Consider the following 57,671-nt stretch of genomic DNA (forward strand, 5'->3'; position numbering starts at 1 on the left):
ACACCGACCACCGCTACTTCAACGCGTTTAAAGATGAAGACGTGAGCTCACTCGGCAGTCACGAGCTGATCGGCGCACGCCTGTCCTCAACGTCCCCCAACGGCAAATGGAATATCGCGCTGTGGGGACGCAACTTGACCGATGAAGAGTACATCGTGGACAGCACCGATCTGGAGGGCAATTTCGGGTTCATCTCCGAGTTCTACGGCGATCGTCGCAGCGTTGGCATCGACCTCAGCTACACGTTTTAGCAGGAGCTACACCCATGACTTTCCATCATAAATCCGTGCTGGTTACCGGGGCGAGCGGCGGTATCGGCGCAGAGATTTGCCGCCAGTTCACGGCTTCCGGTGCCACGGTGATCGCCGTCGACATCAATGAAGCAGCCCTGCTTTCGCTGAAACAGGCACTGGGGGCGCAACTCGAAATCGTCGTTTGCAACCTTCGGCACGAGGAGAAGATCAGCGATCTGGCCTCGAAACTGTCAGGGCGATGCATCGACATACTGGTTAACAATGCAGGCGTGGGACGGTTTGTTGATTACAACTTCACCACGGAGGACTTTGACTGGCATTTCCATATCAATACCCGCGCCCCCATGTTGCTGGTCAAGCACTTGATACCCAACCTGAAACACAGCGCGGCACCCGCCATTGTCAACATTGCCTCGGTGGCCGCCCGTATTGAGTGGGCCAACCACTTCCTCTATTCAACCACCAAAGCTGCGCTCGAAAAATTTACCCACCACCTGGTTAAGGACCTGCCCTGGCTGCGCGCCAACGCGGTGCTCCCGGGCGTTATCGACACCGCAATACTGGAAGGTCTGGACAATATGAATCTCGACGAACTACGCGCCTACCTCGCCCAGGAGATTCCCTGCAAACGCATCGGTGTCCCTGCCGACATTGCCAACGCCGTCCTCTTCCTCAGCTCAGACCATGCCTCGTACATCAATGGCGCATCGCTGGTCGTGGATGGAGGGGTGATGCATTCAAATACCTGGGTAGGCCTTTAATCTCTTTCTGACAGGAGTTCATTTATGTCAAACGCAGTATACGTTCTGGGCGGTGCACAATCTGACTTCGCCCGAGACATGCACAGTGAAGGCCTGAGCGTCTTCGATCTGTTCAAGGAAACATTAGCCGAAGCACTCGAGCAATGCGATTTACCCGCGGAAGACATTCAACGCGGGCATGTTGGCAACGCCTCCGGCGACGTATTGACCGGCTATGCGCAGATGGGTGGCTTTTTCGGCATGGCCGATCACCGCCTTGCCGGAATGCCAGCCGGGCGACACGAAGCCGCCTGCGCCTCGGGCAGCATGGCTCTGTTGGGCGCCATGGCCGATATCAGCGCGGGCTACTATGACGTGGTCTGCGCAGCCGGTGTAGAGGTAATGGGGGTCGACACCGCAAACCTGAAAGAGTTTGCCACCGTTGACCAAGCTATTGGCAGCCACGCCTGGCCCTCGGAACGCAAACAGGGCCACTGGGTCTGGCCCTATCTGTTCAGCCAGTTCCTGATCGACTACCGCGAGCGCTATGGCGTTGACTACCGCCACCTTGGGGAAATCACCCGACTGAACTTGGAGAATGCCCGGAAAAACCCCAATGCCCGAGGTCGCAGCTATGCCTCAACGCCAGCCTGCTTTATCGAAGACGACGTTGCCAATCCGAAATCCATGGATGAGTTTCGCAAGCACGATACCTGTCGCACGGCAGATGGCGCCGCCTTTGTGTTTCTAGCCAGTGAAGCCTATGCGCGCAGCTACGCACAGCGGCGCGGTATTCGCTTTGAAGAGATTCCACGCATCAAGGGCTTCGGCCACGCCACCATGCCAACCGAGCTGCAAACCAAGCGGGAAATCAATCAAAAATCGGGTAGCCCGTACTATATGCCGCACCTGCACAACACCATTCAACAGGCTCTTCAGCGTGCCAGCTTCTCAGCAGTCACCGGCGTTGACCTCATGGAAGTTCACGACTGCTTCAATATCTCTGAGTACATGATTATTGACCACAGCGGGCTCGTGCAGCCCGGATGCGCCTGGCAGGCCATCGAAGATGGCAGCATCGCCCCCGGCGGTAGGTTGCCGGTCAATCCCAGCGGCGGTCTGCTGGGCGCAGGTCACCCCATCGGCTGTACTGGGGTGCGCATGGCACTGGACGCTTACAAGCAGGTCACTGGCCAAGCAGGCGACTACCAAATCGGCGGTGCAAAAAACGCCATGACGGTGAATGTTGGCGGAACGCTCACCACCACGGCAGCCCTCATTATAGGATGTGACGACTAATGACCTCGACAGACACACTCAGCACCCAGCGCAGCACCGAAGAGGTTGTTCGCCATCACCTGGCGTCCCTGCTGGACGGCAACATCGACCGCATTCTGACCGACTACGATGACTGCACCACGGTCTTCACCCCGGACGGCCCGGTCCAGGGCCTGGCGCCTCTGCGCCAGTTGTTCCAGAACTTTCTGGGCCAGCTCCCGCCGGGCAGCCTGGAAAAACTGGAGGTGTCCCGCCAGGATATTCGGGGCGACAGCGCCTATCTGCTCTGGCGCATTCCGGGACTGTTTGCACTGGGCACCGACACGCTGGTCATTCGAGACGGCAAGATTCGCCTTCAATCTTTCGCCATTGCCGCCAACTGAAAAACGGCAAGCAATAACCACCCGTCCGTTTGCGGCCCACGGGGCCGCCTTTTTATACCGATACCACTCAGAACTGATAGCTCAACGACAGCTTGTAGTTGCGGGGCTGGCCGTACTCAAGCTGGCCATAGAAGCCGATCTGGCTGTAATACGTCTCGTCCAGCGCATTCTCCATATTGAACTGTGCAGCCAATTGCTCAGTGAACTGATAACGCAGCATCATGTTCACCAGGATGTAGGCCTTTTGCTCCAGCCGTTCCTGCTGGCTCGTCACCGGATTGTCGACATCGGTGTAATTGTCGCCCTGCCAGTTCACCCCACCGGCGACCGTCAGCTTGTTCAACACCCCACCAAAGCGATAGGTCGTGTAGAGCTTCAGCATTTCCCGAGGCTGATCGGTATTCACCTTTTCGCCACTCGCATCCTCCGCGGTGAAACGGGTATAGCTAAAGCTGACATCCCAGCCGTCGGCCAGTTGGCCGACCAGCTCCAACTCCACCCCCTGAGTTTCCGCGCCATCAGCCTCGTAATAGGCCTGACCGAGCCCCCCGGTGCCGGGCAGGGTTTCCCCGGCATCCAGCTGCCCCAACTTATCTTGTTCAATGCGGAAGACACTGACCGTGGTATGCAGTGCGTCATTAAAAAAGCGGCTTTTTACCCCAAGCTCCTGGCTCTTGCCGAGAATGGGATCGAGGAAACGCCCCGTTTTGTCCTGGAGATTCTGCGGCTGAAAAATCTCGGTATAGCTGAGGTACAGCTTATGCCTTGAACTCAGGTCGTACAGCGCCCCCGCATAAGGCACCCACACCCCGGACTCAGAAAACGCCACCTTGGTGTTGCCAAAGGTATAACCGTCGCGCTCCCAATCCGACACCCTGCCGCCGACAATCACCTTAAACGCGTCGCTGACAGACAGCCGCGTAGCGAGATAGATGCCGGACTGCCGGGTGTCCATATCGACATCTTTGCTGCTGGCACCCCAGCTAGGCTGAGGATAGCGACCATCCCAATCATAGAAACTGCCGACCGGGGGCACCGAAGTGACCGCACTCACATAACCGGCCTCATTCTGATGGCTGTCGAGTACACCGAGTGTTAATTCATGCTGGCGCGAAAACAGTGTGTACTCACCGCTTAGCTGGGCGCTCAGGCTGGTCATTTCACGCTCGGTATCGGAGCGGCGCGGTGACGCACCCAGGCCATTTCCGGTGGCCTTATCAACTACGCCATAGAGATACACCAGATCAAGATCGGCCTCATTAACACTGTGGTTAACGTTCAATTTAAGTCGCCAGTTGTTGCTGAAGTCATGGACAACGTCGAGATAGCTGTTCTCGACGGTTGATGCCCACGATGTCCAACTTGCCCCCGTCGATGTAGACCGCGCCCAATCGGTTCTGGACCCGTCGCTATACCACACCGGCAGCCCACCCCAAGTTGAGCCTTCCGGCAGATTGTCCTGACGACTGCCCCCCACTCTCAGCAAGGTCTGCTCGGAAATATCGGCATCGACGACCGCATACACCACCCGCTTGCGTTCGCTGGCGAAATCACGAAAGGAATCCGCATCTTCATACACGACCACAGTGCGGCCACGCAGTGAACCGCTGCGATTCAGCGCACTGCCCAGGTCGACCTCCAGACGGCGTGAGTTCCAGCGTCCGAGCGTCACCGTGGCGTCGCCGCTGAACTCGCGAGCATTGGCATGCTTGCGCACCAGATTGATCGAAGCCGAGGGATTCCCTGCTCCGGTCAACAGCCCGGTGGCCCCCCTAACAATTTCAATGCGCTCATACAGGGCCATATCACTCTGCGTTTCGCCGGCATCGCCACCGGACTGCCAAGTCACCGGCACCCCGTCAATTTGATAGTTGTCGATATCAAAACCGCGCGCCGAAAAACGCTGACGAGAACTGTCCAGCCCCTTGGCAGAGACACCCGCCGCATTATTTACCACGTCGGTCAACGAACGCAGGTCCTGATCTTCAATACGCTGAGAAGTCATGACACTCACCGACTGTGGCGTTTCATAGAGTGTCAGACCCAGTCCCGTTGCGGTGTCAATTTGCTCGTTGATCGTGTATTTCCCGGTAACCACAATCTCTTCCGGCTTCGCCGGCGATGTCTGATCTGCCGGTGCGCTAGCCGCAAAAGCGCTACCACCGGCGAACAGGCCTACTCCCAGAACAATGCGAGAAATCGAATAGCCAAGTTTGGTCATGTGCGAGCCTTATCGAAGGAAAATTTCCCGCACATTAAAGATAAGGATTATCATTATCAATAATAAGATAGCGACCCGCCATTCTCATCGCCCATGTCCAGTACCGCATATCTCCCGATTCATCGGGCTTTCCGCGCGGTTCACATTATATTGCTTGCGCCTTATTAATTTTAATGATAATCATTATCATAAATTCAGCAAAGTGAGACTCCACCATGTTATGCATCGACGCTTGGCTTGAACGGAAAGATCCTCAACTGCGACTGCTCAATAGTGACACCGGACGCGAGCACTGCCGCCTCAGTGGCGAGAGTCTGGAAGAGCTGATCAGCAGTGGTGAACTCGACCCCGCAGAGCTTTCGACGCGACCACTCAATGACCCCGATATCATTGCCACAGTGCTTCGCAGTCAGTGGCGACAACAATAAACCACAAACGCAATTGATAGTCATTATCAAATACTGATACAATGGGCCTCATCGAGCAGCATCACCCAGCGGAGGCCCCAAGTGTCAAAGTTTATTCAGGAAACCGTCACGCATATCCATCACTGGAACGACTCCCTGTTCAGTTTCCGCACTTCACGGCAGCAATCCCTGCGCTTTGAAAATGGCCACTTCATCATGATTGGCCTGGAGGTTGAGGGAAAACCCCTGATGCGCGCTTACAGTGTGGCCAGCGCCAACTATCAGCCCGAACTGGAATTTTTCAGCATCAAAGTGCCAGACGGACCACTGACCTCGCGTCTGCAGAACATTCAGGTTGGCGACCGGGTCATCATGAGCACCAAGCCCACAGGCACGCTGATTGCCGGGAATCTGAAACCGGGCAAGCACCTCTATTTGCTGGGTACGGGTACCGGGCTGGCGCCCTTTCTGAGCATCATTCGCGATCCGGACATTTATGAGCGCTTCGAAAAAATCATACTCGTCCACGGCGTGCGTCATGTCTCCGAGCTCGCGTATCAACAACTGATTGAAGAAGCCTTGCCACAGGACGAGTACCTGGGCGACTGTGTTCGCGAACAACTGATTTACTACCCCACTGTCACTCGCGAGCCCTACAAGCATAACGGTCGCATTACTGACCTGATGACCAGCGGCAAGCTGTTTCTGGACATTGGTCTTCCCAAGCCGACAAGCGACGACGACCGCTTTATGCTCTGCGGCAGTCCGAGCATGTTGAAAGACCTTTGCCGCATTCTGGATGAGCGCGGCTTCACTGAATCCCGTCACGGTCATCTGGCCGACTACGTTATTGAGCGGGCATTTGTAGAGCAGTAACACCGACGCGCCGGTGAAGCGGCTGCGTCCAAACTCTGAGATAATAGGCGCCTTTCAGCAGGATTCCGTTACGCGCCATGTCCCAGCAGCACTATGACGTTATTATCCTCGGCGCGGGAGCGTCGGGGTTGTTCTGTGCCTTTACCGCCGCACAGCGCGGACGCCGGGTACTGGTGCTGGAACGCGCCAACAAAGTCGGCAAGAAAATCCTGATGTCCGGCGGCGGCCGCTGCAATTTCACTAATCACTTTGTCGAAGCTGATAATTTTATTTCCGGCAATCGGCATTTCTGCAAAGCGGCCCTGACGCGCTTCAACCAATGGGATTTCATCGCCATGGTCGAGCGCTACAACATCGCCTATGAAGAGCGCAAACACAGCCAGTTATTCTGCCTCGACTCCGCCAAAGACATTCTCAATATGCTGCTGGACGAATGCGCCAGCGCCGGTGCTGACATCCGCACCCACTGCGAAGTGACTCAGGTAACCGCACAGAAAGAAGGCGACTATCGCTACGAACTGGCCGTCAGCACGCCGCAGGGTGAGGAGCGCCTGCACTGCGAATCACTGGTAGTGGCCACCGGCGGCCTGTCGATACCCACACTGGGCGGCAGCGGTATTGGTTACGACCTCGCTCGACAGTTTGGCCTGCAGCTCACCCCACGCGACGCCGCGCTGGTGCCCTTTATGTTCAGTGATCAGATGAAAGGTCTTTGCGAGCGCCTGTCCGGGCTTGCCCTCGACGTGGAAGTCAGCGCGAATAATCGAACATTCCGCGAGGCCCTGTTGTTTACGCATCGAGGGATGAGTGGCCCGTCAATGCTGCAGATATCCAACTACTGGCATCCCGGCGACAGCATTAGCATTAATCTGTTACCCGATGACAATGCCGGTGACTGGCTGTTGACGGCCAAACAGCAACATCCCCGCAGCCTGCTGCGCAGCGTACTCGCTCAAAAATTGTCAAAGGGCCTGGTCGCAGAATTGCAACCGCTGTGGTGGGCGCAACACAGTGAAACGCCGCTGGCCGAGTTCAGCGACAAAGCCCTGCGCAACATTGGCGAGCAGCTTAACCAGTGGCGCTTAAAACCCTCGGGCACAGAGGGCTATCGCACCGCAGAAGTTACCCGAGGCGGGGTAGATACCGACGGTATCAGCTCCAAAACGATGGAAGCCAAACAGCAGCCCGGTCTTTATTTCATCGGCGAAGTGCTGGACGTGACTGGCTGGCTGGGCGGCTTTAATTTCCAGTGGGCCTGGTCGTCCGGCTACAGTGCTGGACTCGCGGTATAACGCATCACTCGGCCGCGTCGCCATCCATGACTAATACCTTAGCCCCACGGACTTGACGGGTTTTCAGGGAGACCAGCGCGCGATTGGCATCGCGCAGTGAAAAACATTCGACCTCGGGGCGAATCCCGGCCTCCGCCGCCAGTCGCAGGAACTCGACAATATCTCGACGCGTGACATTGGCGACCGTCTTGATTTCCTTTTCCCGCCACAGATCACGGGGATAGTCCAGCGATGTCAGCACCGTATTGTCGCGGTCTTCCTTGCGAATGGCGTTAATCACCAGGCGGCCGCCGGGCAGCAGTTGCGACATGGCGGAGACCACCGGGAGCCACGCGGGCGTCGTGTCGATAATGGCATGCAGCGGCTGCGGCGCAGCATCGGTGGTATCCCCTGCCCAGTCCGCGCCCAGCGAACGGGCAAACTCGCGGCTTTGCTCATCGCGAGCAAAGACATATACCGGCGAATCCGGATACAGGTGGCGGGCCAGAGGCAGGACCAGATGCGCAGAGCCACCAAAGCCGGTCAATCCCAACCGCTGGCCGTTCTCAATCCCCGCCAGACTCAACGAGCGGTAGCCAATGGCGCCTGCGCACAACATCGGCGCCGCCTGAATATCCTCTAGCCCCTCAGGCAACGGCACGGCATAACGGGCATCCACCACCATATACTCGGCATAGCCGCCATCGATATCCAGACCGGTACCGCAAAAGTCAGCGCAAAGATTTTCCCGTCCGCTGCAGCAGTATTCACACTCACCGCAGGCACTGGCGATCCAGCCCACCCCCACCCGCTCGCCGGGGCGCCGTATGCTCACGCCGTCACCGACCGAGGCAATGTGCCCAACGACCTGATGCCCCAATATTCGCGGCAGTTCCGCAGGCGGCAACCGGCCCTCAATTTCGTCCAGTTCGGTGTGACAAACACCGCAGGCCGCCACGTGTATGAGCACCTCACCCGGCGCCGCCGCGGGCGTTGGCAACCTTTTAAAAACCAGTGGTTCACTGTCGGCGCTGATGGCCCCCAGCGTTTCCAAACACATCGCATCCATTGCCTGACTCCGATCTTGGTCGTAAACAGCAGCCCAGCCTGTAAACCTACCGCGTCAATACCTCGCTGCAAACCGCTCAGGCGAATCGAAGCGCAGGGCAATCCGCGTTAGAATAGCGCGATCATCATCCACGACCGGAGCGGCACATGGCATCGCTGCAAGAACAACTGCTGAAGGCGGGACTCGCCGACGAGAAAAAGGCCAAGCAAATCAAGAAAGAGCAGCGTCAGGCCAAGAAAGCCAATAAGGGCAAACCCCAGGTCAACGAGTCGCGGCTGGCAGCGGAAAAGGCGCTGGCAGAAAAAGTCCAACGCGACCGCGAGCTGGGGCGCCAGCGACAGGCCGAAGCTGACAAAAAAGCGATTTATGCGCAAATTGTGCAGTTGGTTAACACCAGCCGTATCGACCGCAAAGGCGGTGAGGTTGCCTACCAGTTCACCGATGGCAAAAAGATCAAAAAGCTCTATGTCACGGCCGCGCAGCAGAACCAGCTCACCAAGGGCATGATCGCGATTAGCAAACTGGGGGAAGAGTATGAACTGGTACCCGCTAATATCGCCGAGAAAATTGCCCAGCGCGATGCCTCGGTGATTCTTGTGCACAACAAGCCCGGTGCCGATCAGGTGGATGAAGACGACCCCTACGCGGACTACCCGATTCCCGACGATTTGATGTGGTAATGCAAAGCGCGACCGACCACGCTGCACTGGACGTTCTGCGTTCCGTCTTTGGCTACGAAAATTTCCGCAACCATCAGGCCGACATCGTCCGCCAACTGATCGACGGTGGCGATGCGCTGGTACTGATGCCCACCGGCGGCGGCAAGTCCCTGTGCTTTCAAATCCCCGCGCTGGTACGCAGCGGTACGGCGATTGTTGTCTCGCCACTCATCGCCCTGATGCAGGATCAGGTCGACGCTCTGCGCCAGAACGGCGTGCGCGCCGCCTGCCTGAACTCCAGCCTGAGTGGACCGGAAGCCAGGGATGTCGAACAGGCCCTGCTCGCCGGGGAACTGGACTTGCTCTACGTGGCTCCAGAGCGGCTGATGATGCCGCGTATGCTGGAACTGCTGGATCGCAGCCCGCTGTCCCTGTTTGCCATCGACGAGGCGCACTGCGTCTCCCAGTGGGGGCACGACTTCCGCCCCGAATATATCCAACTGTCGATTTTGCACGAACGCTTCCCGGCCGTGCCGCGTATTGCCCTCACCGCCACCGCCGATGAACGTACCCGCGAAGAGATTATTCAACGGCTGGCCTTGGAATCGGCGCAGGTCTTCAATAATGGCTTTGACCGCCCCAATATTCGCTACCGCATCGCGGAGAATAACGGCAATGCCCGTGAACAACTGCTGCGCTTTATCCGCAACGAACACGACGGCGATGCCGGGATCGTCTACTGCTTATCCCGCAAGCGCGTAGATGACACCGCCGCCTGGCTGCAAAGCAAAGGACTGAACGCCCTGCCCTATCACGCAGGCCTGCCCACGGAAACACGCCAGCAACATCAAAGCCGTTTCCTGCGCGAAGACGGCGTGATTATTGTCGCCACCATCGCCTTTGGCATGGGTATCGACAAACCCGATGTGCGCTTTGTCGCCCACCTCAATCTGCCCAAGAGCATCGAAGCCTATTATCAGGAAACCGGTCGTGCCGGGCGCGACGGATTGCCCTCCGACGCCTGGATGCTCTACGGCCTGCAAGATGTCATCACCCTGCGGCAAATGCAGGAAAGCTCTGAGGCCAACGAACAGTACAAGCGTGTTGAACGCCACAAGCTCGATGCCATGCTCGGTCTCTGCGAACTGGAAAGCTGCCGCCGTCAGGCACTGCTGGCTTATTTCGGTGACCATCTCGACCAGCCCTGCGGCAATTGCGACAACTGCCTGACCCCACCTGAAACCTGGGACGCCACCGTAGCGGCCCAGAAAGCCCTGTCCTGTGTATACCGCACCGGCCAGCGCTTCGGGGTGAACTATCTGGTGGATATTTTGCTGGGCAAAGACAGTGATCGCGCCCAGCAGTTCGGCCATCAGAAACTCGGCGTATTTGGCGTTGGCAAAGAGCTGAACAGCAGCCAGTGGCGCGGCCTCTTCCGACAGCTGATCGCCCGACGCCTGTTGCAGGTTGATCTGGATGGTCACGGCAGCCTGCTGTTAAGCGAATCTGCCCGGCCAGTACTTCGCGGTGAGCAAGTGCTTACCCTGCGTAAACTCAGCAAGGTCAGCGGCGGCAAGCGCGAACGCCGCAGCTTTGCCGACACCGCTCACAGCCGCCTCTGGGAAGCGCTGCGCGCCCACCGCAAGCAACTGGCCGAAGAACAGGGCGTGCCCGCCTATGTGATTTTCCACGATGCCACCCTCGCCGAAATGGCCGAGCGCCAGCCCCAAACGCTGGACCAGCTCAGCCATATCTCCGGTATCGGTCAACGCAAACTGGATGCCTACGGCGACAGTTTTCTGGATGTGATTCTGGAGAATGCCGACACCCAGCCCAAAACCGATACCGCCGAACAGAGCGTGCAACTGCTCTGTCAGGGTATGAAGCCGCTGGAAATTGCCCATCGCCGCGAACTCACCCTGGCCACCGTATACCGGCATCTGGCCGCGGCAATCACCGCTGGCGAGCTGGAACTGGATGATGTCATCGAACTGGACGACGCCGCGCTGCAGGAAATTCGCTTCGCCTTTGAACACAGTGAAGACGGGCGCCTGAAGCCCGTGTACGAAGCCCTGGGCGGCGAATACGATTACGGCATATTGGAATGCGTGCGCGCCGCAGACGCGGTCAGCGCCTGAGCGGCTCATCAGCACGGTGTTGCGCGGCAATATAGGCCGCCGCCGCACGACCTGCCACCCGGCCACTGGCAAAACAGGCCGTCAGTAAATAGCCACCGGTTGGCGCATCCCAGTCCAGCATTTCTCCGGCGCAGAACACTCCGGGACGCGCGTTCAGCATCAAGCCCTCATTCAGAGCGGAGGACATAACGCCTCCCGCCGTGCTGATCGCCTCGTCAATCGGCCGCCAGCGACTCAGACGCTGAGGCAACTGCTTTAACCGCGACGGCGTCTTATCGACAGCCTGCATCTCGGCTTTGCTCGTCAGTGCTTTGAGCAAGGCCAGCTTGCTGCCTTTGATACCGATTTTACGCAGGCGATTACTCAGCGACTCACTGCGGCGCTGCGCCCGCCATTTTTCCGTCAGCGCCTCGGCGGTCATATCCGGCAGCAGATCCCAGTGAATATCCGCGTGGCCGTCGCGCTGGATCAAACCACGCAATGCCGCCGAGGCGGCGTATATCAAGCCGCCTTCCAGCCCATATTCGCTGATCAGCGCATCGCCTTTACGCGCCCAGCGCTGTCCCTCACAAGTAGTGAATGACAGGCCAATATTCTTCAGCGCCTCGCCGGCATGATCGCCGCGTAAAAACGCGGGCCAGGCAACCTCAAAGCCCATATTGCTGGGCTCAAAGGCCGCGCAAGCCACCCCGTGCTGCATCAACAACGGCAGCCACTGGCCGTCCGACCCCAATGCCGCCCAACTGCCGCCACCCAAGGCCAACACCACTACTGAGGCGCGAAGGTTTTTGCGACCTGCCGGCGTGTCGAAACAAAGTTCGCCGCGGTCATTCCAGCCCTGCCAGCGATGGCGAATATGAATATTCACTCCGCTGTTACGCAAGCGACGCAGCCAGGCACGCAGCAATGGCGCGGCCTTTTTCTGCACGGGAAAGACTCGCCCCGAGCTGCCCACAAAGGTCTCAATACCCAGCTCGCGGCTCCAGTCGCGCAGGGCCTCGGCATCGAAGTCATCAAGCCACGGTGCTAGCCATTCCCGCCCGCGGCTATAGCGATTAATAAATGCTGCGGGCGCGTCGCTGTGAGTCAGATTGAGGCCGCCAATACCGGCGCGCAGAAATTTACGCGCCACCGTGGCTTTGGCCTCGAAAACATCTACCGGCACTCCCGCCTCGGCCAGTTGTTCGGCAGCCATCAACCCTGCCGGGCCAGCGCCAATAACGACAGCGGGGAGTAAGGACGAAGTGGTCACGCGTTCAGTCTTTTACCAGAAATTGTGCACGCGCTTTGGCAATCGGCTGGGCAGGATCCTCCTGCCAGGCACTGATGCTGACGTTAATCATCTTGCGGCCCAGATACACCATTTCACAGCGGGAATAGGTATCGGTGAAGCGTCCGGCCCGCACGTAGTCGATAGAAAAATCGACGATTTTGGGGGTTTTCTGACTGCCGGTGTGGGCCAGCACATGCACAATCGCCGACATCTCCATAAAGCCCGCGATGGCACCGCCGTGCAGCGCAGGCAGGGTCGGATTGCCGATATTACTTTTCTTGGCAGGCAGCAGAAAACAGCCGTCAGTATCGAGGATTTCGACGCCCAGGGTCTTGGCGTAGGGAATGCGGTCAATACGAGTCTGAAATTCACGGGTGGTCATTGTGCTGCCCTCTTCGCCGCTTCCGAAGCGCGGAACTCCCTCCGCAAGTCTTCAAACAAGGCGGCCTCCATGCGAAAGAAATTTCCGACGGCCGAGGCCACCGGCCGAGACGTATCGCCGTGATGCGCCAAGGCGCGGGTAAAAATCACGCTGGAGCTGACCCGATAGACTTCGGCATCGGCATAAACGGTCTTACCGGGGGTTGCCGCGCGCATATAATCGATGCGCAGATCAATGGTCGGCGTCATGCCCAGATCATCCAGCGCGGTCGCCGCGGCGAAACCACAGCAGGTATCCAGCAAGGTTGTAATCGCGCCGCCATGCAACACCCCGGTATCCGGATCACCGATCAGCTGTTCGCCATACGCCATCGACATGCGGACACGGTGAAGGGCGACGTCTTCCACACGAATACCGAGCGTATTGAAGTGATCACCTTCATTTTGACTGAGCACCACATCAACGAAACGACGCAGCTCTTCCAAATCCAGTGCCATAGTGCTCCCACCCCCAACATCACTTTCGACTTGCGCGGCAGTAGCGACGCGCCGTCGGGCAGTTTACCGGGGCGGCCCGCAAAAGGTAAGCAACTAACGACTGCGCATTGCCAGAAACAACTCGGCGGTGGCCAGCGCATCGCTGAGCGCATTGTGGGCGGGATAGGAAGGCAGACTATAGTGCTTGCGGCAGTCGGCCAGACGCAGTTCACCGGGCGTCAAAGCATCCTGGTGACGGAGACGACGGCGGCGTTCCTGTTGCAGGGTATCAACGTAGGGCAGTAGCAGGGGCGCGGCAAAGTAGCGGCGGCTGAGCTGATTCAGAAACGCCATGTCCAGCGTCCCGCCGTGGAATAACAGCGTCCTGCCCCCGGCCGCCAACAGCAGGTCGCGCATCACCGATTCCGCGTCTTCCCCACCCTCGCGATCACAGTCCCGCAGATGGTGAATCGTCGCGCTGTCACCGACGTCGCCCTTGGCCTGCAACAGCCGATGCGCAGCCGAAGACAGATCAATTTCCCCATGGCTCACTGCCACCCAGGCAGCACTGACCACTTCCCCCTCATCTGGCGACAGAGCCGTGGTTTCCAAATCAATCGCAAGGTAATCGGCATTCCGGTCTTGGGATGGGCGAAGTGGGCTGTGTTGCCAGCACTGCCGCAACGGCTCGGCGGCACGCTGGCGATGAGACAGACGCTTGATGCGAAGGGCCAGCGCTGAGCACATCGCGTCCACCACTCAGGCCCCGGCGCGATAGCGCAGTTTGACGATCTCTTCAGCCTGATGAACAACCCGAAACGCCTGCTTCAAATGGTGACGCTGCAAACGACTGAGTTGGCGGGGATCGCAATAGTTGTCTGGCGTTTCACCCGCCGCAATTTGCGCGGCCTGCTGTTGCAGGCGAATACGATTGATCAGGGTGAAGGCATCTTCCAGATTACGGCTGTCGAGCAAGGTCATGGCACCGGCTTTCACCAGAGCCTGTAAGCGTCGATGAGTATTCACTTCGCTGACGCCACAGGCCAGAGAATGCAGCCGCGCCAGCTCGATGATCGGCAAGACACCGCGCTTTTTCAGGTCCAGCCCCTGTCGATGCTCGCCACTGCGTTCCAGAATAAATCGTCCAAACAAACTGAGCGGCGGGGAGCTGGACAGGACATTTTCTGCCAAGGCAGCAAGGAAAATGGTATTGCGCTGGCTGTGCGTCAGCATGTGCTGCTGCAAGCGATCAGCGAATTCGCGTTTACCGGCAATGGCGCGCAGATCAAAAAAGATGCTGATTCGCATCACCGCATCGCTGCTGGGGCTGCGCATCCAGGCATCGACAGTGGCCTCCCAGTCGCGGGCGCGCTGCCGCCACTGGGGTGACTTCGCCATCACATCGCCAGGACAGAAATCGTAACCGCATTGATCCAGCCCGCTACAGACAAAGTCCGCCAAACGCGCAAACCAGTCCATATCGGCATCGCTGGCACTGTCGCAAATCAGCAAGCCGTTATCCTGATCGCCGCCCAGCAACTGTTCGCCTCGAGCCTGTGAGCCAAAACCCATCCAACAGTAATCGCAGGGCGCAGGCCCCAGTTGCTGCTCGGCCAACTGGATGAGACGACGGGTCAGCGCGTCACTCACGGCAGTGGTCAGCTGGGTAATTTGAACAGCCGGTGTATCGGCCTCCACCCATTGGCGAAACAGGCTGGGAAGTCTTGCCAACTGCGCCTGCAATGCCTCAACACTGTCGAGGCGGGAAAGGCGCTGTACGAAAAAGATCGGGTCGTCTTCCCGAGCCACATTCACATCTGACGTGGTTAACACCCCTTGAAGTTGACCGGCGTCATCGACCACAGGCAAGTGGTGAACCCGATGCTCGGTCATGCTCAATACCGCATCAAACAGGCTGTTATCCGGACTCACACGATGGGGTTGGGCGGTCATAATCGTCGCAACAGGCTGCTCGGGACTCCGCTCTGTGGCGATGACCCGACTACGCAGATCGCGATCCGTGATAATGCCTCGCAGCTGCCCGCCCTCAGTGATAAAGGCCGACGACACACGCCGCTCGGTCATCGCCTTGGCCGCCGCTTTAATCGACGTGTCGGCACTGAGCTGCAAGGGGTCCGCACTCATCGTGGCAGTGACCGGCTGCATGAGAAACGACGGTTGTCCCCGGTAGCGGGCAGCCCGGCGCAAGCGGCGCTCAGCGCGGGCGTGAAAGAAACGGTCAATATGGCGATGTTGGCGGCGCAGCGCCTGCAGGGCATTTTCCGGCAGGCGATAGACCAGGCAATCCTCGACGGCCAAGTAATAGCGCGAGTCCGCGTCGGCGTCTTTGGCGACATTGGGCGAGAAGCTTTCACCGCTTTCCAGACGCTGCAGCAAACCACTCTCCTGCTGCTCGTCCACCATGCCACTGCGCAGGATAAACAAACCGTCGCCATCCGCCGGCCCAAAGCGGTGCTGGCGCCGAAAATAAGCAACTTTCAACTGTGGTGCCAATGCGGCCAGCACCTCATCATCCAGGCTGTCGAACGGCAGGCACTCGGCAATAAAATCCTGCACTAGCGCCAGTTCAGCCATATCGCTCATGATCGGCTCCTTATCGCTTCCGCGACCTCAGCCCTCAGGGCTTCTGATCGCGAAAATCCCGCTCGAAACTGGTTTCATAAACGGTGAAGGCCAAACCGGTTTCACCGTAGTAGAGGCTGTCATCGGCCATTGCCACCACTCTCAACAAGGGCGCGTCGCCTTTGGGCACGGAGCTGCGAATCTGCCAGCGTCGGCCATCATCCGAGATGGGCGTCATGGCCAGCGGTGGATACTCGGTATCGGCGTCGGGGGTAATGGCGATTTTGGCCGCCTGCAGCGGAAATACCGATTCCAGTGTCAGCCCCAACACATGCTCGCTGCGCATGTCTGCCTGAAAATGCAGTTTGAAGTTGCCATTCTTGAAGGTGCAATGCCCACTCGAATATCGGCAGGACGAACTGGCCGCCAGCTCGTAGCTGCTGCCTGGTTCGGCCTGATGTGGCCGTTCGCTTACCGCCCGGTCAACACCAACGTAGGCAAGAATAGCGAGGATCGGTGTCACGATCATCGCGACAACAAAATGTTTATTCGTGAGTATGGATGTGGCGCTCATTGAAGTTCCCGCAATAGCGTGTCCGTCGTGGAAAACTCGCTGTCACACAGCGTTACAAGGCAAATTTCAGTGTAGCGGTTTTGTTCGGCAGGGTCGCCGAAAAGAAAAAAGGCGGACAGTGGGGAGCTGCCCGCCGTTGCCACGATCAGTGATCGTGGGCTTCGTTGACACCCACCGGCACGCGAATGTGCTCGACGAGTTCCTGCACCTCTGCCGGTGGCTCTTTGGTCACCGCGGAGACGGCAAAGGCAACAATGAAGTTCACCAGCGCGCCCACTGCACCGAATGCGTTGGGCTCGATGCCGAAGAACCAGTTCTCTTTCATGTCACCCAGGAAGGCGGTGCTGGCAACAAACATGATGCCCTTGTGCTGGAACACGTAGAGCAAGGTCACGCTGATACCGGCAATCATGCCCACAATGGCGCCCTCTTTGTTGATGCGTGGGCTGAAGATACCCATCATCAGCGCGGGGAAGATTGAGGATGCGGCCAAACCAAAGGCCAGCGCCACCGTTCCCGCTGCAAAGTCAGGCGGATTGAAGCCGAGATAACCCGCACCACCGATCGCGGCCGCCATTGCCACCCGGCTTGCCATCAACTCCGACTTCTCGGAGATACTTGGCATTAACACCCCTTTCAACAGGTCGTGGGAAATCGCCGAGGCAATCGCCAGCAACAGACCCGCTGCGGTCGACAGTGCGGCAGCCAGACCACCCGCAGCGACCAGCGCAATTACCCAGTTGGGCAGCTTGGCGATCTCGGGGTTAGCCAGCACCATAATATCGCGGTCTACGGTAACCATTTCATTGGTCGCCGCATTGGCGGTGTACTGAATGCGACCGTCGCCGTTCTTGTCTTCAAACTCCAGCAGGCCGGTTTTCTCCCAGTTTTTGAACCACTGCGGACGCTCCTCGTAAGCCAGATTTTGATCGGCCGTCGGCGGTGCAATGGTGTCGTGGAGGTTCAGGCGAGCCATCGCGGCAACCGCAGGAGCGGTGGTGTAAAGAATCGCGATAAACACCAACGCCCAACCTGCAGAGCTGCGGGCGTCTTTTACCTTGGGTACCGTGAAGAAACGGATAATTACGTGGGGCAGACCCGCCGTACCGATCATCAGCGACAAGGTGTAGACGAACATGTTCAGCGTGCTGCCGCGAACATTGTTGGTGTAATCACTGAAGCCCAGCTCCGTAATGACCTGGTCCAGCCGGTCCAGCAGATACACATCTGTGCCACTGATCGTGCTGCCCAGCCCCAGTTGCGGGAAAGGGTTGCCCGTCAGGTTGAAGGAGATGAAGATCGCCGGAATGGTGTAGGCCAGAATCAGTACGCAGTACTGGGCAATCTGGGTGTAGGTAATCCCTTTCATGCCACCGACAACGGCGTAGATAAACACGATCGCCATACCGACCAGCAGGCCAGTTTCGTAGCTCACTTCAAGGAAGCGCGAGAAGGCCACACCCACCCCTTTCATCTGGCCGATAACATAGGTCACCGAACAGATAATCAGACAGATGACAGCGACGATCCTTGCGGTACGCGAGTAAAAGCGGTCGCCGATAAATTCCGGTACCGTGAACTTGCCGTACTTACGCAGATACGGCGCGAGGAACATCGCCAGCAGTACGAAGCCGCCGGTCCAGCCCATCAGGAAGACCGAACCGCCGTAGCCCATGTAGGCGATCAGACCCGCCATAGAGATGAAAGACGCGGCACTCATCCAGTCTGCGGCGGTTGCCATACCATTGGCCACGGGGTGAACACCGCCACCGGCCACGTAGAAGTCTTTGGTTGAACCGGCGCGCGCCCAGATGGCGATGCCGATGTAGATGGCGAAGGTAAACCCCACCACCAGATACGTTAACGTTTGAAGATCCATGATGGCTGCCTCTTAGAATTATGCGTCGTCATCCACGCCGTATTTGCGGTCGAGATCACCCATCTTTTTCGCGTAGATAAAGATGAGCACCACGAAGGTGTAGATAGAGCCCTGCTGGGCAAACCAGAAGCCGAGTTTGAAACCGCCCAGGCGGATCGCATTCAGCGGTTCAACCAACAAAACGCCGCAGCCGTAGGACACGACAAACCACACCACAGACAACCACAGCATCAGGCGAAGGTTTTCCCGCCAGTAAGCCTGAGCCATCTCTTTCGATTCAAAAGCCATGCTTATTCTCCTTATTGTGACCAGTAGTGACGGCTGCGCAATTCAGCAGCGGCCGTCACCGCCGAACGGAACTATCAGAAAACGTATTTGGCGCTGAATTGCAGGCGGTTGAGGTCGCCGCTGTCATCGCCGTTAATGGTGCCTTCAATCTCCTTCTCACCGTAAATCCATTCCCCACCCAGGGTTAACGCCGCAATCGGGGAATACAGCAGGTTGGCGTGAACACTGCGATACGCTTTGGCGGTACCCGCCGGCGCATCGTTGGGGTTATCCGTTTCAGAAGCAGAAAGCACAAAGCTGCTGCGCCATTTGGGCGCCCAGAAATGGCGATACGCCACATAGCCGCCCACGGTATCCAGCAGCTCGATATCGCCGTTGCTTTCGATAAATCCGTCGCGATAGCTTTGCAGGCCAAGGTAACGGCCGAGCGCGTTACCCGCGTTCAATTGGGCTTTCACATCGTCCTGACCCAGTTGCCATTTGGCGGCCAGGCTGAGGGCATAGCCCATCTCGCTCTCATCACCCTCAATGGGCTGCGCGAGGTTATTAGTGAAGTTTTCCTTGTAAGCGACTTCGCGCAGCATAAAGGCGGCGCTATAGCTCATATTCCCGGCTTTACCGTTATAGCGGGCTACCAGATCAGGCAGGCTGTTGTTGTCAAAATCACCGCCGCCCGTCGCACCGCTGGCGCCGCCGTTCAAGCCGCTGGAGGGGTTTTCAATGGCCAACATCACCGAGTTGCCGTTGCCCATACCATGGGTCCAGCGCAGCTGCGCCTGACGCTCAAAAGCGGTGCCGACTGGGCCAACAAAATCCAGGGTCTCAGGGAGGGTGCCCACATTGAAGAAGGTGCTCCAGCTTTGACCCGCAAGCAGAGAGCTGTTGTCGTCGTATTGCCAGTTCACATAGGCGTGGCGAATACGGTTCACCGACGAGTTACTGATACGCTCGTCGCCAATCTGGTTAACACCGAAGTCCATCTCAATATGAGTAGAAATCACCCCGGCGTCGGTTTGCGTAGAGGTTTTAAACCAAATACGGGAATACTTAGCCTGCATATCAAAGTGCGCATCACCGCTTTCACCGCCGACGGGAATCACCGACGGCACTAAAAAGTCATCGCCTACTGACGAGGTCGCGCGCTCACCGCCGCTGTATTGACTGACCATGGCATCCAGTTTGACGTAACCACCAAAGCTGTATTGGGTATTTCCCTTGGTGCCGGTAACCGCAGCGGCTTCTTTTTCCGCCAGTGCCGTTTCCAGACGCGCAACGCGCTCCTCCAGGGTTTCTGCAGACACGGAGGCCGCCGCCACCGCAAGAGGCAGCACCGCCAATGAGGGCAGCAGTCGAGACGATAAGCGATGATTATTATTGCTTTGCATGAGAGGTTCTCCCGGTTTGTTTTTATCGTGTTACCAGGAGTTATAGGCGTCATTGAAAAGCCTGAGTATTAGCCATTAGTCAAACATAGACTAAAGTCTATATTGGTCTGCGCTCGACCAAGGTCTAATGGCGCAATTCGGCATCGCGACCAATACTGTTCACCATCATAACAGTGCTTAGGACAACACGCCGAGGAGCATGCCATGAGCGAGCAACGCTACCCGATCAAGGATTCCATCCGCAAGCAGGCGCATATTTCCGCCGAGCAATACCAAGCCATGTATCAGCGCTCCATCAATGAGCCAGACCAGTTTTGGTCGGAAATGGCCGAGCGTATTACCTGGCACAAGACACCGGAACAAATTAAAGATTGCAGCTTCGCACAGGACGATCTGCACATTAAGTGGTTTGAAGACGGCGTGTTGAACGCCTCTGAGAACTGCCTGGATCGACACCTGGAGAGCCGTGGCGATAAAGCCGCGTTAATCTGGGAAGCCGATGAAGAAGGCCAAGCCTCACGACAGTTCACCTATAAAGAACTGCATCAGGAAGTCTGCAAGCTGGCCAATGGCCTGAAGTCACTGGGGGTGGGTAAAGGTGATGTTGTCACCCTGTATATGCCCATGGTGCCCGAAGCCATTTTCGCCATGCTTGCCTGCGCCCGTATCGGCGCTGTTCACTCTGTCGTATTCGCCGGCTTCTCGCCGGAAGCCCTGGCCGGACGGATCACCGACGGCAATTCGCCGCTGGTCATCACCGCTGACGAGGGTCGCCGCGGCGGGCGGACTGTTCCGCTCAAAAAGAACGTGGACGAAGCGTTGGAGCTCTGTGAACCTCAGTGCGTTAAGAAAGTACTGGTACTCACGCACACCGGCGCCGACATTCACTGGCGCGGCAACCGCGACGTGGAGTACAACAGCCTGGTTGGCAGCCAGTCTCCGGTGTGTCCGCCGGAGCCGATGGGCGCGGAAGACCCACTGTTCCTTCTGTACACCTCTGGGTCTACCGGCAAGCCCAAAGGCGCCGTGCATACGACCGGCGGCTATCTGGTCTATACCTCGCTGAGCCACTACACCGTTTTCGACTACAAAGAAGACGACATCTACTGGTGTATGGCCGACATCGGCTGGATTACCGGACACAGTTACGCGGTGTACGGCCCGCTGAGCAACGGCGCCACCTGCATTATGTATGAAGGGATTCCAAACTATCCCGACTGCGGCCGACTGGGACGTATCATCGACAAATATAAGGTCAACACGCTGTACACGGCCCCCACCGTGATTCGCGCGATGATGGCCCACCACGACGAAGCCATTGGCAGCAGCAGCCGCGAGTCGCTGCGCCTGCTCGGCACCGCCGGCGAGCCCATCAACCCCGAAGCCTGGGCTTGGTATCACGACGTCTATGGCGGCGGCCGCTGCCCCGTGCTCGACACCTGGTGGCAGACTGAAACCGGCGGCATGATGCTCACCCCCATGCCCGGTGCCACCGAGCTGAAACCCGGCTCAGCCACCCAGCCGTTCTTCGGCGTGCAGCCCGCGCTGGTCGACAACGACGGCCATATTCTGGAAGGCGCCGCTGAGGGCAATCTGGTCATTCTGGATAGCTGGCCCGCGCAAATGCGCACCATTTACGGTGACCACCAGCGCTATATCGACACCTACTTCTCGACCTTCAAGGGCTACTACTTCAGCAGCGACGGCGCCCGTCGCGACGCCGATGGCGATTACTGGATTACCGGCCGCGTCGACGATGTACTGAATGTCTCTGGCCACCGCATGGGCACCGCTGAGCTGGAAAGCGCCTTGATCGCTCACCCCAAAGTGGCCGAAGCCGCCGTGGTGGGTTTCCCCCACGACATCAAGGGCCAGGGTATTTACATCTACGTCACCCTCGGCGGCGACGAACAGGGCTGCGAGGCGCTGCTGCAGGAGCTTAAGCAGTGGCTGCGCCGGGAAATCGGCCCCATCGCGTCGCCCGATGTGATTCAGTGGGCGGATGACCTGCCCAAAACCCGCAGCGGCAAAATCATGCGACGCATTCTTCGCAAGATTGCCGCCAATGAATACGACGCTCTCGGTGACATCTCAACGCTTGCCGACCCCAGTGTTGTGGCGCGACTCATCGAAACCCGCCGCGGCATCGACGATCGCGTCGCCTGATTCCACCCCTGTGGAAGGTGGTGTCGGCCCCGCTCTCCGCCGACGCCACGCCGGGAACCCCGGCTTTTCCTAAGCGCTTGCCCCGCGATGCGGGGCTTTTTTATACTGCTCGTGACTACAACAATAATGCCAACGAGGCCCCATGACTGCACAGCGATTCCTGATCGCCGACGATCACCCGCTTTTTAGATCGGCGCTTCGCGGCGCACTGATCACCGCCTTCCCCTCCGCCACGATCGATGAAGTCGGTGATATTGAGGCCTTACAACGCCAAGTGTCGGAAGATGCCGACATCGATCTGCTATTGCTGGATTTGAAAATGCCCGGCGCACAGGGGTTCAGCGCCCTGATCCACCTGCAAGCCCAACACCCCGAGATTCCGGTCATGGTGGTGTCAGCCTCGGAAAGCGACGATGTGATGTGCCGCGCCATCGACCACGGCGCGAGTGGCTTTCTTCCCAAAAGCAGTTCGCCGGAACAGATCAGCACCGCCATTGAACAGGTGCTGGCCGGGCAGCGCTGGCTCCCGGAGAATGTCAGTTATCAAGCCATGCGCAGCAATGAGGAAAAGACGATTGCCGACGTGGTTGCCAGCCTGACGCCACAGCAATTCCGGGTAGCCAGTTACCTCGTTCAGGGACTGCTCAACAAGCAGATTGCCTGGGAACTGAGCGTTACCGAAGCCACGGTCAAAGCCCATATCACCGAAATTTTCAGAAAACTCGGTGTGCACTCCCGCACGCAGGCCGTATTACAACTCAGTCAGCTGGATGTCAGCCCCGAAGTGCTTAACTGAAGGCTCGCCGAATCAATACCGCTCAACAAAAAAAGGCCGCGCAAACGCGCGGCCTTTTCGTCGTCAGGCGGACAATTATCGCGTAATCAGTGCCAGCTCGACATCGCGGTCCAATACGGCCCACCAGGCGCGCTGCGACGCGTCATAGCCCAACAGTTTCTCGTCATCACAGCCATCGGCCAGACTCGGGGGCGCCGTATCGAGATAATCCTGACTCCATGCGCCGTCGACAATACAGGCCTCATCACTCAACGCCTGCCACTGATCTGCATCGCGCGTTGCAAGGATAACCCCGGTCGCCTCCATGCCCTCGGGCATCTGGAATTGAACCGCATAGCGATCCGCCGCGGCGTTAGCAATATTCCAGCTTTGTGTCGCCGTTGCTGGCAATAACTTCGGAGCCTTGGCACGGCCATCCGGCTGCGAGAACGCCAAGCCCGTATCGACATCCATCTGCTTGAGGCCGCCATAGGCGCCCTGATAGACACCGGTCTGATTCTGCATGCCGCTGATAATCAGGCGATCGCTGGCAGTGTCGGCAAGCGCCGGTTGCCAGCTCATGGTGACGTGCTCTTTCAAGTCGATGGTGGTTTCCGGAATGAGCAGAACATTTTCGTTTTCATCCGGCACCACGCGATAGAGGTTGTTCAGGTTCGGCGTCCAGCTCTCGTGGTACTGGTATAGCCACTGATATGCGAGCCGTGTCAGATCCATCAGGCTTTCCGCACGCGTGAACCCCGGTACAAATTCCATATCACGGGTCCGGCTGTCAGTACGGTTAAAGGTGTTATTCACCCCACCCACCAGCTGCGCACTCGACCCGTCATCAGCGAGACAAATGTCAGTGATATATTCCGGCTGGAAAACCAGAACCGACCGCGTCCCTTCCGGAATGGAGTTGGGATAAATCAGTGTTTCGCAGCGATTCTTGCCACGCGAGAATTTATCCAACAACTGCCAGTCAGCCGTGAATGCCTGATCAGGCGCATTGCTCGTCGCCTGATGCTCGGCGTAATAAGCGCGATAATCGACACGGTCTCCTTCAAACTGCAGCAATGCCGAGTTCACGTCGAAGTGGTCAGAACCGTTACCTTCGCTGAAGGTGGCGTTTTTCTGAGCCACGATGGCCTGCACCAGCTCGCGCTCGCCATAGCGGAACTCATAGCCTTTATAAGACGCGTTACCCGCCATAATCTGGGTATACGCGCCCATTTGATAGTTGCCGCCTGACGGCGTTGAACTCGCAGGAAGCGTCGTCTGCATCGTGGTCGCAGAGACCAGCGAACGCTGGTACTGGTGCTCATGCCCCTGCACATAAATCACGTCGTGCTCAGAGAAAAACTCGCGGATATCTTTCTGAACACTGAAGACCCAATCGTCGCCTTTGGTTCCCTCAACGATTTGCTCGCGAGTTTGACCGTATTTCGCCCCGATAAGCCCATCGTGGCTGGCCACCACAATGTGATCAACGCGGTCAGCCGTGTCGGCCACAACATCTTTAATCCAGCTAATCGCCAGTGGCAGGTTGTAGTAGGCCAGGCCGATAACCAACACGTTATCGCGAACAACATAGTAGTTGACCCACTCGTAACCCGGCATATGCACGGCGTCGTCCGGAATGTAGTTGCGCATCGTGGCGATCCATTCCGTGGTGTAGGCATAGTTCATCTCGTGATTTCCCATCACCGGCATGAACTCAATACCCTGATCGCGATAGGTATCGGCAACGGATGTCCACTCAGCCCACTCAATCGAGCTGCCTTTATCCGTAAGGTCACCGACGGCAATAACCATGTCGACACCTTCATTCGCCTGATGCGCCAACACCGCTTGCATCGGGTGCATGGCAACATGCGCCTGACCCTGTGCGTCAGAGCCACCCTGAGTGTCTGGCAGAAGACCGATAACAAAGGGCTCTAAGGGCGTGCTCGTCTCGGGTGGATCACCGGCGGCGTCGCGCTGTGAGTTGTTATTATCGTCATCTGAGCTACAGGCGCTGATCGCGGCAGCAAGCAGCAAACCGCCTGCAATATTTCGCTTGCGTGGAGAGAAAATCATAATTTAGTCCATTTAACTGAAAGTGAGGTGCGCTCGAATTTTGCGCTTAGAAGAAAATTTCGCGACCATTACACCGCGCAGTTATGACACTTCAGTTAAGTCTTTCTTGCTCGAGAGCGAAGCTTTTATGACAAGGATGCGCCATTGCAGAATTGCAATAGTCCTTCATGAAAGTGCTGAGAAAATATTGTGAAGAGCGCCCATTAGGGCGCTCAATGAGTCTTAGTCGGCGCTGTTTTTGCGTTTATCACGCTTCTCTTTGCGCTTGTCTTTCAAACTCTTTTGCGGGGCTTTCTTCGCTTTTTCCCTGGACATATCCATCACTCCAAGTGATCCGGGGCAGCCCCTTGCCGCGCCGCTCCACTGGAGCCGCCCCGATTATCATTAACTCAGTTAACTGTTTGCGGCGCAGAGGCAACTGCATTGGCTAATTCTCCTTTATCGGCGGATTTATAAATGTGGATGACGCGGAAAGAGAGGCGCTGGCGACCCAGAAAAACAAGGCAGCCTTGCCCCTGCTCCAGCTGGTAAATCGCCCGACCCAGCGGCGAAAACACGGAGAGCGCAGCGTCTGCAGACACCCCCGGCATGACCAGTTTAAAACTCAGTCGCTGGCCATCGCTGAGCGACTCCAGCAATACCTGGTCTCCCAGAGACACACCGGACGAAGGCTGCGCTGCCGCTCTGTCGAGACGACACAACATTGCCAGCAGCTCTACAGGCTGGCTGAAAAGGCTAAGATCAGAATAGACACGACGCAGCGAACACTGCGACGACTTGAAAAAGACGAACTGCGAGAACATCTCGACCTCCCCTGTAAGTGACAAGAATTTGCCGCTTGCCGGAAGGGAGGCGCGCTTCCTTCCGGCTTAGGGGAGAAATTTCAGAGGGGCAAATTCAACCTTGCGAAGATGTTTCATTTATGTGGAAGTCCTCGAATGAGGACCCAGCATAGCCTGCAAAAAATAAAAGGCAAGCCCACAACCAACACCTACTAACGATATTGCTGAGCCTTACAACTTAACCGCCAGTGTTCTCATCAGCGAACGCAGTGCTGCAGGCTTCACCGGCTTGGCAAGGAAACGATACCCCGCCTCTCTGACCCTGTTGCGCAACGCATCATCATTGTCTGCGCTGATGACAATGGCTCTCAGTGACTGCTCCCAGTGCACACTAAGCGCATTGAGCAAATCCAGGCCAGTCTCACCATGGTCCAGGTGGTAGTCCACCAGCACGAGGTCAGGAGGCTCAGGCTGCCGCCATTGGCTGAGCGCTTCACGCAGCGAAGCCACCGCCAGGGTCTGGCATTCCCACTGAGATAACAGGCTTTGCATACCGGCACGGATGGCCGCCTCGTTGTCCACACAGAGCACGCGTAACCCTGCCAGCTCGGAATGAACGACATTGGCAGGCGCCACGCGCTTCTGACGGCGAGCCGAGGAGATCGGCACATTGATGGTGAATACCGTGCCATGCCCCTCTTGCGTCGTAAACTCCATGGCATGCCCCAACATCGCGCTGATACGCCGGACAATCGACAGCCCCAGGCCAAGCCCGCCTTCGGTTTCGCGGTGCGCTGCTTCGGCGGCCCGCTCAAACTCTTCAAAAATACGCTGGCGATCCGCCTCGGCAATACCCGGCCCGGTATCGAGTACCTGTATAGCCAGGTACTCTCCCCGGCGCCGACAGCCGAGCAGCACCTTGCCCTCCGGCGTGTAGCGCAGGGCATTGCCCAACAAATTCTGAATAATCCGCCGCAACAGGTGTTTATCGCTGTACACCCATTCGGAACAGGGCGCCACGCGCAAACGGAGTCCGGTGCGCTCGGCAATAGCCGAAAACTCGCGCCCCAAGGTATCCAGCAAACCCTGTACCGGAAACTCTTCACGCTTCACCTGCAGGCGGCCGGAATCGAGACGTGAAATCTCCCGCAGGGAGGTAATCAAGGTTTCCGCACTCGCCAATGCCTCATCGATATGAGAGACCTCATCGCGCAGACTATCGTTGTCACTGGCGTCCACTTTATGCGCCAATGCCGCGGTAAACAGCCTCGCGGCGTTGATAGGCTGCAACAGGTCGTGACTGGCGGATGCCAGGAAGCGGTTCTTACTGGCGTACACCGCGTTCAACTCTCGTTCAATGCGTGCCCGGGTGGCATTTTCCTCGGCCAGAGAGTCATTCACCGCTTCCAGCTCTGACGTGCGCGCCGCCACACGCTCTTCCAACTGGGCTTTGGCTGACTCCAGCTCATTGAAAATAGCGCGGTACTCACTGATGTCGGTATAGGTGGTGACATAGCCGCCATTCGCCATCGGCGTGCCACAAATCTCAACCACCAAGCCATTGGGCAGGTTGCGCTCGAGTCGGTAGGGTTGCGCGCCCTGCAGCAGCGACAGTCGGCGCGTGATCGCGGCATCGATATCGGCATCGGCATCCTGTAAATAGCCGCGCTCGGCGTTGTACTGATAAATACGGGCTATTGGGCAGCCGACATACAACAGCCGCTCGGGGAAATTAAACAGATCTACATAACGCTGATTCCAGGCCACCAGATTAAGGTTGGCGTCGACCACACTGATCCCCTGAGGCACGGTTTCCAGAGTGATCTGCAGCAGATCCTGGCCGAACTGAATCTGCCGAGAGGTATTGCCGATCAGGCTGACAAATTCGTCGATATCCAACGGTCGGCGTTTGGCCAACAGCTCTAAGGTACGGTGGGCCGAGACCGCACCGACAATAGACGCCAGTGATTCTTCAACATCTTTCACAACGAAACGAGGAACCCGGTCGCTTTGGAGCAGGCGGTGACCGAGCCGCTGCTCGAATCGCTGCCACATTTTTTCACAGCGACGCTCGCCGAACAGCGGCACCAGCAAGCGGTGCAATTGCCAGGCTTCGACTGACGTCAGTTCCAGCTCGGCTTCGCGCTGACGCAACTCCACCCGCACTTCGGTAAAGCTCCGGGCCTGCCGGAGATCGATGCTGCTGAAGCGCGAGCGCCGCGACACCAGGATCATGAGCAGCGCATTGACGGCAACACTCCAGAACACACCGTGGCTCAGGCTATCCCCGAACTCGAAGCCGAACAGCGCTTCCGGGCGCAGTGCCGTGATCCCCATGGGACCGCTGACCACCAGAGCGTGCTCCGCACCGAGAATAGCGGGCAGCAGCAGGGTATATGCCCACAGCAGCCCGCCGACCAGCAAACCGGTCACCACACCGCGGGCGTGAGCCCGGCGCCAGTACAAGGCCGCCACCAACCCAGGCGCCAACTGAGAAGCGGCGGCGAACGACAACAGGCCCAGCGAGGCCAGTCCGCCCCGCGCACTGAGCTGCTGCTCCAACAGCCAGGCGGCAAATAACACCGCCGCAATGGCAATACGCCTTACCTGCTGCAGCCAGCGGGCGTTAATTTCATGCCCCTGCCGCAGATACTGCCACAGGGGCACCAGCCACTCGTTACACACCATGACCGACAGCGTCACACAGGCCACAATCACCATACCGGTCGCCGCCGACATGCCGCCCAGCAGGGCCACGACTGCCAGCTCCTGCTTGTCGTGATAAAGCGGCATGGACACCACCAGCATGTCGGCGCTGCCGCCAAAATGCGACAGCGCCTCCTGAGCAACAATCGAAATCGGCGCGATCATCAGGCAGAACAGCAGCAGATATATCGGGAAAATCCAGCGCGCGAGACGCATGTCGCGGCGGCTGTGATCCTCAATCACCATCACATGGAACTGGCGGGGAAGACACACAATTGCCGCCATCGCCAGCAGCACCTGTGTCGTAAACTGACTCCAGTCCGGCCACTCACCCAGTGGCCCCAGAGGAACGGCAACCCCGCTCTTGTAGCTGGACCAGAGCAGGCTGATGGCAAAGGCGCCCACCATGACAAACGCCGCCAGTTTAACGATGGACTCCATCGCAATGGCCGCCATCAGGCCGCGGTGGCGATGCCGCTTGTCGGCGACCCGTGTACCGAAAGCGACCGTGAACAACACCAGAATCAAGGCCGCGACAAAACTCGTGCTGCCGGGATCCGGACTGAGATTGACGCCACCGAAGAAATCGCTGCCAAAACGCTGGGACCCGAGGTCAGCCGCACGCTGATCCCACAGTTGCTCAACACTGATCCACGCCTGGGTGATGGCTTTTAATTGCAGGGCGATATACGGCAGACTGCCGAAGACCGCCAGAAAGGTGACCAGTGCCGCCAGCATCTGGCTTTTGCCGTAGCGCGAACCCATGAAATCGGCAATGGAGGTCACCCGGTTGCGGGTACTCATGACCGACAATCGACGCAAAAATGGCCAGCCGAACAGGAACAGCAAAATCGGGCCGATATAGATGGGCAGGAAGGTCCAGCCATCGGCAGCGGCCTGTCCCACCGCACCGAAGAAGGTCCAGGAGCTGCAATACACGGCCAGGGAAAGACTGTAGATCAGCGGGCGAAAACGGCGAGGCCAGGCATCACGGCGGTCAGCCCACCAGGCAATCAGGAAGAGGATTCCAAAATAGAGGAAGGCCATTAACATGACCCACTGATTCGCCGCCACCGCAAACCCCGTTATTCCTGAGAGATGCCCGCAGTCTACCCCAGCCACCCTCACAACGCATTCGACGAAAGTCGAAGCAGATCATCATCTACATGACGGGAATCACGAGCAGGGAAAGCACAATGTCACACCGGGCAGCGCAACATAACAAAATCGTCACTTCCAAACGATAGAATGCGCGCCTTTCCAGTGTCACACATCGCTTATCACCACCCCGAAAGGAGGATATTTGTGGTCCATTTGCCCACGCCCGTTGCCCGTTTTTACGCACTGCCAGCCGCCGCTCTCTGTCTGTCACTCGCGGCCTGCGGGGGCAGCGGCTCATCATCCAATGATTCGGGCTCGGGGCAGGAACCGCCGGTAACCACCCCAAGCTATTTCACCACCGACTGGCAGCCGGGGACGCTGCCCAGCGCATCGCTGTCATCCCCTCAGGGCCTGTGGCTGGCTACCGATACGCATGTCCATACCGATCACTCTTCCGACGGCTCCATATGGCGGCAAGCCAGCGATGACGCCCTGCCGGGTAATGTGGCGGTCAGTGACCAGATTGGCGAGGCACAGCGCCAGTCTCTGGATTTTCTGGCACTGACCGATCACCGTACCTACGATCAGCACTGGGACCCGGAATGGACCTCTGAGCAACTGCTGCTGATTCCCGGTGAGGAAGCAAACGGCCGCCCCCACGCCAATATTTTTGGTGCAACAGACACGGTGCTCGACGGCCTCAGTCAGGGTAGCGGCATGGAACACAAACCCACCCAGCAGAGCGTATGGGATGCCCACGCTCAGGGCGCAGTGTGGCAAACCAACCACCCCAATCGCGACTGGACCAACGACGACAACAGCCCCAACGACCACGCCAGCACGCTGGGCGTAAACCTGATTGAGGCCTGGAATGTCGCTCAGGATATCGACCTGCAACTGGCCTATGCCGAGCAACGCTGGAATCGCGGCTGGGAAACCGGCATTACCGCCAGCTCCGACAACCACTTCCGCGAGCTGTGGCTGGGCTTTGGTCCCGGCACAGTCAAAACCCATGTATTCACGTCTGCCATCACTGAACGCGGCATTCTCAATGGCCTTCGCGACGGCCATACCGTCCTGAGCGAAGGCGGTAACGCCCCCTTCTTAACCTTGACCGCCGATGGACAGGGCGACGGTATATTTGAAGCCCTCCCCGGCGATGCCGTTACCGTCGCCGCCGGTGACACCGTCACCCTGAAGCTCACCGTAACCGGCAGCAACAGCCTGCAACGCCTGCGTCTTTACGCCGCGCCGGGACGCGACAGCGGCGCCATCAAGGAATTCACGCCGTCTTCGAGCGGCAATAGCTTCAACTTCGACCTTCCCCGCCCAGACACCGACAGCCCCTATTGGGTTTACGCAGAACTGAGTTCGCCGCTTGGTCGCAGACTGGCCCTGACCTCGCCCATTTTTATCCGCCGCAGCGGACTGGACAACGCGCCCCAACCCGAGCAAACCGTGCCCGACACACTCCTGTTAGAAGACAACGCCGCTCTGGTCATGGGTGATCGCGGGCGCTTCTCCGGCTTTGCCGATATCGCGCTGGATGGCGACGACATACCACTGGTTGTCGCCGAACAACACAGTGAAAAAGGCACCAACATCCTGTTTCGCCGCGGCGATAGCGAGACCTTGCACCCCATCAACACCCTGTCCGGCAGCGCCCGCTTCCCGCGCATTGCCGCTAATGGCGACACTGTATGGGTGATTTGGGAAGACGAGCGCCGAGGCCAGATTCCCCGCCGCCCGGAAATTATGCTGCGCGGCTCGATCAACGGCGGCCGCAACTGGGATGCAGAGCACCGCCTGACGGCCGACAGTCAGCGCGCGATACGCCCCGCCATCGCGGTACTCCACGACGGCACTCCCGTTATGGCCTGGAGTGACAATCGCCGTCGCTGTTTCGACCTCTACGTGCAAATCGGCTTGAACAGCGAAGCGGAAAACCTGAGCAGTGAGAAAAGCTGCGAAGGCGCCAGCGCGCTGGACACGCGCAGCAGTCGCGATCCCGCCTCACTGCACCCGGCGATTGCCGTGCTATCCGATGACACCGTGGTCGTGGCCTTTCAGGACAATCGCTTTGACATCAACCCCGGCTGGACCGGCCAGACCGGCTATCACGACGGACTGGAAGGTCTGGACCGCACTGACCCGGATAACTGGGAAATTCTCAGCCGCCGCCGCGACCCCGCCAGTGGCACATGGTCGGAGGCCGTCCGGGTATCCAACAATGGCAGCCCTGACGATGCCTTTCTCGAAGGCAGCCTCGCCGATCGCCACCCGGCAATTATTGCCGACGGCGAGGACCGGCTGGTCGCCATATGGGACGCCAAAGTTCTGGAAGCAGCCGGGGTGAACAGCGGCATTTTTGCCAGCCATTCCGACGACGGTGGCCTGAACTGGACGCCCGCGGTGTCAGTCGGCTCGGAGGACACTGCCATAAGTCAGCGCCCGGCACTCGCGCTGTCGACAGACGGCAGCGTTCAAGCCCTGTGGATGGATAGCCGCGACAGTGACTGGCGTCACCGGATATGGGGAAGCCAGTGGCAGAACGGTGATAGCTGGGCAGTCGCTCGCCGCCTGTCTGGTACTGGCAACGGCGTATGGCCGCGCGCTGCGGGCAATAACCTGGTGTTTGGCTCAGATCGGGGCGCTGACGCGCAAGGCGACCCAACATGGTGGATCCTCCACCGCACGCCGGACACCGTGGGACACACTGAGTCGGAGACTCCCAGCCTCAACGTGAGTGACTGGATCCGCCGACAGTGGCAGAACCTGACGCAGACCGGACGCGAAAGCGACCACAGCCTGCCAATGCCGTAATCGTGATACAGGCGGGGCCAAACGCCCCGTCTGTCGATAAAGGTTTTCTGGCCGGTCGATTTTGCCGCTTAGGAAAAGAACAGCTCTGACAGTCGCTCGCCGGGCTCATCGGCGCGCATAAACGCCTCGCCCACCAGGAAGGCATCGACGCCATGCGCGCGCATCGCCGCCACATCGTCGGCGGTGTGGATGCCGCTTTCGGTGACAACAATACGCTCATCGCCAATCTGCGCCAGCAGCGAGTACGTCGTCTCAAGGCTGGTGTCGAAGTTGTGTAAGTTGCGGTTATTAATGCCCACCAGACGATTGCCCAGTGGCAGACTCCGCTCCAGCTCCTCGGCGTTATGGACCTCAATCAGCACATCCATACCCAGCTCAATCGCCAGCGCATTCAGCTCGGCCATACGCACGTCGTCCAGCGCCGCCACAATCAGCAGAATACAGTCTGCGCCAATCGCCCTCGCCTCGTAGACCTGATAAGGGTCGACAATAAAGTCCTTGCGAATTACCGGCAGTGAACAGGCCGCACGGGCCTGCTGAAGATAGGCTTCGCTGCCCTGAAAGAAATCGGCATCAGTGAGCACCGACAGGCAGGCCGCACCGCCGCGCTCGTAACTGCGCGCAATCTCGGCGGGACGGAAATCTTCGCGAATCACACCCTTGGAGGGCGACGCCTTTTTCACTTCGGCAATGACCGCCGACTGTCCGGCAGCCAGCTTGCTGGCCATGGCCTGGACAAAGCCGCGCGGGGCAGACGCCGACGCAATGTCATCACGCAGCGCCGCAACAGATTTGCGCGCCTGACGCTCAGCCACTTCTTCGTGTTTACGATCAATAATTCGGGTCAGAACCGTCGGCAGGCTCATTGCGTCATTCCTTGGGTAAAGGCGGCTAACTCCTGCATTTTTTCCAGAGCCCGGCCACCGTGAATCACATCTTCCGCCAGCGCCACACCGTTCTTCAAACTGCTGGCGACACCGGCCACATACAGCGCCGCACCGGCATTGAGAGCAATCATATCCGCCGCTTTTTCCGCCGCTTCGTTGTCGCGCTTGCTCAGCGCATTGCGGATCAGCGCCAGCGACGCCTCGCTGCCGTCCACCGACAGACCAATCAGGCTCTGGCTCTTAATGCCGACATCTTCCGGGGTCAGCGTGTACTCGGTGATCTCGCCGTCCTTCAACTCCGCCACCTGCGTCGGCGTCGCCAGACTGATTTCGTCGAGGCCCTCCGAGGAACACACCACCATCACATGTTCCGCGCCCAAGCGGCGCATGACCTCTGCCAGCGGACGACACAGCTCGGGGGTGAAGACGCCCAGCACCATGCGGGTCACCCCGGCGGGGTTGGTCAGCGGGCCGAGAATATTGAAAATCGTGCGCTGGGCCAGGTCCCGGCGCGGGCCGATGGCGTGGCGCATGGCGCTGTGGTGATTCACGGCAAACATAAAGCCGAGCCCCACTTCGCGAATACAGCGCTCCACCTGCTCGGGGCTGAGATCGAGCACAATGCCGGCCTTTTCCAGCAAGTCCGCACTGCCGCTTTTGGACGACACCGAACGATTGCCGTGCTTGGCCACGCGCGCACCCGCCGCAGCTACCACAAAGCTGCTGGCCGAGGACACGTTGAACAGGTTTGCGCCGTCGCCGCCCGTGCCGACAATGTCCACCACGTAGTCCAGGCCGCTGACATCCACCGGCGTGGCCAGCTCGCGCATGACCCGCGCCGCACCTTCAATCTCGTCCAGGCTCTCGCTTTTCATGCGCAGGCCCATCAGAAACGCGCCAATCTGTGCCTCGCTGCACTGGCCGGTCATAATGTCGCGCATCACCGCCTGCATTTCCTCGGTGGTCAAATCCAGCTGTTTGATGACTCGCGCCAGTGCGCCTTTGATATCCATGGTTTCGCTCATTATTAGCGCTCCAGAAAATTCTTTAACAATGCGTGACCCTGCTCGCTCAGAATCGCCTCGGGGTGAAACTGCACGCCCTCGATATCCCATTCGCGGTGGCGCAGCCCCATAATCTCGTCGACCTCGCCATGCTCGTCCGCCGTCCAGGCGGTCACTGCCAAACAGTCCGGCAAAGCGGCTGACTCAACGACCAGCGAGTGGTAGCGGGTAGCGGTAAACGGCGCGGGCAAGCCACTGAACACACCCTCACCGCGATGGTGAATAGCCGAGGTTTTGCCGTGCATCACCCGGCGGGCGCGAACCACGCGACCGCCAAATACCTGGCCGATACACTGGTGGCCCAGGCACACACCGAGAATCGGTATTTGCCCGGCGAAGGCCGCAATCGCCGCCATCGATACGCCCGCCTGGTCCGGCGTGCAGGGACCGGGCGAGATCACCAGGTGACTGGGCGCCAGCGCGCGAATCTCGTCAACGCTGATCGCGTCGTTGTGCACCACCTCTACCGCCGCGCCCAGCTCGCTTAGATACTGCACCACGTTATAGGTAAAGGAGTCGTAGTTGTCTATCATCAACAGCATTGCGGCTGCTCCCGCCTGAAAGCCCCGGACCGACCGCACCGGATGCGAAGCGGCATTGTACGCAAGCCCCGCCGTGAAAACATCTGCGACACCGCGCTTGAACTTGGCGCGATTTGTGATAGTGTACTAGTACATGAATACATCGCGCAACACTATGGATAAACACTACCAGCGGGAATTGATCGAACACCTGCTGACGGCCCGTGATCCGGACAGCCTCGAACAGCTGCTCAGCGACCTGCTGACCCCGTCCGAGCTGCTGGAGATCAGCAAGCGCCTGCAGATTTTCAAACTGCTGGCCGCCGGCTTGCCGCAACGCCAGATTGCCGAACAGCTCGGCGTTGGGATTGCCACCGTGACCCGTGGTTCCCGCGCCCTCAAACAACATTCACCGGAATAAGCGCCCTTATGAGCCAGACACCGCCGCGCATTTCACTGCCGCGCAAACCCCACTACACCACGCTGACGGCAGACTGCGATTTCTTCAGCCTGTTTAAAAAGATCGAGCGCCGCTACGACAACTGCTTTTATCTGGAGTCGCTGGGCGAAGACAGTCATATTGCCCGCCATTCGATTATCGGTTTCGATCCGGAAAAGCTGCTCTACGCCAACGGCAATACCCTGACCATTGAAGAGCGCGACGGCAGCAAGGTCGACTACCCCAGCGAGAATCCCTACCAGCTGCTGCGCGAGATCGTTCCCCAGAACATCATCTCGCGCAAATACGCAGGCGGCCTCACCGGCTATCTGGGCTACGACGCGATGAACTACTTCGAGCCCAGCCTAAGCATTCAGCACAGCGAGCTGTTCGATGCCTTCCGCTTCGGCCTGTTCAAAGACGGCCTGATTCTCGACAAGATGACCGGTGAGGTTTTCTACTTTTACTACAGCGACAGCCGTCTGGCAGAAATCGAGGCCCTGTTGAGCGCCGACGACGTGGTGAACGGCCCGTTGAAAATCACCGCCATGGGCGAAACCATGAGCCGCGAAGATCATCGCTCAGCAGTGATGAAAGTGAAGCAGGATATTATCGACGGCAAAATCTTTCAGACCGAAGTGGGCTTTAAAAAGCGCTTCAAGCTGGAAGGCGACACCATCAATATTTACGAGAAGATGCGCGAGATTAACCCTTCGCCGCAGATGTACTACGTAAAATTCGGTCAGCAGAAACTGATTGGCGCCAGCCCCGAGTTGCTGTTCCGCCTGCGCCAGGGCGAGATGGAAACCTTTCCACTGGCGGGCACCACCAAGCGCGGCGCCGACGAAAAAGAAGATACCGCACTGGCCCGCACCCTGCTTAACGACCCCAAGGAAATTGCCGAGCACAATATGATTGTTGACCTGCACCGCAATGATATCGGCCGGGTCGCCGAGTTTGGCACGGTGAAAGTGCGCAGCCTGATGGACATCAAACGCTTCAGCCACGTGCAGCATATTTCCAGCGAAATTGTGGGCATTATCGCTGAGGGTGAAGACATGTTCTCGGCACTGGCGAGTAATTTCCCGGCGGGCACCCTCACCGGCGCGCCCAAAATCGAGGCGATGAAAATTATTAACGCCCTGGAAAACGACGGTCGCGGCCCCTACGGCGGCGCGGTCGGCCACTTCTCCTTTAACGGTGACTGCACCTTTGCCATTCCGATTCGCACGGTGTTTGCCAACGGTGAGGAGGCCTACGTGCAAACCTGTGGCGGCAACGTCTACGACTCCAACCCCGACGATGAGTACGAAGAAATCGTGCGCAAATTTGCTGGCACCAAAAAAGTCTTGGATGCCTTTATGGACCACAGCGCCGACCAGGGGGCCGCATCGTGAAAGTACTGATTATCGACAACTACGACTCCTTTACCTACAACCTCTATCAGTACATCGGCGAAATTCTCACCTCCGAGAAAAACCGTGGCGCGGTGGACGATTTCAGCATTGTGGTGAAACGCAACGACGAGCTGAGTCTCGCGCAAATTCGCGAAATGCAGGCCGACCGGATTATTGTCTCACCCGGCCCGGGCTCGCCGGATGACGAGCACTATTTCGGTGTTTGTGCGCAGGTGATTGCCGAACTGGGCAAAACCACGCCGCTGCTGGGCGTCTGCCTGGGTATGCAGGGCATTGTCCATGTGTTCGGCGGCAAGGTCGTTAAAGCCCCGCGGCCCATGCACGGCAAAATCAGCCCCATCAGTCATAACCGTCAGGGCATGTTCGCCAACATTCCCGATCAACTGGAAGTGATGCGCTACCACTCACTGATGGCCGAGGCCGAATCCTTCCCCGAGTGCTTGCAACTGACAGCGCTGGTCGGCGACTTCCCGGCCAGGGAATTCGATAATTTATCGCGCATCCGTCAGGGCGGTGATTTTGAAATCATGGGAATTCAGCACCGCGACTACCCTATCTTCGGCATTCAGTTTCACCCGGAATCCTTTGCGACCGAGGGCGGCAAGGAGCTGATTCGCAACTTTCTGTTCGCTTGAAGACGACTGTTAGCGGGTGACGTTTTACACCCGCTACATCACACTTTCATCAAACTGCCATACTTTTCCTCTAGCGTATTCGGCTTTGTCTTTGGCCGTTTACAGGAGGATGTCGTGACGTCAAAAAAACTCATCAGCAGTCGCCGCCAAGTACTGCGATCCATGTTTCTGGGCTCAGTTGCCCTTGGCATATACGGCTGTGGCGGCTCGTCCAGCTCATCCAACAACAGCTCCACCCCTGACACCCCGGACGTTCCAGACGTGCCCGATGTCCCCGACGTTCCGGACCCGGTAGTTCCGGCCACCGAACTGCCGCTCCAGGCCGGCCCCCTTGCCAATATCGGCAATCTGGTTGAATCCGATGTCGACGGCACGCTGATTCCCGAGGGTTTCTCTATTCGCCGTGTGGCGCGAGCCGGTTTTTCGCCGTCCTTTAACTTCACGCTCTGGCACAGCAACCCCGATGGCGGCGCCGTGTTCCAGGCCGATGACGGCGGCTGGGTCTATGTCTCCAACAGTGAATCCACCCCCGGTGGCGTCGGCGCGCTGCGCTTCGATGCCAACGGCGATATCAGTGACAACTACCGTATTCTTCGCGACACCCGCAACAACTGTGCAGGCGGCGCGACGCCCTGGCAAACCTGGCTGTCCTGCGAGGAAGTCAGTGACGGTCAGGTTTACGAGTGCGACCCCTTTGGCAGTGCCGACGATGCCGTTGCCCGCCCGGCGCTGGGCATCTTTAATCACGAGGCCGTCGCCGTCGATCTGCCAACGCGCACCCTTTATCTGACAGAAGACAGCGGCAGCGGACGCCTCTACCGCTTCACCTCGGTCGGCGCCAAGACGTCGATCAATGGCAAGGAAGGTCTCGACCTGGACAACGGCCTGCTGGAGGTTCTGGAAATTGAGGGCTTCGAGGCCGGTGGCTATCAGGAAGACCTCGACGTCGCCCGCAAACTGCACAAGGTGAAATGGGTCGCGGTACAGTCCCCGGAGCGCACTCAGGCCGAGGTGCGCAGTGAAATTGAAGCCACGGGTGTCGGCGCACCCGGCACCGTATTCAAAGGTGGCGAAGGCATCTGGACTCAGGAATTCCCCGAAGGTCAGCGCCAGACCGTCGATGGCAGCGACCACCCCTTGCGTGCGGTGATCTTCTTTGCCTGTAAAGGCGACAACCGCGTGTATGCGCTGGACGTCGACAACGAGCTGATCGAAGTCGTGTTCGACAACGAGCAATTGACGGCCGTCGACGAACTGCCCTACGACGATGTCGACAACCTGGTCGTCAGCCCCGCTGGCGATGTGATTGTGGCCGAAGACGGCGACGCCATGCGGCTGATGGTGATGATTCCCAACCAGCCCGCGAAAATCCTGCTGCAGGTACCGGGTGGCGAAAGCGAGCTGACCGGACCGGCGTTTACCGCCGACGGCAGTCGCCTGTACTTCAGCTCGCAGCGCGGCCCGGTCAATCTCGGCATCCCCTGGTTTGGCACGACCTACGAGCTGACCATCCCCGAGGAGTACCGCTAGTCACGCAAGCAACGCAGGGCAGACGCCACGCCCTGCGTTGCCGCCATAGCCGGTGTACAATGCTGCGCTTTGCACACCGACCTGCCCATGCCCGAGCTGTTCTCCATAGGCTATGCCACCAAACCGCTGGATACCTTTCTGGCGCAACTTCGCCAGCATCGGATTGATGCGATCGCCGACGTGCGCTCGGTGCCCTACAGCAAGGCCTTCCACGATTATCACCGCGAGCCACTGGCCGCTTCTTTGCGCGCAGCCGGTATCCATTACGTATATCTGGGGGATGAACTCGGCCCGCGCTCCAAAGACCCTGCCCATTATGATGACCGCGGACAGGTGCAGTTTGACCGTCTGCAAACCGCCGAGCTGTTTTTGAACGGCATCGAACGGGTGTTTGCCGGAATGAAAAAATCCCTGCGCATTGCGCTGATGTGTGCGGAGAAAGACCCGGCGACCTGCCATCGCAGCCTGCTGATCGGTCACTACCTGCTGCACCAACGACAGCAGCCAGTGCTGCATATCGAGCACGATGGTGTATTGGAGGACGAAGCCGCGCTGGAGCGGCGGCTAATGCAAATTCAGAATATTCAGCCGGATATGCTTACCCCGGAATGCGCCTGCCTGCCGCTGGCCTGGCAGGCGCAGTGTCGACAGCACGCCTACCGCAAACCCGACTGAATTCGCCGGGACGCGACAGCATGACGACCTAGACCAGGTCGCTGAAATGATCGACCAGCAAGTCGGCACCCGCCTCTTGAATCGGCGCGCCGTGGTTATAGCCGAAACTGACACAGGCCGCGGGCATGCCGAGCGCATGCGCCGCCTGAATATCGTTGCTGGAATCACCAACCATCACCGCATTTTTCGGCGACACCCCGAGCTGCTCACACGCCAGAACCAGCGGCGCAGGATCAGGCTTTCGAGTCGGCAGAGTGTCCCCGCCGACCACGACCGGCAGCAACTCCTGCAAATCAAAGGTGGCGAGGATAGGATGGGTGAAACGCTCGGGTTTATTGGTGACACAGGCCAGTTTAATGCCTGCCGCCTGCCAGTACTCCAGCGCCTCGCGTACCCCGTCAAACAGGCGACTGCGCGAACTGCTGTCTTCGGCGTAGGCGTTGTAGAACGCTTCCAGCAACACGCGCTGCTGAGCCTGTGGAGCCTGCTGCTCACTGACTTCCAGCGCCCAGGTCAATGCCCGCTCAACCAGTTTAGGCGCGCCATTGCCCACCCATGTCCGCACACGCGCCTCGCCAGCAGGCGGGTAGCCGCAAAATTCCAGAGCGTGGTCCATCGCCGCGGCCAGATCGGGCACGCTATCGACCAGCGTGCCGTCCAGATCGAACAGCAGTGCCTGCAACGGTGCCTCGCCCAACAGCGTTTGCAGACGCATCATACGCTGGCCAGTTCGCTGCGCATGTTGTCGATCACCGCGGTGTAGTCATCGGCGTTGAAAATTGCCGAACCCGCAACAAAGGTGTCGGCACCGGCCGCCGCGATTTCAGCAATATTCTTGGCGGAAATCCCGCCGTCCACTTCCAGACGGATGTCGTAGCCGCTGGCATCGATCATGGCGCGAACTTCACGCACTTTATCGATAGTTGAAGGAATAAACTTCTGTCCGCCAAAGCCGGGATTTACCGACATCAGCAGTACCATGTCGAGTTTGTCCATCACGTATTTCAGTACGTCAGGGCCAACGGCAGGATTCAGTACCAATCCGGCCTTACAGCCCGCATCGCGGATCATCTGCAGAGAGCGGTCTACGTGAATAGAGGCATCCGGGTGGAAGGTGATAATACTGGCACCGGCTTCGGCAAAGTCACCGATCAGGCGATCGACGGGCGACACCATCAAGTGCACATCAATGGGCGCTTTCACCCCGTGATTGCGCAGCGCCTTACACACCATCGGGCCGATGGTGAGATTGGGCACATAATGGTTGTCCATTACATCGAAGTGAACAATATCCGCACCGGCTTCCAGCACGGTGTCCACTTCCTCGCCCAGGCGGGCAAAGTCGGCAGAGAGAATTGAGGGGGCTATCCAGTAGTCGGCCATGGTCGATCCCGTATGCAGTGTCGCGGCAGAAAAGAGTGCGTAGTTTACGCAGAGCGCAGCTCGGCATCCAGCGCAGCGAGGCGTTCCGGCGTTCCGATATCCCACCATTGACCGCGATGAAGACGGCCGCTCAACTGCGATCGAGCCATTAAGGCCTGCATCAGAGGTTTCAGAGGGCGGCGCCCTGGCGCCAGTCCCGCAAAGCATGCCGGCTGCCAGACACTCACCCCGGCAAAGGTGTAGCGCGGCTCGCCCTGTTCACGAAGCAGGCCGTCGTCGCCCAGTGCAAAGTCACCAGCGGGGTTGTGTGCGGGGTTGTCCACCATCAGCAGCTCTGCACCGGCTGGCCGAATCGCCCGCAGAGGCGCAAAGTCGATATCGCTCCACACGTCACCGTTAAGGAGGAGGAAGGGCACGTCGCCCAGCAGAGGTAACGCCCGCACAATGCCACCGGCAGTTTCCAGCGGCTGTTCCTCCACCGAATGCGTGATCTGCAAACCGTAGCGCGTGCCATCGCCGAGGTAATCCACAATCTGCTCAGACAGCCAGGCACTGTTGACCACCACCTCGTTAAACCCCGCAACGGCGAGCTTCTCCAGGTGATAATCGATCAAGGGTTTCCCCGCGGCGCGCAGCAGTGGCTTGGGGGTGGTCTCGGTCAGCGGGCGCATGCGCTCGCCAAACCCGGCGGCGAGGATCATTGCCCTCACAGGCGCAGTTCCCGATACCAGGGCTGCGCCGCCGCCAGCGGCAACAGCCGTGTTTCAAACCAGCGCACAAATTCATCAAATTCGGGATACTGCCGCGCGACCGACAGGGTATAGGCAATGACTAATGGCAGATCGTCGAGGTAGGCCGATTTGCCGTCACGCAATTTAAGACGGGCAAAAATTCCCAGCACTTTGATGTGCCTTTGCAGCCCCATCCAATCCACATCGCGGGCAAACTCGGCGGCATCCGGCATCGACTGCCCGGCCGTCAGTGCCTGCTGGCGATAGGCCTCAATCCACTCGCTGACACGGGTGGCAGGCCAGTGGATATAACAGTCGCGCAGCAGTGACACGAGGTCGTAACTGACCGGGCCGCGCACGGCATCCTGAAAGTCGATCAGTCCCAGTTCGTCATTCTCCAGCAGCATGATATTGCGACTGTGGAAATCCCGGTGCACAAAGCCCTGCGGCTGGGACATCGCCCGCTTGGCGAGCGCATCAAACAGTCGGGCCAGCATCTGCCACTCCTCATCGCTGAGGGTATAGCCCAATAGCTGCTGTACGAACCAGTGGGGAAAGAGCGCCATCTCCTCCAACAGCCGCTCGCGGTCGTAATCGGGAAGATCGCCATCTTGTAAGGGCATAGCCTGCATTTTCAGCAGGCTATCGAAGGCCTGACGATAATAGCGATCGGCCGCGTCAAGATCAGACAGCGCCGGGCGCAACAGCGCATCGCCAAAGTCTTCCTGCAACATGAACCCCTGCTGTAAATCCCAGCCCAGCAGACCGGGAACCCGCAAATCGGCGGCCATCATCCGCTGCTGAACAGCAATAAAGGCAGGGTTGTTCTCTTTATCCGGCGGCGCGTAGACCGCAATAAAGGCCTCACCACTGTCCAGCGTCAGGCGATAGTAGCGGCGAAAACTGGCATCACCAGAGACCACCGACAAGGTCGCGGGAGTGGTTTCTGGCAGCCCCAATTGAAGCAGGCCCCAGCGCGTCAAGTCACGGGTCAGTGTCGGATTTTCAGCAGTCATGGAAGGCAGGAAATCGGTCAATCTCAACGGGAAACGGGCATCCTAGCAGAGAATGCTTTATTATGCGCCTTCGCTAATTCAGGCCAATCGCCACACGTAATTAAGCCATTATCGAATGACTGCGTTTCGCCCATTTTTCACACTGCTGCTGTGCGGCTGCAGTGCCGCCAGCCTGGCGCAGACTGCGCCCGTGGAGCAGTGCGGCCCGATCAGTGGCCAAGCGATGCAATTCGATATGTCGCGACTCCCCGCCTACTACCAGCACTGGAACTGGGTACCCCTGGACAAACTGCCGGAAAGCGCCCGCTGCGAACTGTCGCCGGGGTGTGCCGGACGCTTTGTCGAGCCGCCCAGAGACTGGAGTGGATCAGACCAAGACCCGGCCACAGCCCCGCTGGTCGTATCCGCTGACACGATCGAATCGGTCGGCGACAGCGCGACGATGCAGGGCGGCGTAGAACTTCGCAAGGGTAGTCTCAGTCTCGACGCCGGTTACGCGCGCTACCGACGCAGCGACGGCAGCGTCATGCTGCGCGATGCCGTGGTCCTGCGTCAGCCCGGTTTTATGCTGCGAGGCCAGTCGGCCACCCTCGACACGAATGCCGGATTGGGCGAACTGACAGAAGCGGAAATTCTCAGCTATCAAACCGGTGCCCGTGGCAGCGCCGGACGCATGGCGCGCCCGGCCTTCGGCCGCTTTGAACTGGAAAAAGCCAGCTACACCCAATGTACGCCCGATAAGGAAACCTGGTCGCTGCACGCAGACAGCATTGAGCTGGACTACGAAACCGGCCGCGGCATCGCGCGCGGCACCAGTGTTCGTATCTATGATGTGCCGGTCTTTTACACACCGTATTTGAACTTCCCGGTCGATGATCGCCGCACCACCGGATTCCTGTTTCCCACCGTGGGCCTGGCCGACAACAGCCTCGACATCTCGGTGCCCTACTACATTAATCTGGCACCCAATTACGACCTGACCGTGGTTCCGCGCTATATCGAAGCCCGCGGCGAAGCCCTCGGCGGCGAATTCCGCTACCTCAACAAGTACTCAGAGTGGGCCATCAACGGCAGCTACCTGCCCAACGACCAGCGCGAAGATATCGACCGCTGGCTGCTGGGCATCGCCGAAGAAGGCTACATGGGCGATAACTGGAGCACAGAGGTCGACTACACGCGGGTCAGCGACAATGATTATTTCTCAGACCTCGGGCTGGCGAACCTCAGCGTAAAACGCAGCACCCACCTGAACCAACAGGCCAAACTGGGCTACCTCTCTGACAACTGGAGCGGCCGCCTGGAAGTGCAGCGCTACCAGACCATCGCCACGGTCGACGACCCCTATCAGAAGCTGCCCCAGCTCGCGCTGAGTTATCAGTCACCAGCTCGCAATTTCCAGCTCGAACCGTCCATGGAAGTCGAGTACACCCGCTTCGACCACCGCGACGCCATTCAGAATGGCGGCACCCAGGTTACCGGGCAGCGTTTTTATGGCGCAGCGGGCCTGAGCCTGCCGATGCGCTGGCGCTGGGGCTTTGTAGAACCCACGGTGAAGAGCCGTTATGTCGGCTACTCGCTGGACAAGGCCGACACTGTCGGCCTGGATAACAACCCCAGTGCGGCCTCCAACCAGTTCAGCCTCGATGCCGGTCTCTTCTTTGAGCGACCGCTGGAGCTGGGCGACAGCAGCCTGACCCAGACCCTGGAGCCGCGCATTTACTACCGCAATGCCGAATATGCGAATCAGAGCGATCACCCGGACTTCGACAGCGCGGCGCTGACCTTTTCATACCAGCAACTGTTCCGCGATACCCGCTTCACCGGCCGCGATCGTCTCGGCGATGCCGACCAGCTTGCGGTGGGTGTCAGCAGCCGTTTTATCGATAACGAAATCGGCCGGGAATTTCTCAGCGTGAGCGTCGGTCAGCTCTATTACTTCGACGATGGGCGCGTACAGCTGCCCGGCGACCCGGTGCGCAAAAGCAGTAATTCAGACGTTGCCAGCCAGCTTCGCTGGTCACCCAATCGCTACCACAGCGTCGATGCCGACCTGCTCTACGACGCGCGCCAGGGAAAACTGAATCAGACCAATCTGCGCTACCACATTGAAACCGAGAACGGCAGCATGATTAATCTCGGCTACAGTATCCGGCGCGAGGGTAACGAATACGGCGGCCTCGACAATGATGTTCGCCAGGTGGATGCCTCAGCGGTGATTCCGCTGAACAACCAGTGGAAACTCTTTGCCAAAACCCAGTACGACTTTGAGGACAACCGTCCGCTGGAGAATCTGGTTGGCGTGGAATACGAGAACTGCTGTTGGCTGACGCGCTTTGTCTACCAGCAGGCACTGGAACCCGAGAACGATAGCGCGTCTAATACCATTGACACCCGAACCAACTCCGCCTACCTCGTGGAGTTCCAACTCAAGGGGCTGGGCGGCCTGGGCACGGCCGTTACCAGCGTACTGCAAGAAAGCATTTTTGGTTATCAAACAAATGAATAAACGTCAGACAACACTCCTCGCCGCTCTGTTTGCCCTGTGCCTCAGCACAGTTGCACGAGCCGAAACCCAGTGGCTGGACCGCATCGTCGCCATTGTTGACGACAATGTCATTCTAGCCAGCGAAGTGAATGACCGCGTTGCCACCATCGAGCAAAACATTGCCCGCGCCGGTCAGCAGTCACCGCCGCAGGAACAGCTTCGCAAGGAAGTGCTCGACATGCTGATTCTGGAGAACATCCAGTTACAGATGGCCGACCGTGTCGGTCTGCGGATTGACGACGAACAGCTCAATCAGGCCGTTGGCCGTGTTGCTGCGCAAAACAAGATGACACTGCCGCAGTTCCGCCAGGCACTGATCGACAGCGGCGCCTCCTACAATGAGGTCCGCGAGCAAATCCGCCGTGAAATGCTGTTACAACGTGTGCAGATGGGCAATGTGAACCAGCGCATTCAAATCTCCGATCAGGAGGTCAACAACTACCTCGATTCGGAAGAAGGCCGCGCCCGCACCTCGCCGGAATACCGCCTCGCTCACCTGCTGGTGCCGGTCGATTCGGATGCCAGCGACAGCCAGCGCGACGCAGCGCTGCAACGCGCCAAGCAACTGGCAAACCGCCTGCGCAGCGGCAGCGACTACCAATCCCTGGCACAGGGCGGCATCAAGGCCAACGATCTGGGCTGGCGCAAGGAAACCGATCTGCCCTCACTGTTTGCCAATGTGGCACCCGGCATGAGCGACGGCCAGGTCTCGGAGCCACTGAAAAGCGCCTCGGGTTATCACGTGATTCAACTACTGGAGAGCCGCGGCCTGAACGAAACCATCGCCCAGACCCGCGCTCGCCACATCCTGCTCAAGCCCTCGGCAATCCGCGATGACGCCGAAACCCGCGCGCTGGCTGCCAAGTTGCGCCAGCAAATCATCGACGGTGAGTCCTTCCGCGACCTCGCCAAGGAATATTCCGAGGACATCGGCTCGGCGCAAGAAGGCGGCGACCTGGGCTGGACCTCACCCGGCCAACTGGTGCCAGAATTCCAGGAAGCGATGGACAACGCCAAGATCGGCGAAGTCACGCGTCCGATACAAAGCCAGTACGGCTGGCACATCATTCAGGTGGAAGACCGCCGCCAGCAAAACGTCAGCGGCGAACTTCGCAAACGTATGGCCCGCAACGTACTTCACGAGCGTAAATACCAGGACGAGCTGGACATCTGGCTGCGTAAAATCCGTTCGGAAGCCTACGTTGACATCAAGAACTGATGCTGCCGAAGATCGCCATCACTCCCGGTGAACCTGCCGGGGTAGGCCCGGAGCTGTTGCTGCGCATCGCGCAGCAAGACTGGCCGGCGATGCTGGTCGCTTACGCCGATCCGGCGCTGCTGCAACAACGCGCCGAGGCGCTGAACATCCCGATTGAACTGCTTGAAGTGAGCGACGACAGCCCCGCTCAAGCCCACCGGCCGGGGCAGCTATTTGTCCGCGCGGTTTCCCTCGACAGCCCGGCAAAAAGCGGGCAGCTTGACGTGCGCAACGCGCCCTATGTGGTCGAATGCCTGCGCACCGCGACCGACGCCTGTCGACGCGATGACTGCCAGGCATTGATGACCGGCCCGGTACAAAAATCCATTATCAATGACGCCGGCATTCCCTTCTCCGGCCATACGGAATACCTGGCTGAGCGCTGCGGTGTCGACAAAGTGGTTATGATGCTGGCCAGCGACGCCATGCGCGTGGCACTGGTGACCACCCACCTTCCTCTGAGCGCCGTGCCCGACGCCATCACCGACACCGAGCTGACGCGCACGCTGGAGATTCTCCATCACGACCTGCGCCACCAGTTTGGCTGTAATGAGCCGCGGATTATGGTGCTCGGCCTCAACCCTCACGCCGGAGAAGGTGGCCACATGGGACGGGAAGAAATCGAGGTAATTGAACCTGTGCTCGCCCGCTTCCGCCAGCAAGGCTGGAAACTCACCGCCCCGATGCCCGCCGATACGGCCTTCTCTCCCCGCCACCTCCAGCAGTGTGACGCCGTACTGGCGATGTACCACGATCAGGGTCTGCCGGTGCTCAAGTACCAGAGCTTTGGCCAGGCGGTAAACATCACGCTGGGCCTGCCCATCATCCGCACTTCCGTCGATCATGGCACTGCGCTGGATCTGGCGGGCAGCGGCAACGCCGACCCCGGCAGCATGGCGACCGCCCTGCACTATGCCATCGATATGGCCCAGAACGCCTACAGCGACACCACACTATGACAGCACACCGCGCCCGCAAACGCTTCGGTCAGAACTTTCTTCACGACCGGGGCATCATTCAAAGTATTGTTCGCGCTGTGTCGCCCCGCGCCGACCAGCGCCTGCTGGAAATCGGCCCCGGTCAGGGCGCGATTACTGCCGAGCTGCTCGCCAGCGGCTGCCGCTTGGATGTGATTGAGCTGGACCGCGACCTGCTGCCCATTCTGGATGACAAATTCGGTGCACTGGAGAATTTCCATCTGCACGAAGGCGACGCGCTCAAGTTTGATATTGCCGGGCTGGCAGGCGACAACGCGCTGCGCGTTGTCGGCAACCTGCCTTATAACATTTCAACTCCGCTGATTTTCCATCTGCTGTCGGCGCAATCCTGTATTCAGGACATGCACTTCATGCTGCAGAAAGAGGTGGTGGATCGCCTTGCCGCCCAGCCGGGCAGCAAGGCCTATGGTCGACTGGGAATCATGGCCCAGTATTACTGTCAGGTGGAATCGCTGTTTGACGTTCCCCCGGAATGCTTCTCACCGCGCCCCAAAGTGATGTCGGCAATCGTCCGCCTTACCCCGCATCGCGAGCTGCCGATTGTTGCCGACAACGTGGACACCCTCCAGCGAGTGCTGCGTGAAGCCTTCAATCAGCGCCGCAAGACCCTGCGCAACAACCTGAAGAACCTGCTCAGCGGCGAGCAGATTGAGACACTGGGCATTGATCCCGGCATTCGTCCGGAACAGCTCGGTCTTACAGAATTTGTTACCATAGCCAATTTCCTCGAGCGCCAGGCGCGCTGAACCCGGGTATTCATGAGCCACACCGAAAACGTTGAAATTCAAGTCGACACGCAGTTTCTGCCGGAACAATCCAGCCCCGAGGAATCGCGTTTCGCCTTTGCCTATACCATCACCATTCTCAATCACGGCGACGAGGCTGTTCGCCTGCTGAACCGCCACTGGATTATCACCGATGGCGACAATCAGGTGCAGGAGGTTCAGGGCGAGGGCGTGATCGGCAAGCAACCGCTGATTGAACCCGGTGAATCGTTCACCTACACCTCGGGCGCCGTTATCGACACCGCTGTCGGCACCATGGAAGGCAGCTACGAAATGATCAGCGCCTCCGGGCGCCCATTTATTGCGCCCATCGGCGTGTTCTCGCTGGCCCAGCGCTCCGCGCTGCACTGAGCAGAAACATGAGCCGCTACGCTGTTGGCGATTTACAAGGCTGCCTCAAGCCCTTGCGCTGCTTGCTTGATGCGGTCAATTTCGATCCTTCGGCGGATCAGCTCTGGCTGGTTGGCGACCTGATCAACCGCGGCCCTGATTCCCTGGATACCCTGCGCTACCTCTACAGCATTCGCGACAGCCTGCGCATCACCCTGGGCAACCACGACCTGCACTGTCTCGCCCTTGCCCAGGGCTATACCGATCGGGGACGCCATCCCACATTGGACGCGCTGCTCAACGCCCCCGAGCTGCCCGAGCTGATGCACTGGCTGCAACAGCAAGCCCTGGTGCTACGCTCGGAGGACGGGCGCTACCTGATGAGCCACGCAGGCATTCCGCCGATCTGGAGCAGCGAGCAGGCACTGGCGCTGAGCGCCGAGCTGGAATCGGTACTGCAAGGCCCGCAAAGCGAAACCTTCTTTAAGAACATGTACGGCAATGAGCCTCTGCGCTGGCGGGATGACCTGGAAGGCGCAGAGCGCTGGCGCTGCATCACCAATTACTTTACCCGCATGCGCCTGTGTCGCGCCGATGGCGAGTTGGAACTGAAATTCAAAGGGGCCGTCCGCGACATTCCCGAGGGCTACCAGCCCTGGTTTCGCTGGCCAACCGCCCCCCGGCAGGAAACACTGCTTTTCGGCCACTGGGCTGCACTGGAAGGCAAAACTGGCAGAAGCGACGTGATCGGCCTGGACAGCGGCTGCGTCTGGGGACGCCATATGACACTGCTGGATATGGATAGCGGTGAACTGCATCGCTGCGATTGCCACTAGGCCTTCCCCCACCTCACAGAATCGTTGATTATTCGCCCATGGACATTTATCTGGTCGGCGGCGCGGTCCGCGACGAACTCTTAAACTACCCCTTCCACGAGCGTGACTGGCTGGTGGTGGGCGCCACGCCCGAGGAACTGACTGATCTCGGCTACGAGCAGGTCGGCAAGGACTTTCCGGTTTTCCTTCACCCGAAAACCAAAGAAGAATACGCCCTCGCACGACGCGAGCGAAAAACGGCGGCGGGCTACCACGGTTTTGTCTGCGACTTTGGCCCTGAAGTGAGCGTTGAAGACGATCTGCGACGCCGCGACCTGACCATTAACGCCATGGCAAAGGCCGACGACGGCTCGCTGATCGACCCCTTTGGTGGCCAGCAAGACCTTGAACAGCGACTGCTGCGCCACGTCTCCCCGGCATTTGCCGAAGACCCGCTGCGTATATTCAGGGTTGCCCGCTTCGCCGCCCGCTACGCCCATCTCGGCTTCCACATTGCCGACGACACCCTACTGCTGATGCGGCAGATGAGCACCGCCCGCGAACTGGGCGCACTCAGTCCCGAGCGCATTATGGTCGAGATCAACAAGGCCCTCAGCGAACGCCAGCCCAGTGCCTTTTTCGAGAGTCTGCTGGCCTGCAGCGCACTGAATACCTTATCCCCAGCCTGGGCCGACAGCTTGAACGCCGCGCTGCTTCAGGCGCTGAATAAAACGGGACTCGATGTCGACCAGCGCTTTGCCCTGAGCTGCAGCGCAATGTCTGGTGAAGACGTTGAGGCGCTCTGCACCCGGCTTCGCACCAGCAAACTGGCCACGCTGCTGGCTCGCCATGCCGCCAGCGCCCTGCCGCTGACAAAGGCTCTGCCAGCCGATGCGACGCTGTCACAACTGGAAGCACTGGATTACCTGCGACGACCGGAGATACTCGATAAGCTGTGCGGCATTGCAGCCGCGCTGGGTGAAGACAGTGAGCAGCTCCAACAACTCAAACGCGCCGCAGCGGCACTCGGTCGTATCGACGCAAAGCAGTTGATGGAGGAAGGATTGCGCGGCCCCGCACTGGGCAAGGCCTTACGTGAGCACCGCCTGCAAACACTGACGATGCTGCTGGAAAAACGCTGAAATCAGCCGGCGCTGCCGCGTTCGATAATAATGCCGACTTCGTCCGCGTAATGCAGGGCGTTCGGTTTGGCCAGACGCAAACGCAGCCAAGGCACACCAAACTCATCGCGAATCAGGGCCGCACAGCGCTCGGCCAGGGTCTCCACCAGCAGAAATTCGCTCTGACGGATAAAGTCACACAGGCGCTCACTGATGGCCTGGTAATTCAGCGTCAGGGAAATGTCTTCGGCAGCCGCCGCCGCCCGAACGTCATAGCCCATTTCCAAGTCGATAAGTACCGTTTGGCGGTGGAGACGTTCGTAATCGTGAGTACCAATAATGGTATCGACGCGTAAACCGCGTACAAAGACTTTATCCATGATTCAGTTTCCCAGACCGGGCAGCTCGTTCATCGGCCAGCGAGGACGCACCTGCACCGACAGCGCCTCCGCTTGCCCAGCCAGCAGACGGCAAGCACCTGCGTAGGCAATCATTGCACCGTTGTCGGTGCAGTAGGCAGGGCGCGGATAATACACTTGGGCACCGATCTTCGCCAGTTTCGCTTCCAGCCGCTCACGCAACAAGGTATTGGCACTCACACCACCGGCAATCACCAGTCGCGACAGCCCTTCCTGCTTCAGCGCACGCAGACACTTGATGGTCAGGGTATCCACCACGGCGTCCTGGAACGCGGCCGCGATATCGTTGCGATCCGTTTCGCTCAACACGCCGCCAGCACGGCAGTCATTCACGGTATTCAGCGTGAAGGTTTTCAGTCCACTGAAGCTGAAGTCCAGACCGGGGCGATTAACCATCGGCCGGGGAAAATCAAAACGCCTGTTGTCACCCAGCGCGGCCACCTTCGCGAGTTGCGGTCCACCCGGATATGGCAGGCCCAGCATTTTCGCCGCTTTATCGAAGGCCTCCCCCGCCGCATCGTCCAGCGACTCGCCCAGCAATTGATAATGACCAATGCCGTCGACGCGGACCAACTGCGTATGCCCGCCGGACACCAGCAAGGCAATAAAGGGGAACTCGGGGGGATTCGCTTCCAGCATGGGCGCCAACAAATGGCCTTCCATATGGTGAACAGCCAGCGCGGGCACGCCCCAGGCGTACGCCATCGCACGCCCGGCACAGGCACCCACCATCAGCGCGCCCGCCAGACCGGGGCCAGCAGTATAGGCCACGGCATCGAGGTCGCCGCCGTTCATTCCGGCCTTATCGAGTACTTCGCGAATCAGCGGCAACAACTTGCGAACATGATCGCGGGAGGCCAGTTCCGGCACCACGCCGCCAAACTCCGCATGCAGGGCAATCTGGCTGTACAGCGCATCGGCCAGCAGCCCCTGCTCGCTGTCGTAGATTGCCACGCCTGTCTCGTCGCAGGAGCTTTCGAGTCCAAGTACCCGCAAAATCGGCCCTTCCGCACTGTTACTGAGCGCGCATCATACTGATTTCCCCCTGACGGCACCAGATAAGCCGCTTTTTACTTTGCATTTTCACAATACAGCGTTTAGAATTCTGCGCCCTTAGAGAGCCACGTTTGTATCGGTGGCAAAAGAATCGATTGCTAACTTTTATCAGCACAGGTTTAACGAATGCCTTCAGTTAAGATCAAAGAAAACGAGCCCTTTGATATCGCTCTGCGCCGTTTCAAGCGCTCTTGCGAAAAAGCCGGCGTCCTTGCCGAAGTTCGTCGTCGCGAGTTTTACGAGAAGCCGACGTCAGTTCGCAAGCGTCAAGCGGCGGCAGCTGTTAAGCGTCACGCGAAAAAAGTTTCCCGCGAAATGAAAAAGCAGCAGCGTCTCTACTAAGAGCGCCTGCCGGCAGCCACCATCGCGCTGCCATCTGCACAGCTATTTGCGAAAGATGGGCGACCCCAGTGGTCGCCCGTTTTTGTGTCTGAAAAACACATCTCCAGCAGGGAAATGCCGATGAGCCAGCCAACACTGAAACAATCGCTGAACGACGCTATGAAAGCGGCCATGCGCGCCCGCGAGAAAGAGCGCCTGGGCGCCATTCGCCTGATTCAGGCCGAGGTTAAGCGCATTGAAGTGGACGAGCGCATTGAAGTGGACGACGCCCGCCTGCTGACCATCCTCGACAAAATGTGCAAGCAGCGCCGCGACTCCATTACCCAGTATGAAGAGGCGGGACGCGAAGAGCTGGCCGCGCAAGAGCGCGCCGAAATGGCCGTTATCCAAGAGTTCATGCCCACACCGCTGAGCGATGAAGAGCTGGACGCGCTGATAGAGAAAGCCATCGCCGACAGCGGCGCCGACTCCATGAAAGACATGGGCAAGGTGGTTGGCCTGATCAAGCCTGCCGCCCAGGGCCGCGCCGACATGGCAGCCGTAAGTCGCAAAATTAAAGAGCGACTGGCCCAGTAAACCGGCTGGGCTGGTCGGCACCCCTCCAGCCTTGCTAATCTGAAGCTCCCGTTTCATCGGATCAGCGCCGTGGCCGCCAAAGGACGTATCCCCCAAGCCTTTATCGACGACCTGTTGTCGCGGGTGGATATTGTCGACGTCATTAACCGTCGCGTATCCCTGAAAAAGACCGGCCGCAACTACACTGCCCGCTGCCCGTTTCACGAAGAAAAAACCCCCTCGTTCAGCGTCAACCCGGACAAACAGTTCTACTATTGCTTCGGCTGCGGCGCGGCGGGTAACGCCATCGGCTTTATCATGGACTACGAACGGCAGGATTTCCCTGCCGCCATCGACAGTCTCGCTCACAGCGCCGGACTGGAAGTCCCCCGAGAAGAACTCAGCCCCCAGCAGGCGCAGAAACAACAGCGCCGCAAGACCGTCTACGACTTGATGGAGCAATTGGCCAGCTACTACCAGCGCCAGCTTCGCCAACATCCCGACGCCGAACGCGCGGTCGGCTACCTGAAGAAACGCGGCCTCAGCGGGCAGATCGCCCGAGACTTCGGCATCGGCTTCGCCCCACCCGGCTGGGACAACATCCTGCAAGGCTTCGGCGCCAATCCCGAAGGCCGACAGCAACTGCTCGACGCAGGCATGCTGGTTGAGAAAGAAGACAGCGACCGCCTCTACGACCGCTTCCGCGACCGCATCATGTTCCCCATCCACGATAACCGGGGACGGGTGGTGGCGTTTGGCGGGCGCGTACTCGGCGACGACAAGCCCAAATACCTCAACTCGCCGGAAACCGACATCTTTCACAAAGGCCGCGAACTGTATGGCCTGTACGAAGCCCGTCAACACAATCGCCAACTGGAGCGGGTCATTATTGTTGAGGGCTACATGGATGTCGTCGCACTGGCTCAACATGGCATTCGCTGCGCCGTCGCCACCCTCGGCACCGCCAGCAACAGCGACCACCTGCGCACAGCATTTCGCTACTGCAGCGAAATTGTCTTCTGCTTCGACGGCGACGAGGCCGGGCGCCGCGCCGCCCAACGCGCACTGGAAAACGCCCTGCCAACCATGGAAGACGGGCGCAGCATCCGTTTTCTCTTCCTCGATGAAGGTCAGGATCCCGACGACACCGTGCGGCGCATCGGCGGCCCCGGCTTCGAGGGACTGGTCGCCCGCTCCGCCAAACTCGAGAGCTACTTTTTCGACAGCTTCAACGACCAGCTTGACCCGGACACCATGGAAGGACGCGCCAAGCTCGCCAAGCTGGCAACACCGCTATTAATGCTGCTGCCCGACGGCGTCTACAAAGAGCTCATGTTTGACGAACTGGCCAAGCGCAGCGGCCTGAGTCGCCCGTCACTGGACAAGCTACGAGAAAACACCCCGCAGCCGGAACAGCAGGAAGAGCGCGCCGACAGCCCCGCGCCACGGCCAAAGAAACGCGACAGCGCCACGCTGCTGGAGCAACTGCCACGCGGAAAACGCGACCCCGGCCTGTTTGCTCTGGCAATGTTGCTTTACGCCCCCAGTGAGATTGTCGACGGTATCAGCGCGCTGCCGCCCAGCGACAACGACCCCGGCTTGCAGTTGCTGAGCGCCATTGTCGAACTGCTGCGCAAGCGACCGGAATCCTCAACCGCGATGCTGCTCGGACACTGGCACGGCCAGCCCGAGTACCCGCTGCTGACCGATGCCTTGAAGACCATCGAGTTGCTGGGCAGCAGTCTGGATGAAGCACTGGCACGCAGGGCTTTTTTCGACACCCTTGAGCACTTTGAGCGCCGCCAGAAGGACACCCACCTTCAACAGAGGCTGGCCGCATTGCGCGAACGCGAAGAAGTCGACAAAGCCGCTACGGGCAACTACGCTGAACTCAGCGATGACACCAAAGCCGAGCTGCGACACATCCAGCAGCTTTTGGCACACAAACACCGCAAGTAATGCCACTGATCCCGCCTGAACAAAGCAGGTTTTTACTGGTCGGAGACTGTGCATTTAGGGTACAATATGCGGCTATTTTTCACCTGCACCTACGAGTATTTTGCAAGCATGAATGACTCAACGCATCAATCGCGCCTCAAACAACTCATTGCCAAAGGCAAGGAGCAGGGATACCTGACCTACTCTGAGGTAAATGACCACCTTCCGGAGGACATTTCCGATCCGGATCAGGTCGAAGAAATTATCCAGATGATCAACGACATGGGCATTCAGGTATTTGAACATGCCCCTGACGAAGACACCCTGATCATGACCGGCGGCGACTCCTCCGACGACATCGCCGCCGCCGAAGCTGCCGCCGCCCTGGCTGCAGTGGAAACCGAAACCGGCCGCACCACTGACCCCGTGCGCATGTACATGCGCGAAATGGGCACCGTCGAACTGCTGACCCGTGAAGGCGAGATTGTCATCGCCAAGCGTATTGAGGAAGGCATTCGCGACATGATGGCCGCGCTGGCCTACTACCCCGGCATCGTGTCTGGCGTGTTGACCGAGTACAACAAAGTCGCCACTGAAGAGCGCCGTCTGGGCGATATTATCAGCGGCTACCTGGACCCCGCCGACGAAGTGCCCTCTCCGCAGGCGCAGGCTGCTGCTGCCGCTGAGTCCAGTGACGACGACGAAGAAACCACCTCCGGCCCCGATCCCGAGGAGGCAAAACAGCGCTTCTCGGCCCTGCAAAAGCAGAACGACAAAGTCGAGAAATGCATCGCCGATCACGGTCGCTACAGCAAGCAGACCGCCAAAGAGCTGGCCGCACTGGGCGAACTGTTCAAGTTCTTCAAACTGACCCCCGGCACCTTCGATCCGCTGATCGAAGAAGTCCGCACCACGCTCAGCTCCATCCGCGCGCTTGAGCGCGAGATTATGGTGATCTGCGTGAAGAACGTCGGCATGGACCGCAAAGAGTTCATCCGCAGCTTCCAGGGCAATGAAGCCAACGCCAGCTGGATCGACGAGCACATTGCCAAGTACCCGGCACTGGCCGACTACAAAGATGCCCTCGGCCGCATTCAGGCTCGCATCGCCGTCATTGAAGAACGTCAGGACCTGACGATTTCCGACATCAAGGAAATTAACCGCCGTATCTCCATCGGCGAAGCCCGCGCTCGTCGCGCCAAAAAGGAAATGGTCGAAGCCAACCTGCGCTTGGTAATTTCCATCGCCAAAAAGTACACCAACCGTGGCCTGCAGTTCCTCGACCTGATTCAGGAAGGCAACATCGGCCTGATGAAGGCTGTCGACAAGTTCGAGTATCGCCGCGGCTACAAATTCTCCACCTATGCCACCTGGTGGATTCGTCAGGCGATCACCCGCTCCATCGCCGACCAGGCACGTACCATTCGTATTCCGGTGCACATGATCGAAACGATCAACAAGCTGAACCGTATCTCTCGCCAGATGCTTCAGGAAATGGGTCGCGAGCCCACTCCGGAAGAACTGGGTGAGCGCATGGAAATGCCGGAAGACAAGGTTCGCAAAGTACTGAAAATCGCCAAAGAGCCGATCTCCATGGAAACCCCGATCGGCGACGATGAAGATTCGCATCTGGGTGATTTCATTGAGGACACCACCATTTCCTCGCCAGTTGACTCTGCAACAGGCGAAGGCCTGCGCGAAGCAACCAAGGAAGTGCTGGCTGGTCTGACCGCCCGCGAAGCCAAGGTGCTCCGTATGCGCTTCGGTATCGATATGAACACCGACCACACGCTGGAAGAAGTCGGCAAGCAGTTTGACGTTACCCGTGAGCGTATCCGTCAGATCGAAGCCAAGGCCCTGCGCAAGCTGCGTCACCCGACGCGCTCAGATCACCTGCGCAGCTTCCTCGACGAGTAATACAATCATGCGGCGACCCGCGCTGGTCGCCGCGCAGCCCTGAACGACTCCACACGGAATCAGAACAGTGCCCATGCGCAAACTGCTTATATTCAGTCTTTTTATTGCCTTGATGGCCGGTTGCAGCTCGACCCCTGAAGAACCCGTGCCCGTCGTCAACGAACAAGCTGAGCGCGAGCAGGAACTGAACGAACAACTGCAGACCGCCATCGGCTTTGCCAACAAAGGCCATTATTACGTTGCAGAAGACCAGCTTAAGGTCATTGCCAACGAGCCTCGCAACAAAACCAGCCTTCGCCAGCAGGCATTGACGCAACTGACCCTGCTCTATCTGAACAAAGACAATCCCCGAGCGAACACCGCGCGCGCCACCCGCAGTCTCGACCAACTCAATGTGCTGAACAATGGCCGCTCCGGCGACAACACCGCGATTTTTACCGCGCTGGGCTATGCGCTGGAAGCACGTATCAGCTTGGAAGAAGCCCAGCGCAAAGTAGAAGAATCGGCCCGCACCCAGCAGGTTCTAATGCAGGAAATTAACGCACTGCAGATCGCGCTGGATAAGCTGCGCCAGCTCTCGCTGCAATAAGCCCATCACTCGGGGCGATCGCCTCCCGCCCGGCGCAGATACAGCGCCAACTGCTGCTCCAGCACACTGGCATCGGCCTCGGTGCGAGCAAGCATCACTGGCACGGCGCGCCACTGGCTGGCACGCAGCCCGGCCA

General features: G+C 58.9%; 52 protein-coding genes and 1 pseudogene (1 of these 53 running past the window's edge). 29 read left to right on the top strand and 24 right to left on the bottom strand.

The window, feature by feature from the left end; genetic code table 11:
- The 4 genes and pseudogenes from AC5DB9_RS09175 to AC5DB9_RS09190 form a co-directional block, all read left to right on the top strand.
- Positions 1–251, top strand: a pseudogene (locus AC5DB9_RS09175) (hypothetical protein); the annotation flags it as partial.
- A 14-nt stretch (positions 252–265) separates the two neighbouring features.
- Positions 266–1,015, top strand: a complete 750-nt coding sequence (locus tag AC5DB9_RS09180; protein WP_273010074.1) for an SDR family NAD(P)-dependent oxidoreductase — start codon at positions 266–268, stop codon at positions 1,013–1,015.
- Between the two features lie 24 nt (positions 1,016–1,039).
- Complete coding sequence (locus AC5DB9_RS09185) at positions 1,040–2,293, top strand: acetyl-CoA acetyltransferase (protein WP_272990363.1); 1,254 nt, start codon at positions 1,040–1,042, stop codon at positions 2,291–2,293.
- Positions 2,293–2,655: a nuclear transport factor 2 family protein gene (locus AC5DB9_RS09190; protein ID WP_272990359.1), complete on the top strand. Its 363-nt coding sequence runs from the start codon at positions 2,293–2,295 to the stop codon at positions 2,653–2,655. The genes AC5DB9_RS09185 and AC5DB9_RS09190 overlap by 1 nt, the downstream gene beginning before the upstream one ends.
- Positions 2,656–2,722: 67 nt before the next feature.
- Here AC5DB9_RS09190 and AC5DB9_RS09195 read toward each other — a convergent pair whose 3' ends face one another.
- Positions 2,723–4,876: a TonB-dependent siderophore receptor gene (locus AC5DB9_RS09195; RefSeq protein ID WP_272990356.1), complete on the bottom strand. Its 2,154-nt coding sequence runs from the start codon at positions 4,874–4,876 to the stop codon at positions 2,723–2,725.
- A gap of 215 nt (positions 4,877–5,091) precedes the next feature.
- Here AC5DB9_RS09195 and AC5DB9_RS09200 point away from each other — a divergent pair, with 215 nt between their 5' ends.
- The 3 genes from AC5DB9_RS09200 to AC5DB9_RS09210 all read left to right on the top strand — a co-directional run bounded on the left by AC5DB9_RS09200 (position 5,092) and on the right by AC5DB9_RS09210 (position 7,451).
- Entirely contained in the window at positions 5,092–5,304 is a 213-nt protein-coding gene (locus AC5DB9_RS09200; protein ID WP_022959404.1) for a hypothetical protein, read from the top strand.
- A gap of 81 nt (positions 5,305–5,385) precedes the next feature.
- Positions 5,386–6,159: a ferredoxin--NADP reductase gene (locus AC5DB9_RS09205; RefSeq protein ID WP_022959405.1), complete on the top strand. Its 774-nt coding sequence runs from the start codon at positions 5,386–5,388 to the stop codon at positions 6,157–6,159.
- Positions 6,160–6,236: 77 nt separating this feature from the next.
- The gene (locus tag AC5DB9_RS09210; RefSeq protein WP_272990350.1) at positions 6,237–7,451 is read left to right on the top strand and encodes a BaiN/RdsA family NAD(P)/FAD-dependent oxidoreductase; all 1,215 of its coding nucleotides are present in this window, start codon (positions 6,237–6,239) and stop codon (positions 7,449–7,451) included.
- A 4-nt stretch (positions 7,452–7,455) separates the two neighbouring features.
- On the opposite strand, the gene AC5DB9_RS09215 is transcribed toward AC5DB9_RS09210, so the two are convergent.
- Positions 7,456–8,499 (bottom strand): zinc-dependent alcohol dehydrogenase family protein, encoded by a 1,044-nt coding sequence (locus AC5DB9_RS09215; RefSeq protein WP_273010072.1) that lies wholly within the window; start codon positions 8,497–8,499, stop codon positions 7,456–7,458.
- 146 nt (positions 8,500–8,645) lie between these two features.
- Here AC5DB9_RS09215 and AC5DB9_RS09220 point away from each other — a divergent pair, with 146 nt between their 5' ends.
- Together AC5DB9_RS09220 and recQ are read left to right on the top strand one after the other, a co-directional pair.
- Positions 8,646–9,179, top strand: a complete 534-nt coding sequence (locus tag AC5DB9_RS09220; RefSeq protein WP_272990344.1) for a DUF2058 domain-containing protein — start codon at positions 8,646–8,648, stop codon at positions 9,177–9,179.
- Positions 9,179–11,296: a DNA helicase RecQ gene (recQ, locus tag AC5DB9_RS09225; protein ID WP_272990341.1), complete on the top strand. Its 2,118-nt coding sequence runs from the start codon at positions 9,179–9,181 to the stop codon at positions 11,294–11,296. The genes AC5DB9_RS09220 and recQ overlap by 1 nt, the downstream gene beginning before the upstream one ends.
- Here the strand turns inward: recQ and AC5DB9_RS09230 are convergent.
- From AC5DB9_RS09230 to AC5DB9_RS09270, 9 genes are all read right to left on the bottom strand, one after another.
- Positions 11,286–12,548 carry a TIGR03862 family flavoprotein gene (locus tag AC5DB9_RS09230; RefSeq protein ID WP_272990338.1) on the bottom strand — a complete coding sequence of 421 codons (1,263 nt, stop codon included), beginning with the start codon at positions 12,546–12,548 and terminating at the stop codon, positions 11,286–11,288. The two genes, recQ and AC5DB9_RS09230, sit on opposite strands and share 11 nt — an antisense overlap.
- Before the next feature lie 4 nt (positions 12,549–12,552).
- Positions 12,553–12,951: a PaaI family thioesterase gene (locus tag AC5DB9_RS09235; RefSeq protein ID WP_272990335.1), complete on the bottom strand. Its 399-nt coding sequence runs from the start codon at positions 12,949–12,951 to the stop codon at positions 12,553–12,555.
- On the bottom strand, positions 12,948–13,448 hold the full coding sequence (locus AC5DB9_RS09240) for a PaaI family thioesterase (RefSeq protein ID WP_022959412.1): 501 nt from the start codon (positions 13,446–13,448) through the stop codon (positions 12,948–12,950). The genes AC5DB9_RS09235 and AC5DB9_RS09240 overlap by 4 nt, the downstream gene beginning before the upstream one ends.
- 93 nt (positions 13,449–13,541) lie before the next feature.
- Complete coding sequence (locus tag AC5DB9_RS09245; protein WP_272990326.1) at positions 13,542–14,186, bottom strand: 3'-5' exonuclease; 645 nt, start codon at positions 14,184–14,186, stop codon at positions 13,542–13,544.
- Positions 14,187–16,031, bottom strand: coding sequence for a putative nucleotidyltransferase substrate binding domain-containing protein (locus AC5DB9_RS09250; RefSeq protein ID WP_273009586.1), 1,845 nt, complete (start codon positions 16,029–16,031; stop codon positions 14,187–14,189). It lies immediately after the preceding gene.
- A gap of 34 nt (positions 16,032–16,065) precedes the next feature.
- Positions 16,066–16,584, bottom strand: coding sequence for a hypothetical protein (locus tag AC5DB9_RS09255; RefSeq protein ID WP_272990313.1), 519 nt, complete (start codon positions 16,582–16,584; stop codon positions 16,066–16,068).
- 145 nt (positions 16,585–16,729) lie between these two features.
- Entirely contained in the window at positions 16,730–18,463 is a 1,734-nt protein-coding gene (locus tag AC5DB9_RS09260) for a sodium:solute symporter family protein (RefSeq protein WP_022959416.1), read from the bottom strand.
- Between the two features lie 18 nt (positions 18,464–18,481).
- Entirely contained in the window at positions 18,482–18,751 is a 270-nt protein-coding gene (locus AC5DB9_RS09265; protein WP_022959417.1) for a DUF4212 domain-containing protein, read from the bottom strand.
- Positions 18,752–18,825: 74 nt separating this feature from the next.
- Positions 18,826–20,136 carry a DcaP family trimeric outer membrane transporter gene (locus AC5DB9_RS09270; RefSeq protein WP_272991630.1) on the bottom strand — a complete coding sequence of 437 codons (1,311 nt, stop codon included), beginning with the start codon at positions 20,134–20,136 and terminating at the stop codon, positions 18,826–18,828.
- A gap of 204 nt (positions 20,137–20,340) precedes the next feature.
- On the opposite strand from AC5DB9_RS09270, the gene acs reads away from it, so the two are divergent.
- Entirely contained in the window at positions 20,341–22,302 is a 1,962-nt protein-coding gene (acs, locus tag AC5DB9_RS09275) for an acetate--CoA ligase (protein ID WP_286846609.1), read from the top strand.
- 142 nt (positions 22,303–22,444) lie between these two features.
- Complete coding sequence (locus AC5DB9_RS09280) at positions 22,445–23,098, top strand: response regulator (RefSeq protein ID WP_272990279.1); 654 nt, start codon at positions 22,445–22,447, stop codon at positions 23,096–23,098.
- Positions 23,099–23,173: 75 nt separating this feature from the next.
- Here AC5DB9_RS09280 and AC5DB9_RS09285 read toward each other — a convergent pair whose 3' ends face one another.
- From AC5DB9_RS09285 to AC5DB9_RS09295, 3 genes are all read right to left on the bottom strand, one after another.
- Entirely contained in the window at positions 23,174–25,156 is a 1,983-nt protein-coding gene (locus AC5DB9_RS09285; protein WP_272990275.1) for a metallophosphoesterase family protein, read from the bottom strand.
- A gap of 389 nt (positions 25,157–25,545) precedes the next feature.
- On the bottom strand, positions 25,546–25,959 hold the full coding sequence (locus AC5DB9_RS09290; protein WP_272990273.1) for a GreA/GreB family elongation factor: 414 nt from the start codon (positions 25,957–25,959) through the stop codon (positions 25,546–25,548).
- Positions 25,960–26,169: 210 nt separating this feature from the next.
- Positions 26,170–29,718 carry a PAS domain-containing hybrid sensor histidine kinase/response regulator gene (locus AC5DB9_RS09295; RefSeq protein ID WP_483263598.1) on the bottom strand — a complete coding sequence of 1,183 codons (3,549 nt, stop codon included), beginning with the start codon at positions 29,716–29,718 and terminating at the stop codon, positions 26,170–26,172.
- 231 nt (positions 29,719–29,949) lie between these two features.
- On the opposite strand from AC5DB9_RS09295, the gene AC5DB9_RS09300 reads away from it, so the two are divergent.
- The gene (locus AC5DB9_RS09300; RefSeq protein ID WP_272992022.1) at positions 29,950–32,568 is read left to right on the top strand and encodes a CehA/McbA family metallohydrolase; all 2,619 of its coding nucleotides are present in this window, start codon (positions 29,950–29,952) and stop codon (positions 32,566–32,568) included.
- Positions 32,569–32,636: 68 nt separating this feature from the next.
- On the opposite strand, the gene trpC is transcribed toward AC5DB9_RS09300, so the two are convergent.
- The 3 genes from trpC to AC5DB9_RS09315 are packed head-to-tail and all read right to left on the bottom strand — an operon-like array spanning position 32,637 to position 35,061.
- Positions 32,637–33,434: an indole-3-glycerol phosphate synthase TrpC gene (gene trpC / locus AC5DB9_RS09305; protein ID WP_272992020.1), complete on the bottom strand. Its 798-nt coding sequence runs from the start codon at positions 33,432–33,434 to the stop codon at positions 32,637–32,639.
- A complete protein-coding gene (gene trpD, locus AC5DB9_RS09310) occupies positions 33,431–34,468 on the bottom strand; it encodes an anthranilate phosphoribosyltransferase (RefSeq protein WP_272992030.1) in 1,038 nt (345 codons plus the stop codon). The genes trpC and trpD overlap by 4 nt, the downstream gene beginning before the upstream one ends.
- A gap of 14 nt (positions 34,469–34,482) precedes the next feature.
- Positions 34,483–35,061: an anthranilate synthase component II gene (locus tag AC5DB9_RS09315; RefSeq protein WP_022959428.1), complete on the bottom strand. Its 579-nt coding sequence runs from the start codon at positions 35,059–35,061 to the stop codon at positions 34,483–34,485.
- 133 nt (positions 35,062–35,194) lie between these two features.
- Between AC5DB9_RS09315 and AC5DB9_RS09320 the strand changes: the two genes are divergently transcribed.
- The 5 genes from AC5DB9_RS09320 (at position 35,195) to AC5DB9_RS09340 (ending at position 39,737) form a co-directional block, all read left to right on the top strand.
- Positions 35,195–35,461 carry a Trp family transcriptional regulator gene (locus AC5DB9_RS09320; protein ID WP_022959429.1) on the top strand — a complete coding sequence of 89 codons (267 nt, stop codon included), beginning with the start codon at positions 35,195–35,197 and terminating at the stop codon, positions 35,459–35,461.
- Positions 35,462–35,469: 8 nt separating this feature from the next.
- Positions 35,470–36,876, top strand: coding sequence for an anthranilate synthase component I family protein (locus tag AC5DB9_RS09325; protein ID WP_272992017.1), 1,407 nt, complete (start codon positions 35,470–35,472; stop codon positions 36,874–36,876).
- Entirely contained in the window at positions 36,873–37,532 is a 660-nt protein-coding gene (locus AC5DB9_RS09330) for an anthranilate synthase component II (protein ID WP_272992014.1), read from the top strand. The genes AC5DB9_RS09325 and AC5DB9_RS09330 overlap by 4 nt, the downstream gene beginning before the upstream one ends.
- A gap of 114 nt (positions 37,533–37,646) precedes the next feature.
- Positions 37,647–39,062: an alkaline phosphatase PhoX gene (locus AC5DB9_RS09335; RefSeq protein WP_272992012.1), complete on the top strand. Its 1,416-nt coding sequence runs from the start codon at positions 37,647–37,649 to the stop codon at positions 39,060–39,062.
- Between the two features lie 87 nt (positions 39,063–39,149).
- The gene (locus tag AC5DB9_RS09340) at positions 39,150–39,737 is read left to right on the top strand and encodes a DUF488 domain-containing protein (RefSeq protein WP_273009581.1); all 588 of its coding nucleotides are present in this window, start codon (positions 39,150–39,152) and stop codon (positions 39,735–39,737) included.
- Between the two features lie 28 nt (positions 39,738–39,765).
- Here AC5DB9_RS09340 and AC5DB9_RS09345 read toward each other — a convergent pair whose 3' ends face one another.
- From AC5DB9_RS09345 to AC5DB9_RS09360, 4 genes are read right to left on the bottom strand one after another with little or no spacing between them, the layout of a single operon-like run.
- Positions 39,766–40,455 (bottom strand): phosphoglycolate phosphatase, encoded by a 690-nt coding sequence (locus tag AC5DB9_RS09345; protein WP_022959434.1) that lies wholly within the window; start codon positions 40,453–40,455, stop codon positions 39,766–39,768.
- A complete protein-coding gene (rpe, locus tag AC5DB9_RS09350; RefSeq protein WP_272992008.1) occupies positions 40,452–41,120 on the bottom strand; it encodes a ribulose-phosphate 3-epimerase in 669 nt (222 codons plus the stop codon). Before rpe ends, AC5DB9_RS09345 begins: the two co-directional genes overlap by 4 nt.
- A gap of 44 nt (positions 41,121–41,164) precedes the next feature.
- Positions 41,165–41,821: an N-acetylmuramate alpha-1-phosphate uridylyltransferase MurU gene (gene murU, locus AC5DB9_RS09355; protein ID WP_272992027.1), complete on the bottom strand. Its 657-nt coding sequence runs from the start codon at positions 41,819–41,821 to the stop codon at positions 41,165–41,167.
- Positions 41,822–41,826: 5 nt separating this feature from the next.
- On the bottom strand, positions 41,827–42,867 hold the full coding sequence (locus AC5DB9_RS09360; RefSeq protein WP_272992006.1) for an aminoglycoside phosphotransferase family protein: 1,041 nt from the start codon (positions 42,865–42,867) through the stop codon (positions 41,827–41,829).
- 115 nt (positions 42,868–42,982) lie between these two features.
- Here AC5DB9_RS09360 and AC5DB9_RS09365 point away from each other — a divergent pair, with 115 nt between their 5' ends.
- From AC5DB9_RS09365 to AC5DB9_RS09395, 7 genes are read left to right on the top strand one after another with little or no spacing between them, the layout of a single operon-like run.
- Complete coding sequence (locus tag AC5DB9_RS09365) at positions 42,983–45,373, top strand: LPS-assembly protein LptD (protein ID WP_272992003.1); 2,391 nt, start codon at positions 42,983–42,985, stop codon at positions 45,371–45,373.
- On the top strand, positions 45,366–46,631 hold the full coding sequence (locus tag AC5DB9_RS09370; protein ID WP_272992001.1) for a peptidylprolyl isomerase: 1,266 nt from the start codon (positions 45,366–45,368) through the stop codon (positions 46,629–46,631). Before AC5DB9_RS09365 ends, AC5DB9_RS09370 begins: the two co-directional genes overlap by 8 nt.
- Positions 46,631–47,629 carry a 4-hydroxythreonine-4-phosphate dehydrogenase PdxA gene (gene pdxA / locus AC5DB9_RS09375; RefSeq protein WP_272992000.1) on the top strand — a complete coding sequence of 333 codons (999 nt, stop codon included), beginning with the start codon at positions 46,631–46,633 and terminating at the stop codon, positions 47,627–47,629. Before AC5DB9_RS09370 ends, pdxA begins: the two co-directional genes overlap by 1 nt.
- The gene (rsmA, locus tag AC5DB9_RS09380; protein WP_022959441.1) at positions 47,626–48,414 is read left to right on the top strand and encodes a 16S rRNA (adenine(1518)-N(6)/adenine(1519)-N(6))-dimethyltransferase RsmA; all 789 of its coding nucleotides are present in this window, start codon (positions 47,626–47,628) and stop codon (positions 48,412–48,414) included. The genes pdxA and rsmA overlap by 4 nt, the downstream gene beginning before the upstream one ends.
- A gap of 12 nt (positions 48,415–48,426) precedes the next feature.
- Entirely contained in the window at positions 48,427–48,804 is a 378-nt protein-coding gene (gene apaG / locus AC5DB9_RS09385; protein ID WP_022959442.1) for a Co2+/Mg2+ efflux protein ApaG, read from the top strand.
- 8 nt (positions 48,805–48,812) lie between these two features.
- Positions 48,813–49,619: a symmetrical bis(5'-nucleosyl)-tetraphosphatase gene (locus AC5DB9_RS09390; protein WP_272991998.1), complete on the top strand. Its 807-nt coding sequence runs from the start codon at positions 48,813–48,815 to the stop codon at positions 49,617–49,619.
- Positions 49,620–49,657: 38 nt separating this feature from the next.
- Positions 49,658–50,740, top strand: coding sequence for a tRNA nucleotidyltransferase/poly(A) polymerase-related protein (locus AC5DB9_RS09395; protein ID WP_272991996.1), 1,083 nt, complete (start codon positions 49,658–49,660; stop codon positions 50,738–50,740).
- 2 nt (positions 50,741–50,742) lie between these two features.
- Here the strand turns inward: AC5DB9_RS09395 and folB are convergent, their stop codons facing one another.
- Positions 50,743–51,099, bottom strand: coding sequence for a dihydroneopterin aldolase (folB, locus tag AC5DB9_RS09400; RefSeq protein ID WP_022959445.1), 357 nt, complete (start codon positions 51,097–51,099; stop codon positions 50,743–50,745).
- Between the two features lie 3 nt (positions 51,100–51,102).
- Positions 51,103–52,134 carry a tRNA (adenosine(37)-N6)-threonylcarbamoyltransferase complex transferase subunit TsaD gene (tsaD, locus tag AC5DB9_RS09405; protein ID WP_272991993.1) on the bottom strand — a complete coding sequence of 344 codons (1,032 nt, stop codon included), beginning with the start codon at positions 52,132–52,134 and terminating at the stop codon, positions 51,103–51,105.
- Positions 52,135–52,320: 186 nt separating this feature from the next.
- On the opposite strand from tsaD, the gene rpsU reads away from it, so the two are divergent.
- The 5 genes from rpsU (at position 52,321) to AC5DB9_RS09430 (ending at position 57,535) form a co-directional block, all read left to right on the top strand.
- On the top strand, positions 52,321–52,536 hold the full coding sequence (rpsU, locus tag AC5DB9_RS09410) for a 30S ribosomal protein S21 (protein ID WP_022959447.1): 216 nt from the start codon (positions 52,321–52,323) through the stop codon (positions 52,534–52,536).
- Between the two features lie 120 nt (positions 52,537–52,656).
- Positions 52,657–53,112: a GatB/YqeY domain-containing protein gene (locus AC5DB9_RS09415; protein ID WP_022959448.1), complete on the top strand. Its 456-nt coding sequence runs from the start codon at positions 52,657–52,659 to the stop codon at positions 53,110–53,112.
- Between the two features lie 69 nt (positions 53,113–53,181).
- Positions 53,182–55,050, top strand: coding sequence for a DNA primase (gene dnaG / locus AC5DB9_RS09420; RefSeq protein WP_272991989.1), 1,869 nt, complete (start codon positions 53,182–53,184; stop codon positions 55,048–55,050).
- A 108-nt stretch (positions 55,051–55,158) separates the two neighbouring features.
- Positions 55,159–56,946 carry an RNA polymerase sigma factor RpoD gene (gene rpoD / locus AC5DB9_RS09425; RefSeq protein ID WP_272991987.1) on the top strand — a complete coding sequence of 596 codons (1,788 nt, stop codon included), beginning with the start codon at positions 55,159–55,161 and terminating at the stop codon, positions 56,944–56,946.
- A gap of 73 nt (positions 56,947–57,019) precedes the next feature.
- Positions 57,020–57,535: a putative periplasmic lipoprotein gene (locus tag AC5DB9_RS09430; protein ID WP_022959451.1), complete on the top strand. Its 516-nt coding sequence runs from the start codon at positions 57,020–57,022 to the stop codon at positions 57,533–57,535.
- Positions 57,536–57,540: 5 nt separating this feature from the next.
- Here the strand turns inward: AC5DB9_RS09430 and AC5DB9_RS09435 are convergent, their stop codons facing one another.
- Positions 57,541–57,671: the 3' portion of an ATP-binding response regulator gene (locus AC5DB9_RS09435; RefSeq protein WP_272991985.1), read on the bottom strand. The gene runs 2,116 nt beyond the window's last position; 131 of the gene's 2,247 nt are visible here — the last part of the coding sequence; its start codon lies off the right edge, out of view; it ends in the stop codon at positions 57,541–57,543.

This window comes from Spongiibacter sp. (genome assembly GCF_984394615.1).

Bases quoted from the DNA above. Each gene is read 5' to 3' on its own strand.
- AC5DB9_RS09260 (WP_022959416.1), bottom strand. From the start codon at position 18,463: ATGGATCTTCAAACGTTAACGTATCTGGTGGTGGGGTTTACCTTCGCC.
- trpC (WP_272992020.1), bottom strand. From the start codon at position 33,434: ATGAGCCTGCCGACGGTTCTGACCCGAATTATTGATCGTAAACACGAA.
- AC5DB9_RS09430 (WP_022959451.1), top strand. From the start codon at position 57,020: ATGCGCAAACTGCTTATATTCAGTCTTTTTATTGCCTTGATGGCCGGT.
- AC5DB9_RS09370 (WP_272992001.1), top strand. From the start codon at position 45,366: ATGAATAAACGTCAGACAACACTCCTCGCCGCTCTGTTTGCCCTGTGC.
- AC5DB9_RS09360 (WP_272992006.1), bottom strand. From the start codon at position 42,867: ATGACTGCTGAAAATCCGACACTGACCCGTGACTTGACGCGCTGGGGC.
- AC5DB9_RS09365 (WP_272992003.1), top strand. From the start codon at position 42,983: ATGACTGCGTTTCGCCCATTTTTCACACTGCTGCTGTGCGGCTGCAGT.
- AC5DB9_RS09235 (WP_272990335.1), bottom strand. From the start codon at position 12,951: ATGACCACCCGTGAATTTCAGACTCGTATTGACCGCATTCCCTACGCC.
- AC5DB9_RS09215 (WP_273010072.1), bottom strand. From the start codon at position 8,499: ATGGATGCGATGTGTTTGGAAACGCTGGGGGCCATCAGCGCCGACAGT.
- folB (WP_022959445.1), bottom strand. From the start codon at position 51,099: ATGGATAAAGTCTTTGTACGCGGTTTACGCGTCGATACCATTATTGGT.
- AC5DB9_RS09255 (WP_272990313.1), bottom strand. From the start codon at position 16,584: ATGAGCGCCACATCCATACTCACGAATAAACATTTTGTTGTCGCGATG.
- apaG (WP_022959442.1), top strand. From the start codon at position 48,427: ATGAGCCACACCGAAAACGTTGAAATTCAAGTCGACACGCAGTTTCTG.
- AC5DB9_RS09290 (WP_272990273.1), bottom strand. From the start codon at position 25,959: ATGTTCTCGCAGTTCGTCTTTTTCAAGTCGTCGCAGTGTTCGCTGCGT.
- AC5DB9_RS09340 (WP_273009581.1), top strand. From the start codon at position 39,150: ATGCCCGAGCTGTTCTCCATAGGCTATGCCACCAAACCGCTGGATACC.
- AC5DB9_RS09270 (WP_272991630.1), bottom strand. From the start codon at position 20,136: ATGCAAAGCAATAATAATCATCGCTTATCGTCTCGACTGCTGCCCTCA.
- AC5DB9_RS09200 (WP_022959404.1), top strand. From the start codon at position 5,092: ATGTTATGCATCGACGCTTGGCTTGAACGGAAAGATCCTCAACTGCGA.
- AC5DB9_RS09315 (WP_022959428.1), bottom strand. From the start codon at position 35,061: ATGCTGTTGATGATAGACAACTACGACTCCTTTACCTATAACGTGGTG.
- AC5DB9_RS09325 (WP_272992017.1), top strand. From the start codon at position 35,470: ATGAGCCAGACACCGCCGCGCATTTCACTGCCGCGCAAACCCCACTAC.
- AC5DB9_RS09185 (WP_272990363.1), top strand. From the start codon at position 1,040: ATGTCAAACGCAGTATACGTTCTGGGCGGTGCACAATCTGACTTCGCC.
- AC5DB9_RS09220 (WP_272990344.1), top strand. From the start codon at position 8,646: ATGGCATCGCTGCAAGAACAACTGCTGAAGGCGGGACTCGCCGACGAG.
- AC5DB9_RS09395 (WP_272991996.1), top strand. From the start codon at position 49,658: ATGGACATTTATCTGGTCGGCGGCGCGGTCCGCGACGAACTCTTAAAC.
- AC5DB9_RS09210 (WP_272990350.1), top strand. From the start codon at position 6,237: ATGTCCCAGCAGCACTATGACGTTATTATCCTCGGCGCGGGAGCGTCG.
- rsmA (WP_022959441.1), top strand. From the start codon at position 47,626: ATGACAGCACACCGCGCCCGCAAACGCTTCGGTCAGAACTTTCTTCAC.
- AC5DB9_RS09240 (WP_022959412.1), bottom strand. From the start codon at position 13,448: ATGGCACTGGATTTGGAAGAGCTGCGTCGTTTCGTTGATGTGGTGCTC.
- AC5DB9_RS09250 (WP_273009586.1), bottom strand. From the start codon at position 16,031: ATGAGCGATATGGCTGAACTGGCGCTAGTGCAGGATTTTATTGCCGAG.
- AC5DB9_RS09190 (WP_272990359.1), top strand. From the start codon at position 2,293: ATGACCTCGACAGACACACTCAGCACCCAGCGCAGCACCGAAGAGGTT.
- pdxA (WP_272992000.1), top strand. From the start codon at position 46,631: ATGCTGCCGAAGATCGCCATCACTCCCGGTGAACCTGCCGGGGTAGGC.
- AC5DB9_RS09415 (WP_022959448.1), top strand. From the start codon at position 52,657: ATGAGCCAGCCAACACTGAAACAATCGCTGAACGACGCTATGAAAGCG.
- AC5DB9_RS09345 (WP_022959434.1), bottom strand. From the start codon at position 40,455: ATGATGCGTCTGCAAACGCTGTTGGGCGAGGCACCGTTGCAGGCACTG.
- AC5DB9_RS09180 (WP_273010074.1), top strand. From the start codon at position 266: ATGACTTTCCATCATAAATCCGTGCTGGTTACCGGGGCGAGCGGCGGT.
- rpoD (WP_272991987.1), top strand. From the start codon at position 55,159: ATGAATGACTCAACGCATCAATCGCGCCTCAAACAACTCATTGCCAAA.
- AC5DB9_RS09265 (WP_022959417.1), bottom strand. From the start codon at position 18,751: ATGGCTTTTGAATCGAAAGAGATGGCTCAGGCTTACTGGCGGGAAAAC.
- trpD (WP_272992030.1), bottom strand. From the start codon at position 34,468: ATGGATATCAAAGGCGCACTGGCGCGAGTCATCAAACAGCTGGATTTG.
- acs (WP_286846609.1), top strand. From the start codon at position 20,341: ATGAGCGAGCAACGCTACCCGATCAAGGATTCCATCCGCAAGCAGGCG.
- AC5DB9_RS09285 (WP_272990275.1), bottom strand. From the start codon at position 25,156: ATGATTTTCTCTCCACGCAAGCGAAATATTGCAGGCGGTTTGCTGCTT.
- recQ (WP_272990341.1), top strand. From the start codon at position 9,179: ATGCAAAGCGCGACCGACCACGCTGCACTGGACGTTCTGCGTTCCGTC.
- AC5DB9_RS09280 (WP_272990279.1), top strand. From the start codon at position 22,445: ATGACTGCACAGCGATTCCTGATCGCCGACGATCACCCGCTTTTTAGA.
- murU (WP_272992027.1), bottom strand. From the start codon at position 41,821: ATGATCCTCGCCGCCGGGTTTGGCGAGCGCATGCGCCCGCTGACCGAG.
- rpe (WP_272992008.1), bottom strand. From the start codon at position 41,120: ATGGCCGACTACTGGATAGCCCCCTCAATTCTCTCTGCCGACTTTGCC.
- AC5DB9_RS09390 (WP_272991998.1), top strand. From the start codon at position 48,813: ATGAGCCGCTACGCTGTTGGCGATTTACAAGGCTGCCTCAAGCCCTTG.
- AC5DB9_RS09320 (WP_022959429.1), top strand. From the start codon at position 35,195: ATGAATACATCGCGCAACACTATGGATAAACACTACCAGCGGGAATTG.
- AC5DB9_RS09195 (WP_272990356.1), bottom strand. From the start codon at position 4,876: ATGACCAAACTTGGCTATTCGATTTCTCGCATTGTTCTGGGAGTAGGC.
- rpsU (WP_022959447.1), top strand. From the start codon at position 52,321: ATGCCTTCAGTTAAGATCAAAGAAAACGAGCCCTTTGATATCGCTCTG.